The 57,671-nt window shown below is 43.0% G+C and carries 56 protein-coding genes (2 of these 56 only partly in view); 36 read left to right on the top strand and 20 right to left on the bottom strand.

Annotated features, from left to right (window positions below; genetic code table 11):
• Together glyS and AC4JOV_RS03460 are read left to right on the top strand one after the other, a co-directional pair.
• Positions 1-210: the final stretch of a glycine--tRNA ligase subunit beta gene (glyS, locus tag AC4JOV_RS03455; protein WP_229936540.1), read on the top strand. 1,839 nt of this gene lie to the left of the window's left edge; only the last 210 of its 2,049 coding nucleotides appear in the window; its start codon lies off the left edge, out of view; it ends in the stop codon at positions 208-210.
• Positions 211-1,368 (top strand): FAD-dependent oxidoreductase, encoded by a 1,158-nt coding sequence (locus AC4JOV_RS03460; RefSeq protein ID WP_229936539.1) that lies wholly within the window; start codon positions 211-213, stop codon positions 1,366-1,368.
• Between the two features lie 322 nt (positions 1,369-1,690).
• Here AC4JOV_RS03460 and AC4JOV_RS03465 read toward each other — a convergent pair whose 3' ends face one another.
• Entirely contained in the window at positions 1,691-2,443 is a 753-nt protein-coding gene (locus tag AC4JOV_RS03465) for an arginyltransferase (RefSeq protein WP_229936538.1), read from the bottom strand.
• Positions 2,444-2,495: 52 nt separating this feature from the next.
• On the opposite strand from AC4JOV_RS03465, the gene AC4JOV_RS03470 reads away from it, so the two are divergent.
• The 5 genes from AC4JOV_RS03470 (at position 2,496) to AC4JOV_RS03490 (ending at position 7,851) form a co-directional block, all read left to right on the top strand.
• Complete coding sequence (locus AC4JOV_RS03470; RefSeq protein ID WP_229936537.1) at positions 2,496-3,215, top strand: tRNA1(Val) (adenine(37)-N6)-methyltransferase; 720 nt, start codon at positions 2,496-2,498, stop codon at positions 3,213-3,215.
• Positions 3,216-3,321: 106 nt separating this feature from the next.
• Entirely contained in the window at positions 3,322-3,732 is a 411-nt protein-coding gene (locus AC4JOV_RS03475) for a YkgJ family cysteine cluster protein (RefSeq protein ID WP_491522180.1), read from the top strand.
• 26 nt (positions 3,733-3,758) lie between these two features.
• On the top strand, positions 3,759-4,970 hold the full coding sequence (locus AC4JOV_RS03480) for a tetratricopeptide repeat protein (RefSeq protein ID WP_491522181.1): 1,212 nt from the start codon (positions 3,759-3,761) through the stop codon (positions 4,968-4,970).
• A gap of 69 nt (positions 4,971-5,039) precedes the next feature.
• The gene (gene trpC, locus AC4JOV_RS03485) at positions 5,040-5,837 is read left to right on the top strand and encodes an indole-3-glycerol phosphate synthase TrpC (RefSeq protein ID WP_229936535.1); all 798 of its coding nucleotides are present in this window, start codon (positions 5,040-5,042) and stop codon (positions 5,835-5,837) included.
• A gap of 250 nt (positions 5,838-6,087) precedes the next feature.
• Positions 6,088-7,851, top strand: coding sequence for a S8 family serine peptidase (locus AC4JOV_RS03490; protein ID WP_229936534.1), 1,764 nt, complete (start codon positions 6,088-6,090; stop codon positions 7,849-7,851).
• 75 nt (positions 7,852-7,926) lie between these two features.
• On the opposite strand, the gene AC4JOV_RS03495 is transcribed toward AC4JOV_RS03490, so the two are convergent.
• Positions 7,927-8,370, bottom strand: coding sequence for a GatB/YqeY domain-containing protein (locus tag AC4JOV_RS03495; protein ID WP_229936533.1), 444 nt, complete (start codon positions 8,368-8,370; stop codon positions 7,927-7,929).
• 47 nt (positions 8,371-8,417) lie between these two features.
• On the opposite strand from AC4JOV_RS03495, the gene AC4JOV_RS03500 reads away from it, so the two are divergent.
• The 3 genes from AC4JOV_RS03500 (at position 8,418) to AC4JOV_RS03510 (ending at position 9,815) form a co-directional block, all read left to right on the top strand.
• A complete protein-coding gene (locus tag AC4JOV_RS03500) occupies positions 8,418-8,690 on the top strand; it encodes a phosphomannomutase (RefSeq protein WP_491522182.1) in 273 nt (90 codons plus the stop codon).
• A gap of 260 nt (positions 8,691-8,950) precedes the next feature.
• Complete coding sequence (locus AC4JOV_RS03505; protein ID WP_229936531.1) at positions 8,951-9,595, top strand: tetratricopeptide repeat protein; 645 nt, start codon at positions 8,951-8,953, stop codon at positions 9,593-9,595.
• Positions 9,588-9,815, top strand: a complete 228-nt coding sequence (locus AC4JOV_RS03510) for a hypothetical protein (protein WP_229936530.1) — start codon at positions 9,588-9,590, stop codon at positions 9,813-9,815. The genes AC4JOV_RS03505 and AC4JOV_RS03510 overlap by 8 nt, the downstream gene beginning before the upstream one ends.
• Before the next feature lie 6 nt (positions 9,816-9,821).
• Here the strand turns inward: AC4JOV_RS03510 and AC4JOV_RS03515 are convergent, their stop codons facing one another.
• Genes AC4JOV_RS03515 through AC4JOV_RS03530 form a run of 4 tightly spaced genes read right to left on the bottom strand, consistent with a single transcriptional unit; the run spans position 9,822 to position 13,119 of the window.
• Positions 9,822-10,412 (bottom strand): bactofilin family protein, encoded by a 591-nt coding sequence (locus AC4JOV_RS03515; RefSeq protein ID WP_229936529.1) that lies wholly within the window; start codon positions 10,410-10,412, stop codon positions 9,822-9,824.
• Between the two features lie 9 nt (positions 10,413-10,421).
• Positions 10,422-11,396: a M23 family metallopeptidase gene (locus AC4JOV_RS03520; RefSeq protein WP_229936528.1), complete on the bottom strand. Its 975-nt coding sequence runs from the start codon at positions 11,394-11,396 to the stop codon at positions 10,422-10,424.
• Positions 11,386-12,318 (bottom strand): 4-hydroxythreonine-4-phosphate dehydrogenase, encoded by a 933-nt coding sequence (pdxA, locus tag AC4JOV_RS03525; protein ID WP_229936527.1) that lies wholly within the window; start codon positions 12,316-12,318, stop codon positions 11,386-11,388. Before pdxA ends, AC4JOV_RS03520 begins: the two co-directional genes overlap by 11 nt.
• Before the next feature lie 18 nt (positions 12,319-12,336).
• The gene (locus AC4JOV_RS03530) at positions 12,337-13,119 is read right to left on the bottom strand and encodes a pyridoxine 5'-phosphate synthase (RefSeq protein WP_229936526.1); all 783 of its coding nucleotides are present in this window, start codon (positions 13,117-13,119) and stop codon (positions 12,337-12,339) included.
• 630 nt (positions 13,120-13,749) lie between these two features.
• On the opposite strand from AC4JOV_RS03530, the gene AC4JOV_RS03535 reads away from it, so the two are divergent.
• Entirely contained in the window at positions 13,750-14,091 is a 342-nt protein-coding gene (locus AC4JOV_RS03535) for a thioredoxin family protein (RefSeq protein ID WP_229936525.1), read from the top strand.
• A gap of 24 nt (positions 14,092-14,115) precedes the next feature.
• On the opposite strand, the gene AC4JOV_RS03540 is transcribed toward AC4JOV_RS03535, so the two are convergent.
• Positions 14,116-15,765 carry a Na/Pi cotransporter family protein gene (locus tag AC4JOV_RS03540; RefSeq protein ID WP_229936524.1) on the bottom strand — a complete coding sequence of 550 codons (1,650 nt, stop codon included), beginning with the start codon at positions 15,763-15,765 and terminating at the stop codon, positions 14,116-14,118.
• A gap of 149 nt (positions 15,766-15,914) precedes the next feature.
• Here AC4JOV_RS03540 and AC4JOV_RS03545 point away from each other — a divergent pair, with 149 nt between their 5' ends.
• Together AC4JOV_RS03545 and AC4JOV_RS03550 are read left to right on the top strand one after the other, a co-directional pair.
• Complete coding sequence (locus tag AC4JOV_RS03545) at positions 15,915-17,192, top strand: argininosuccinate synthase (protein WP_229936523.1); 1,278 nt, start codon at positions 15,915-15,917, stop codon at positions 17,190-17,192.
• 123 nt (positions 17,193-17,315) lie between these two features.
• Positions 17,316-17,681, top strand: a complete 366-nt coding sequence (locus AC4JOV_RS03550; RefSeq protein ID WP_229936522.1) for a hypothetical protein — start codon at positions 17,316-17,318, stop codon at positions 17,679-17,681.
• Positions 17,682-17,722: 41 nt separating this feature from the next.
• Here the strand turns inward: AC4JOV_RS03550 and AC4JOV_RS03555 are convergent, their stop codons facing one another.
• Positions 17,723-18,244 carry a hypothetical protein gene (locus tag AC4JOV_RS03555; protein WP_229936521.1) on the bottom strand — a complete coding sequence of 174 codons (522 nt, stop codon included), beginning with the start codon at positions 18,242-18,244 and terminating at the stop codon, positions 17,723-17,725.
• Positions 18,245-18,253: 9 nt separating this feature from the next.
• Positions 18,254-20,203 carry a M3 family metallopeptidase gene (locus tag AC4JOV_RS03560; RefSeq protein WP_229936520.1) on the bottom strand — a complete coding sequence of 650 codons (1,950 nt, stop codon included), beginning with the start codon at positions 20,201-20,203 and terminating at the stop codon, positions 18,254-18,256.
• Positions 20,204-20,300: 97 nt separating this feature from the next.
• Between AC4JOV_RS03560 and rplI the strand changes: the two genes are divergently transcribed.
• From rplI to AC4JOV_RS03620, 12 genes are all read left to right on the top strand, one after another.
• Positions 20,301-20,744: a 50S ribosomal protein L9 gene (rplI, locus tag AC4JOV_RS03565; RefSeq protein WP_229936519.1), complete on the top strand. Its 444-nt coding sequence runs from the start codon at positions 20,301-20,303 to the stop codon at positions 20,742-20,744.
• Positions 20,745-21,275, top strand: a complete 531-nt coding sequence (hslV, locus tag AC4JOV_RS03570; RefSeq protein WP_229936518.1) for an ATP-dependent protease subunit HslV — start codon at positions 20,745-20,747, stop codon at positions 21,273-21,275.
• 11 nt (positions 21,276-21,286) lie between these two features.
• On the top strand, positions 21,287-22,615 hold the full coding sequence (hslU, locus tag AC4JOV_RS03575) for an ATP-dependent protease ATPase subunit HslU (protein ID WP_229936517.1): 1,329 nt from the start codon (positions 21,287-21,289) through the stop codon (positions 22,613-22,615).
• A gap of 74 nt (positions 22,616-22,689) precedes the next feature.
• Entirely contained in the window at positions 22,690-23,583 is an 894-nt protein-coding gene (gene era, locus AC4JOV_RS03580; RefSeq protein ID WP_491522183.1) for a GTPase Era, read from the top strand.
• A 104-nt stretch (positions 23,584-23,687) separates the two neighbouring features.
• Positions 23,688-25,220, top strand: coding sequence for a hypothetical protein (locus AC4JOV_RS03585; protein WP_229936515.1), 1,533 nt, complete (start codon positions 23,688-23,690; stop codon positions 25,218-25,220).
• Positions 25,217-25,870, top strand: a complete 654-nt coding sequence (locus tag AC4JOV_RS03590) for a hypothetical protein (RefSeq protein WP_229936514.1) — start codon at positions 25,217-25,219, stop codon at positions 25,868-25,870. The genes AC4JOV_RS03585 and AC4JOV_RS03590 overlap by 4 nt, the downstream gene beginning before the upstream one ends.
• Complete coding sequence (locus tag AC4JOV_RS03595; protein WP_229936513.1) at positions 25,870-26,280, top strand: hypothetical protein; 411 nt, start codon at positions 25,870-25,872, stop codon at positions 26,278-26,280. Before AC4JOV_RS03590 ends, AC4JOV_RS03595 begins: the two co-directional genes overlap by 1 nt.
• A 67-nt stretch (positions 26,281-26,347) precedes the next feature.
• Positions 26,348-27,874 (top strand): pilus (MSHA type) biogenesis protein MshL, encoded by a 1,527-nt coding sequence (gene mshL, locus AC4JOV_RS03600; protein ID WP_229936512.1) that lies wholly within the window; start codon positions 26,348-26,350, stop codon positions 27,872-27,874.
• Positions 27,864-28,676, top strand: a complete 813-nt coding sequence (locus AC4JOV_RS03605; RefSeq protein ID WP_229936511.1) for an ATP-binding protein — start codon at positions 27,864-27,866, stop codon at positions 28,674-28,676. The genes mshL and AC4JOV_RS03605 overlap by 11 nt, the downstream gene beginning before the upstream one ends.
• Positions 28,669-29,421: a CDC27 family protein gene (locus tag AC4JOV_RS03610; RefSeq protein WP_229936510.1), complete on the top strand. Its 753-nt coding sequence runs from the start codon at positions 28,669-28,671 to the stop codon at positions 29,419-29,421. The genes AC4JOV_RS03605 and AC4JOV_RS03610 overlap by 8 nt, the downstream gene beginning before the upstream one ends.
• Before the next feature lie 66 nt (positions 29,422-29,487).
• Positions 29,488-31,221 (top strand): GspE/PulE family protein, encoded by a 1,734-nt coding sequence (locus tag AC4JOV_RS03615; protein WP_229936509.1) that lies wholly within the window; start codon positions 29,488-29,490, stop codon positions 31,219-31,221.
• Positions 31,221-32,465, top strand: coding sequence for a type II secretion system F family protein (locus AC4JOV_RS03620; RefSeq protein WP_229936508.1), 1,245 nt, complete (start codon positions 31,221-31,223; stop codon positions 32,463-32,465). Before AC4JOV_RS03615 ends, AC4JOV_RS03620 begins: the two co-directional genes overlap by 1 nt.
• 57 nt (positions 32,466-32,522) lie before the next feature.
• Here AC4JOV_RS03620 and kdsB read toward each other — a convergent pair whose 3' ends face one another.
• A complete protein-coding gene (kdsB, locus tag AC4JOV_RS03625; RefSeq protein ID WP_229936507.1) occupies positions 32,523-33,242 on the bottom strand; it encodes a 3-deoxy-manno-octulosonate cytidylyltransferase in 720 nt (239 codons plus the stop codon).
• Between the two features lie 79 nt (positions 33,243-33,321).
• Here kdsB and hemH point away from each other — a divergent pair, with 79 nt between their 5' ends.
• Both hemH and AC4JOV_RS03635 read left to right on the top strand, forming a co-directional pair.
• A complete protein-coding gene (gene hemH / locus AC4JOV_RS03630) occupies positions 33,322-34,275 on the top strand; it encodes a ferrochelatase (protein ID WP_229936506.1) in 954 nt (317 codons plus the stop codon).
• Entirely contained in the window at positions 34,256-34,810 is a 555-nt protein-coding gene (locus AC4JOV_RS03635; RefSeq protein ID WP_229936505.1) for an IMPACT family protein, read from the top strand. Before hemH ends, AC4JOV_RS03635 begins: the two co-directional genes overlap by 20 nt.
• Positions 34,811-34,865: 55 nt before the next feature.
• Here AC4JOV_RS03635 and AC4JOV_RS03640 read toward each other — a convergent pair whose 3' ends face one another.
• The 7 genes from AC4JOV_RS03640 to AC4JOV_RS03670 form a co-directional block, all read right to left on the bottom strand.
• Positions 34,866-36,452 carry a sensor domain-containing diguanylate cyclase gene (locus AC4JOV_RS03640; RefSeq protein WP_229936504.1) on the bottom strand — a complete coding sequence of 529 codons (1,587 nt, stop codon included), beginning with the start codon at positions 36,450-36,452 and terminating at the stop codon, positions 34,866-34,868.
• A 528-nt stretch (positions 36,453-36,980) separates the two neighbouring features.
• The gene (locus tag AC4JOV_RS03645) at positions 36,981-37,322 is read right to left on the bottom strand and encodes a P-II family nitrogen regulator (protein ID WP_229936503.1); all 342 of its coding nucleotides are present in this window, start codon (positions 37,320-37,322) and stop codon (positions 36,981-36,983) included.
• A gap of 82 nt (positions 37,323-37,404) precedes the next feature.
• Positions 37,405-38,577 (bottom strand): ammonium transporter, encoded by a 1,173-nt coding sequence (locus tag AC4JOV_RS03650; protein WP_229936502.1) that lies wholly within the window; start codon positions 38,575-38,577, stop codon positions 37,405-37,407.
• A gap of 332 nt (positions 38,578-38,909) precedes the next feature.
• Positions 38,910-39,251: a P-II family nitrogen regulator gene (locus tag AC4JOV_RS03655; RefSeq protein ID WP_229936501.1), complete on the bottom strand. Its 342-nt coding sequence runs from the start codon at positions 39,249-39,251 to the stop codon at positions 38,910-38,912.
• Positions 39,252-39,287: 36 nt separating this feature from the next.
• Positions 39,288-40,595: an ammonium transporter gene (locus AC4JOV_RS03660; protein ID WP_229936500.1), complete on the bottom strand. Its 1,308-nt coding sequence runs from the start codon at positions 40,593-40,595 to the stop codon at positions 39,288-39,290.
• Between the two features lie 106 nt (positions 40,596-40,701).
• A complete protein-coding gene (locus AC4JOV_RS03665; protein ID WP_229936499.1) occupies positions 40,702-41,394 on the bottom strand; it encodes a hypothetical protein in 693 nt (230 codons plus the stop codon).
• Entirely contained in the window at positions 41,394-42,137 is a 744-nt protein-coding gene (locus AC4JOV_RS03670; RefSeq protein ID WP_305799968.1) for a helix-turn-helix domain-containing protein, read from the bottom strand. The genes AC4JOV_RS03665 and AC4JOV_RS03670 overlap by 1 nt, the downstream gene beginning before the upstream one ends.
• Positions 42,138-42,302: 165 nt before the next feature.
• On the opposite strand from AC4JOV_RS03670, the gene AC4JOV_RS03675 reads away from it, so the two are divergent.
• Positions 42,303-43,136: a DUF234 domain-containing protein gene (locus tag AC4JOV_RS03675; RefSeq protein WP_229936498.1), complete on the top strand. Its 834-nt coding sequence runs from the start codon at positions 42,303-42,305 to the stop codon at positions 43,134-43,136.
• Position 43,137: 1 nt separating this feature from the next.
• Here AC4JOV_RS03675 and mltG read toward each other — a convergent pair whose 3' ends face one another.
• The gene (gene mltG, locus AC4JOV_RS03680; RefSeq protein WP_491522184.1) at positions 43,138-44,046 is read right to left on the bottom strand and encodes an endolytic transglycosylase MltG; all 909 of its coding nucleotides are present in this window, start codon (positions 44,044-44,046) and stop codon (positions 43,138-43,140) included.
• A 46-nt stretch (positions 44,047-44,092) separates the two neighbouring features.
• Here mltG and AC4JOV_RS03685 point away from each other — a divergent pair, with 46 nt between their 5' ends.
• On the top strand, positions 44,093-46,741 hold the full coding sequence (locus tag AC4JOV_RS03685) for a YhdP family protein (RefSeq protein ID WP_491522185.1): 2,649 nt from the start codon (positions 44,093-44,095) through the stop codon (positions 46,739-46,741).
• Between the two features lie 257 nt (positions 46,742-46,998).
• Here AC4JOV_RS03685 and AC4JOV_RS03690 read toward each other — a convergent pair whose 3' ends face one another.
• Together AC4JOV_RS03690 and secA are read right to left on the bottom strand one after the other, a co-directional pair.
• A complete protein-coding gene (locus AC4JOV_RS03690; RefSeq protein WP_229936495.1) occupies positions 46,999-48,210 on the bottom strand; it encodes an ABC transporter permease in 1,212 nt (403 codons plus the stop codon).
• Between the two features lie 47 nt (positions 48,211-48,257).
• Positions 48,258-50,885, bottom strand: coding sequence for a preprotein translocase subunit SecA (gene secA / locus AC4JOV_RS03695; protein ID WP_229936494.1), 2,628 nt, complete (start codon positions 50,883-50,885; stop codon positions 48,258-48,260).
• 173 nt (positions 50,886-51,058) lie between these two features.
• Here secA and lolA point away from each other — a divergent pair, with 173 nt between their 5' ends.
• The 7 genes from lolA to AC4JOV_RS03730 all read left to right on the top strand — a co-directional run.
• Positions 51,059-51,589 (top strand): LolA-like outer membrane lipoprotein chaperone, encoded by a 531-nt coding sequence (gene lolA / locus AC4JOV_RS03700; RefSeq protein WP_229936493.1) that lies wholly within the window; start codon positions 51,059-51,061, stop codon positions 51,587-51,589.
• Positions 51,589-53,139: a DNA recombination protein RmuC gene (locus AC4JOV_RS03705; protein WP_229936492.1), complete on the top strand. Its 1,551-nt coding sequence runs from the start codon at positions 51,589-51,591 to the stop codon at positions 53,137-53,139. Before lolA ends, AC4JOV_RS03705 begins: the two co-directional genes overlap by 1 nt.
• The gene (ppk2, locus tag AC4JOV_RS03710; RefSeq protein ID WP_229936491.1) at positions 53,136-53,948 is read left to right on the top strand and encodes a polyphosphate kinase 2; all 813 of its coding nucleotides are present in this window, start codon (positions 53,136-53,138) and stop codon (positions 53,946-53,948) included. Before AC4JOV_RS03705 ends, ppk2 begins: the two co-directional genes overlap by 4 nt.
• A gap of 196 nt (positions 53,949-54,144) precedes the next feature.
• Positions 54,145-54,495, top strand: a complete 351-nt coding sequence (arsC, locus tag AC4JOV_RS03715; protein ID WP_229936490.1) for an arsenate reductase (glutaredoxin) — start codon at positions 54,145-54,147, stop codon at positions 54,493-54,495.
• 50 nt (positions 54,496-54,545) lie between these two features.
• On the top strand, positions 54,546-56,141 hold the full coding sequence (locus tag AC4JOV_RS03720) for an ABC-F family ATP-binding cassette domain-containing protein (RefSeq protein ID WP_229936489.1): 1,596 nt from the start codon (positions 54,546-54,548) through the stop codon (positions 56,139-56,141).
• Positions 56,142-56,416: 275 nt separating this feature from the next.
• Positions 56,417-56,839 carry a hypothetical protein gene (locus AC4JOV_RS03725; RefSeq protein ID WP_229936488.1) on the top strand — a complete coding sequence of 141 codons (423 nt, stop codon included), beginning with the start codon at positions 56,417-56,419 and terminating at the stop codon, positions 56,837-56,839.
• Between the two features lie 99 nt (positions 56,840-56,938).
• Positions 56,939-57,671: the 5' end (the start) of an RHS repeat-associated core domain-containing protein gene (locus tag AC4JOV_RS03730; RefSeq protein WP_229936487.1), read on the top strand. 5,729 nt of this gene lie beyond the right edge of the window; 733 of the gene's 6,462 nt are visible here — the first part of the coding sequence; the start codon lies at positions 56,939-56,941; the stop codon falls past the right edge of the window.

A 57,671-nucleotide genomic window follows, 5' to 3' on the forward strand; every position in this document is an offset into this window, starting at 1 on the left:
GCCTATGAGAAAGTGATCAACTCTACCTATAAGGATTATAAAGAGGAGCTTGAAGCACTCTTCGGACTGAAGCGTGAACTGGATGCGTACTTTGATGATGTGATGGTCAATACCGAAGATGAAGCACTGAAAAATAACAGGCTCAACACGATCGGTTCTATCTATAAGACCTTCAGAGATATCGCGGATATCAAAGAGATCTCTATCTAAATGTCCTCTATCTACGATACCATCATTATCGGCGCAGGGATAGCCGGGGCAAGTAGTGCCTATTTCCTCTCCCAGAAAGGGCAGAAGGTTCTGGTCCTGGATAAAAACGGTATTGCGACCGGCGGGTCGGGAGCTGCGGGGGCGTTTGTCTCTCCGAAGATCGGTAAAGGTTCCCCTCTTCAGCAGCTGACCAATGAAGCGTTCGTCTTTGCCAGAGATTTCTACCTGGAGCACTTTCCCCACTGTTATCACCAAAGCGGTGTCGTACGTATCCCCAAAGATGAAGCGGATGCGAAGAAGTTTGCCGAGTATGAACCTCACAATGAAAACAGCTACAGCAGATGGGATCTGGAAAAGCTCAAAGCCCACCATATTAATGTACCTTTTGAGAGCTTCTTCTTTGATGAAGCGGGTGCCTGTGATGCACCGGAGACATGTGCTGCACTCCTGGAAGAGGTAGATGTTCAGATATCTGCTATCGAAAAAATTTCCTATCGTGACGGAGTGTGGGTATGCATTCCCACTCAGGAGAGTGGGAACGAGGGGTCATCTCTCTATCAGGCGAAAAATATCGTGTTGGCTACGGGATATAAGAACGATCTGTGTGATATGCGATATATGGGGGTGAAGGGTACATGGGGAACCCGTGGTGACTTCCGCTCCCAGCTGCCTATGAAGGTCAGTATGCACCAGTCGATGTCCGTCTCTGCCAATATTAACGGGATTATCCGCCTTGGTGCAACCCATGAAAAGGGCGTGAAGGAACCTATCCCATGTGAGGAGGCACAGGCACTCTCTCTGAAAGAAAAAGCTTCCAGTATGGTGGATACTTCGGATATGGAACTGGTAGAGACCTTCTGCGGAATGAGGGCGGGAAGCAAGGACTACTTCCCTTTGGTAGGGAGAGTGATCGATGTACCGACGATGCTGGAGGCTTACCCGACGATCGTACGTGGTGCCAAGCCTGAACCAAGGTATATAGACAACCTCTATATCTGCAATGGATTGGGTGGTAGAGGATTTGTTTTTGGCCCAATGATGGGCAAAATGTTGGCTGATCTTGTCGTCGATGAAAAAGAGCCGGATCCCCGGGTCAATTCAGACAGGCTCTTTTTGAAGTGGTGTCGGAAATCTCCGGAATTGGACGATATGAGATAAATAGGTTTTTCAAACATCCATTTATTTTAGTTGAGGCGGTGTTTCTCTCTTCATTTTTTTCTCAAAGAGAGTGATGACTTCGTCACCGCTACGCTTCACTAAGAGAAAAAACGAAGCGCCCTGACGTTATAGGTCATCCTTCGGCGGTGCACAAGTGCACATCACCTCTGGTTCCGTAGCTAAAATCGTGAAACTATTCACGATTTCTTAACGCTACTCATCGCGTTGCTTTTCTGGCACTAAATTCCGATACCCCTGTCGCTAAAGCGTAAGTGGGGTACAAGGTCGTTCGAGATGACAGAGGCACACTCCGTGTGATTAATTAGAGTTCCCATTTCTCCCATTGTGGGATTTCACTGATATGGGGGAAGCCGTCCAGGATCTCCTGGGGTTGGAATTTCGGCTTGTAGGCAAAGGCTTTGCACCCGTCTACCCAATAGCCGAGATAGATCCATGGAAGATCAAGGATCTTGGCAAGCTGGATCTGATAGAGCAGCGAGTAGGTACCGAGTGAAAGCCTTGGATAGTCAGGGTCATAGTAGAAGTAGATGGCACTGATCCCGTCATCAAGTACATCGATGAGGTCGACACCGATCAGTTTGTCTCCATCCATATAGAGTATCTCTTTACCAAAGTCATAGGCTCCGTCAACAAAGTTTTCATAGTATTCCCGTTGGGAGATATTTCTGTGGCTCCATCCGTCTTTTTGATGTTTGAACGCATGGTATTTGTCATAAAGATCAAGGTGGGCTCTGGTCATCGTAGGTTTTTGGACAATGATCTTGGTCTCTTTGTTGCGGTTGATCGCTTTGCGTTGTGATTTGCTAGGCTTGAAATCAGGCACGTTGATACGGATACTTTTACATTCGTTACAGCCGTTACAGATCGGATGAAAAAAATATTTTCCAAAACGTCGCCATCCCCGGTCGATCACAGCAGTCGTAAAGGTTTTGGAGGCATGGTTGACATACTTATAGTGCATACGTACAGTTCTGTCAGGCAGGTAGGCACACTCATAGTCCAACATGGAGAAGTCTGTTGATGGTGGGTTTAGTAGGTCTAGCTCTTCATTCATTACCGCGATTATACAGAAAATAGTGTAAAATTATTAAAAACTATGGAGTTTTATGTTTCTTTATCAACCGACTTCGGGATACTGTTACAATAGCGACTCGATCTTTCTTTATGATTTTATCTCCTCTTTTCAACCTAAAGGATCACTGCTTGATGTAGGATGCGGGGTTGGGATCATCTCACTGCTTTTAAGTCGTGACTTCCCGGTAACAACCACTGTGATCGATAAACAGCAGAAGATGCTTGACTATGCGGTACATAACTTTCATCTGAACCGTATGGAGGTTAAAAGTCATCTGGGGGATTTTACAGAACTTCAGACGGATGAGAGATATGACTATATCATCTCCAATCCCCCTTTTTATGATCCGCGCGTGACACAGAGCGAAGATACACATCTCAATATTGCACGCTATGCACACCATCTGCCTATTGAAAGGTTCATTCGAAGAGTGAAGACCTTTTTGAAGCCCAAAGGGTGGTTTATCTTCTGTTATGATGCCAAACAGATTGATCTGCTCTTGCATCATCTCACAATAAATGGTATAAAGGCAGAGAAGATACAGTTTGTACACTCCAAGATCGACAGAGAGTCCAAACTGGTCATGATCGCAGCGCGCAATAATTCAAAATCTATGGTACAGGTATTGCCGCCCTTTATCGTATTTGATGAAGATAGCATCTATAGGCCTGCGGCACAAAAAGCGTTTGAGAGAGCCGGAACGCATAGTATCAAAGGTGACTTTGATGTATGTGAAACAAGTAGTAGGTAGCAGGTTTGGTAAGCATTGCTCGGCAATGCTTTTATTGGATAGAGAAGATGTCGCGTAGGGTGGGTGATACCCACCACATGAGGCATATTGTATCGTGTTACATCGTATGCCGAAAGGCCGAAAGAGTATAGAAAGGATTGTTGTGGAACTGTTGTCAGAAGAAAACTATAATTACAAGTTTGACCCCTCTGCCTGTGAGGCATGTGGAGGGCACTGCTGTACGGGAGAGAGCGGATATATCTGGGCCAAATATGAAGAGATCGTCAAAATGGCGGACTTTGTTAACCTTAGCGTAGAAGATTTTGCTACAATGTATCTAAGAAAGGTGAAACACCGTTATTCGCTGATAGAAAAAAAGCTGAGTGAAGAGAACTATGCATGTATCTTTTTTGATGAAACAGTTAAGCGCTGCAGTATCTATCCTGTCCGTCCTAGACAGTGCCGTACATTTCCCTTCTGGGAACAATTTAAAAATGATGAAGATGAGGTAAGGAAAGAGTGCCCAGGTATCGTATAATCCTAGCTGCTATTGTTACTTTTGTTATGTTGAATGTATCTTTGCAGGCCAAAGAGCAGATCATGGTGAGCGAAGATTCCTTGATTATCAAAGCACTTTGGTTTGATGATCTGAAGGCGTATGAATACAGCAGACCTATCTATGGAGAGCTCTTTGACCGTACCGGCGAGGAGGAGTTCCTTTTCCGTGAGATGCGCTCCGCACTGCTTAGCCGTACGTTTATCAATGAAAGCATTGACAGGCTGGAACTATGGGATAAAAAACATCCGGATACCCTGGATGCAAAACGTCTGTTGATCCCTTTGTATCTTACGGCAAACCAGGGAGAGCGTGCCCAAGAGGAGTCCATGTATCTTCTTGAAAGGTCTCAGCAAGTAATGGATCTTGAGCTGGTCTCAAATGCACTGCTTTACAATGCAGAGTTTGAGAGGGCATTGCAGTTGCTTAAGCGGGTCTATGATGAGACACTGCATGAGGGCATCCTCTTGAGGGTTGCGACGATCATGGATGAGTATACCGGGCAACGTAAAGAAGCGATCGCACTGTTGGAAACCCACCGGCGTATGCATATCTCATCACAAAGTGTCTATTTTAAACTGCTCAAACTCTATATGAAAGAGAATGATATCAACGGCCTTATCAGTACCTATGAAGCGCTCTATGAACTCGAAGGTGATGAGAACTATATCCGAAAGATCATTGATGCCTATGTCTATAAGAGGGATCTTGAAGGCGCTATGGCATTCTTGGAGAAGCATCGTGAAGGGCATGAGGATATCCTCTATGATCTCTATAAAGTGACGAGATCTTATGAAAAAGCGATACTTCTGGTCGATTATTTTTACAGTCAGGACAATGATGCCAAGTGGCTTGCAGAAAAAGGGATACTCCTTTTTGAACAGGCAGAGGACAAAGATGACAAAACAATGCTCAAAGAGGTGATCTCTCATTTTGAAAAAGCGATAGAGGGTGGGGTAGATGACAGTATCTATCTTAACTACTACGGTTATACTCTGATCGATAAAGAGTTTGATATCAACAAGGGGATCAGTATCGTTGAAGATGCACTCAGACAACAACCCGATAATACCTTTTATCTGGATTCACTGGCTTGGGGATATTATAAACAGAAGAAGTGTAAAAAAGCCTACGAGTTGATGAAAAAAGTCATAGAGAGAGAAGGTCTTGAACAAGAAGAGATCAAAGATCATTGGGATGCGATTCAAAACTGCAAATAAGTGAGCGTTCAGCGTTTAGCGTTTAGCGTTTAGATATAATACGCGAAAACTTAGCCCAAGGCTGTATAGATGGCACAGATTTTAGATGAAATTATCAAAAGAACTAAAGCTGATCTTGAAAAGAGAAAAGTGGAGTATCCGGAAGAGTGGCTGGGACGTTCACTTGCATTCAACCCTTTCTTTCCTAAAGATGTAAAAACTGCACTTCGCTCTACAGAAGAGAATCCTTACCGTATCATTGCGGAGATCAAAAAAGCCAGTCCGAGCAAAGGGGTGATCCGTGAGGATTTCGACCCTATGCTGATCGCACAGCAGTATGAGAAAGGTGGGGCAGACTCACTCTCTATTTTGACCGAACCTCACTACTTTCAGGGGGATAAAGAGTATCTGGGAATGGTAAGACGCTATGTGAATCTGCCGCTGCTCCGTAAAGATTTTATCGTAGATAAGTACCAGGTTTTGGAAGCACTGGCTTTCGGTGCGGATTATATCCTTCTTATTGCTGCGGCATTGAGCCGTAAAGAGCTTAAAGAACTTTATGAGTATGCACTGCACCTGGGACTGGACGTACTGGTAGAGGTCCACAATAAAACAGACCTGATCAAGGCGACCTTTGCCGGGGCTCAGATCATCGGTATCAACCATCGTAATCTTGAGACCTTTGAGATGGATATGAGCTTGAGTGAAAAACTTATCCCGCTTATTCCAAAAGGCAAGATCATTGTTGCAGAATCCGGTATCAATGACCATGAGAGAGTAGTAGAACTTTCCAAGATCGGGGCTGATGCTTTCCTGGTCGGTGAGCACTTTATGCGCCAGGATGACATCACCGCTGCACTTAAATCACTTAAATATGGAGAGAACTAAGGAAGTCCCAATGACTTCAATCTCCTTCTCCCCCGCTTCTTTTAGCGGGTACGTTTTCTTGAAAAAAAGACTGTTTTCTCTCTTCATCATAACTATTTTATCTATCCCTGCGAAAGCAATTTTGATCGATTAATCTTTTTCAAAACCTATAGTTGTCACGTTCATATCACGTTGGTTCGATATGATGTAAGATACGGAACTTCGAAGATCAAGGGTGCTAAATCGATTTGATTAAAAACAGGAGGGGAAGATGAAGAAGAGGATTACTTTGTTCGTCGTGATCGGTGTGGGTATCTTAAATCTTGCGCCTACGACACCCGGTGATAATATCAGACCGGGAGTTCTGCTCTATAAAGTAAAAAAGAATGCAAGTGCAGAAGAGTTGAAAAATCTCAATGCAGTGATTCACAGTCATGTGCTGCATGAAGAGATCGTGGATGGTCTGAACCTCCATATCGCCCAGCTTAACAGCAAGGGAAGAGAAAAAGCTATCAGCAAGATGCTTAGGGAAACCGGTGCCGTAAAGTTTGCCGAACCGGATATGATCGTTGCTCCTTCCAATACCCCAAATGACCCGGACTTTTCAAATCAGTGGCATCATACAACGATCAATTCAACGTATGCATGGGATACGCTCACCTCACCGGAGGATATAGAAGCAGTGAAGGTCTGTGTTCTTGATACCGGGGTAGATCAGGACCATCCGGATCTGATCGATAACCTTCTGCCCGGATACAATGCCAATCATCTGCATTCAGTGGAGGATTTCCATGGTCATGGGACCGCTACAGCCGGAGTGATCGGTGCAGTAGGGAACAATGGATTAGGTATCAGCGGTGTATTATGGGATGTTAATATCATACCGGTACAAATCAACAGAAGTACGGATGATCCCAGTGCCTACCTCTCAACAATGGCAAAAGGGATCAAGTGGTGTGCAGACCAGGGTGTAAAAGTGGCAAGTCTTAGTTATGAGGGGGCTGCAGCCTCTTCGATAGATGATGCAGCAACATATCTAAGAGAACATGGCGGCCTGCTCTTTATGGCTGGAGGAAATTCAGGAAATTTTTACAGTACAGTATCCTATCCTGACTGGAACTCTTTTATCGTTGTCGGCTCCACCGGCAAATCCGATACAAAATCCAGCTTTTCCAACTATGGCCCTTTTGTCGACCTTGTTGCTCCCGGAGAGAGTATTTTAACAACCTCTTTGGGAGGGAAAAATGTCTATCACTCCGGGACCTCATTCTCCACTCCTATGGCTGCAGGAGTGGGGGCAATGATCTTTGGTCTTCATCCTGATTTCAGACCTGATGAGGTAGAAAGTATCTTATTGGGTTCAGTGGTGGATTTGGGAGAGGTAGGAGAGGATGACCTCTACGGAAGAGGTCGTTTGGATGCACAAAAAGCAGTGGATATGGCATTGGAGTATATCGATACTGCCTATCAGAGTCCGGTTCCTGTAGCATCGCTGAGCTATTTGACTGATTATGCCCCGAGAGTGGTAAGGTTTGATGGCTCATCATCGAGTGATGACGGTACGATTATAAGCTATCAATGGGATTTTGGTGACGGCAGCAGTGGTGAGGGGATGGTGGTAGAACATACCTATGAAAATCCGGGGCAATACTTGGCCACGCTTACGGTACGTGATGATCAGGAGCTGAGTGCAACCTCTCAAACACTTCGTGTGGAGGTTACAACAGACCCAAGTTTCCTTTATGCCCCTGGTGGATTATCGAGTAGTGTGAATGCCAATAGTATCACCCTATCATGGGTTGATAATTCTGAGAATGAAAAGGGCTTTGTGATAGAGCGGGCAAAGCGGGTGAAAGGGAAGTATCTCTTTACACCGGTTGGTCAGACAGCAGCAAATATAGTGACATTTACTGATACCGTTGGAGAGCAGGGGGCGTATAGGTATCGGGTGAAAGCGTTTAATGATCTAAAGAGCTCTACATACTCTAACGAGAGTCAGGTATCGGTACATAAAAAGGATATCAAGGGAGAGTAAATGTTGGCTTTCCAGGTGGATTTTGTGATCTACCAGACCTCCCTGTTGCAGGTCTGGTAAGGAGATAGTATTGTATTATGCGAGTAGTTTTTTGACCACCTGGTTGATACGTCCGCCGTCTGCACGGCTTCCAATAGCAGTTTTTGCGGCACCCATCACTTTTCCCATATCTTTCATACTCTCAGCACCGACTTGCGTAATGATCTCTTTTAGCGTACTCTCCAGTTCTTCATCACTCATAGGTTCAGGCAGATAGCTCTGTACAATAGCGATCTCTTCATCCTCTTTTGCAACGAGGTCATCACGTCCTGCTTCTGCAAACTGTGCTTTTGCATCCTCTCTCTGTTTGAGATACTTGGCAAGGATTGCCTCTACGTCAGCATCCGTTACCTCTTTGCGTTCGTCAACTTCTATCTGTTTGATGCCTGCCTGGATATTTCTCAGTGTATCTCTTCTGACGATCTCTTTTGCACGCATCGCCTCTTTGATATCATTTTTGATCTGTTCTTTTAAACTCATGTTGTGCTCCTATGAAAGATTTACGAGGATTATACTATAATCCTTGTATGATTATTACGATTCAAGAGAAACAGTTCGATACAAAAAAGATCACGCAGCTTTATCCCGCAGCTGTCATAAAAACCGGTTACGAGAATGAGACCACAAAGGTGAGCCTTGAGTGGCTTGATAGTGAGGCAAAAGGCAAGGTTGAGGTCGTGGGTTTCGGTATCTTCGTACACCTTGGCGAAGAGGAGAAACATGAATTTATCTTTGAGAGCAAAGAGGAGATGGATGCCCTGGCCGGTCAGATCGCTTCTCAGTTAAAGGCAACGAGTTAAAAGCGCGACTAGTAGCGCGGGCACTCTGCCGAAGAGATCCCAGTGATAGCGTAGTAAAATGGGCTTTGCTCATTTTGCGTCCTATAAAAGGAAAGAGATGGATGCCCTGGCCGGCCAGATCGCAGCGCAGTTGAAAAGATAGATTAATAGCGTGGGATTACGTCTGATAATAACTGCCAAAAATGAAATATTTCTTTAAGAATTTTCTTTAGATTTAAGTTAGATTACCCTATTATTCACCTACAAAAAACGGAGATCTTATGACACTATTTCAACTCTTTCTTTTCCTTGTAGCAGGGGTGATTTTTTACCTTTTTTTCAAACAGCTTTTTTCAGGTGAACACCCTAAAAGAGGTGTGGATTTTGAAGCGAAACTTCCTGATGAACAGATCGGTGGCATCAACCGTCCTGACAAGACATTCTCCAAACCCGAGGTAGAGCCGACACGTCTTGAACAGTTGATTCAAATGGCTGATGACGCTGTAGCGAAAGGTGATATGCTGGAAGCAAGTAAAGCGCTACAGAGTGCTTTGATAGTGGATGGGGAGAATATCGATGTGCTTCAAAGGCATGGTTATGTGATGATGCAGATCGATAATCTGGATGAAGCTAAAGAGAGTTTTGAAAAGATTATTTCACTAGACAGTGATGATGACTCCGCGCATGCTTCACTGGCAAATGTTTTACATAAGCTGGGAGAGGAAGAGGGAGCGGTAAAACACCATCTTCACTCTATTGAGCTTGATCCGGAGTATGCTCCCCACCATTTCAACTATGCGAATACACTGTATGATCTGGGACGAAAAGAGGAAGCACTTTCGTCATATACCAAAGCATATGAATTAGACTCCACGCTGGAAGAAGCGAAAAAAATGATTAACAAATTAAAGGGATTAGATGAGTAAAAGTGCATGTTTTGTAACCCAGGAAGCAACGGAAGAGATACTCTCACGCGTAACGCATATGTGTGCGGAGTGTTATGCCGAAATACATCTAGGAGATACCATACATTACGATATGCAGAACTATCGTTATCTTTGTGAACGATGTCAAGAAGAACTTTGTGAAAAGATGAATGATGAGTGTGAGATTATCGCGGAAGAGTCAGACGGACTCTTTGGATAAACAAGACTAGGCGTTCTCTGCCTTCTCTTCTTGTTTTACTTCATACGTAGACATGGTACCTACCATTCTGCTTCCTTCAGCTGTTTTAATGGTCTTGACCGATATTTCACCCTCTACCGAGCCTTCACTTCCAATATCAAGCAGTTCTGATGCAACGACATTTCCTTTGACTGATCCCTGAACAGTGATTTTTTTACTCTCAAGTTTTTCAACAGTCAGTTTACCGTGTGGCTGAACATCGATTGATTGTAGTCCGATAACATTCCCTGTAACGGTACCATCAAGTATCATGGTGTCTGCCTGAATTTTTTTGGATACTTCACCTGTCTCCATCACTTCGAGTGTTTCACAGACAATACTACCTTCCAGCTTACCGTTGATGATCGCATTTTTTGCTTTGACCTCTCCGTATACAACACCGGATTTTCCGATCACCAGTGTATTGCTGACAATAATATCTCCTGTTACTTTACCGTCAATATGTACGGTGTCGCTGCCATGCAGGTTTCCCGTCACCTCCATACAAGAGGTGATGATCGTTGCCGAAGTGATCTTATTGGGTGTTTGCTTGTTTTTTTTGCCTATGAGAAGGGCCATAGTACTCCTTTACTGTTCTGTAGAAAGCGTGATGATATCTTGGGTTTGCTGGAGAATACTCTTCCATCTAACTTGAGTTATTTTATCGCTTATGTCGTTAATGTTCTCTAAATCCCACTGGATAAAAGGTTTTGGATTAAGCCATTTATCCAGGTAGCGGATTTCATAATGGAGGTGGGGGCCGGTACTTCTACCGGTATTTCCTACATAGGCGATCAGGTCTCCTTTGCTGACAAAGTCGCCGCTTTTGACTGCAAAGCCGCTGAGATGCCCATATGCGGTTTTAAAACCGAAAGAGTGGGCAAGCAGTAGGAATTTTCCATAGGCTCCTTTACGTTTGGCCATGACCACAACACCGCTGGCCGGCGCATAGATAGGCGTACCTCTCTTTGCTCTAAGATCAATTGCAGGGTGAAAGGATTTCTTTTTGGTAACCGGGTGGATACGGTAGCCGTAGTCACTGGAGATACGGGTGTACTTGAGAGGTTTGCCATTTGGTATACTCTTGAGGACAAGGGCTTTTTGGATCGAGCTTATCTGCTCCTGCTGCACCTCTTCTTTAAGTGCTTGTACAACCTTGTCACGTGCATTTTCTACTCTATCCTGAAAAGAGGCATTGAGATCAGGTCCATACCCGATCATCTCTTCCACCTCCTGAAGCTTTTCATTGACCGAAGCCAGTTTATCATTATTCTCTTCTATCAACTGTGTAAGTTGTATATTTTCTTTTTGAAGCATGTCATGTTTATATTTATAGTCTGCACTTGTCTCTTCAAGTACTACTATCTCATTTTGAAATTCGATTTTCTGTCTGTTGAGCTTGGAGAGCTGGCTGTTAAGAAAATTGATATAAAAATAGGTGGAAAAAGCGATCGTAAGAAGAAGGAGAATGACTCCCGCTATCACCTTTTTGATGATCTCATGTACACTATACTGTTTTGATCCATGAATATCGCTGATCGTAATGATGAGCCTATTTTTCATCTCTCTCCTTAATGTATCGGATGGCATTGATATAACTTAAAGCATTGAGTGCCGCACCCTGATAGGCGATATCAAAGGCTGTACCGTGGTCAACGGAGGTTCTCAGTATCGGCAGGTTAAGCGAGACATTGATCCCTTCATCAAAGTAGAGTGCTTTGAGCGGTGCAAGTCCCTGATCATGGTACATTGCGATATAGTGGGTATAGTGCTCACGTACTCTGGGGGTAAAGGCGACATCTGGAACGAGAGGTGCGGTAAAGGCCTGCTTTCCCAACGCTCTATGGGCATCCTGGATCGCCTCTTTGATTATGTTCTCTTCATCTCCCAGTACCCCATCATCTCCCGCATGGGGGTTAAGCCCCAGTACTGCTACCGTGTTTTTTGGGTTGGCAGTATGGTAGAAGTCCAGTAAAAAACGGGTAAGCTCTTTTGTATTGATGCGCTCGGCAACTTCTTTGAGAGGAACATGTTCGGTATAGAGTGCGACATACATCTTCGGGCACCCCAGCATCATGATCGCTTCCGCATCAAAAAAGTCACGCAGTGCATCGGTGTGTCCTTTATACTTGACTCCTGCCATCTCCCACGCTTTTTTATGTATAGGAAGTGTACAGATCGCATCCACCGTATCTGTTCTGGCAAGTTCGACAGCTTTGCCAAAAGAGGCATAGGCATAGGCACCGCTCGCTTGGCTTACAACCCCCGGTTCTATCTCAAAGTAGGGTGCAATCTCTTCTATGGTTTGAAACCCTTCAGGGATAGAGAGGTTAAGTTTGGAGGCAGCTTGTTCCAGCATGACCCTGTCGATAGAGTAGATCGGTTTAACCAGTTCACAGATTGCATGGTGGTTTTCAAGGGCTAACTGTATACCGATGCCGTTAAGGTCACCGATACTGATGGCTATCTGTTTTCGGTTTGACATTGTGCGCCTCTTGTCTGCTTAACGTATAAGTTCTTGTTTCATATCGATGATCGCCTGCTCCAATCCGGTATAGACCGAACGTGCGATGATACTCTGACCGATATTCAACTCTTCGATATGCTCGATCTCTACAATGGCAGAGACATTCTGCATATTCAGCCCGTGGCCTGCTGCGACACGAAGCCCGATCTCTTTTGCCTCTTTGCTTAGTGTAGTGAGTATATGAAGCTCTTCATCCATCATTTTTTTCAGTTCACTGCGCGGGAGTTCCAGCTCCGGGATCGTATGGTGCGTCTTTGCCAGGTTGCTATAGAGCATGGCGTAGATATTGGCATATTTCCCGGTATGAAACTCTATCCACTCCACCTCTAAAGCTTTGGATGCCTTCAGCGCTTCAGGTGTCGGATCGATAAAGAGAGAGACTTCGATCTCATGTTCATGCAGTCTTCTGATCGCTTCGGCAAGTTTCGGCTGATCACCGGTAACTGCAAGGCCGCCCTCAGTTGTCACCTCTTCACGTTTCTCGGGTACGAGTGTGACCCGGTGCGGTTTGAGTCTACAGGCGATATCGATCATCTCCGGGGCAATGGCGCACTCAAGGTTCACGGGAAGCGCAGAGAGTTCAATGATATGCTCTGCATCCGCATCCTGCATATGACGTCTGTCCTCACGCAGATGGATCGTGATCTGGTCCGCACCGGCACGTTTGCATATCCCTAAAGCATCCAGTGGATCGGGATCCCCGACTCTTCTTGCTTCTCTCAGTACCGCAATATGATCGATATTGACACCCAGTAACATCATTTACCCCCGAAATAGTATGGTGTTGATTATATCCAAAAATATTTTTGCCCTTCGTAAAATCACCGGCTTTTCAAGTAAAAACATAACAATAACGTTATTTGAGACTTCGGGTACCGGTATGTCGGGGTGAGTAGGGTGGAGAAAATCCACCATCATGGTGGGATGCTCCCACCCTACGACTGATCTCTCGATGCCATGACATTATAATGTAGTATCTGCACCCCAAGGGCACTTCTTCCCTTACGGTCAGTGCGCATTCCCGGTCCGGAGATCGGGAACGAGCCAAAAATCAAACTTATAACAATTATAGTAGTCAAGATAAAAAACTTTTAGAATTGGGTAAAAATAGAATTACAAGATTTAAGACATAGAAAATATAGAGCAAAATAGAGAAGAGCAAAAAAGGGGACAGGCTATTTTCGCCTCGCTCCCATTCGTCCCCGATGGGAGTGCATAGGGAAGTCAGATAAACAGTAACGGTGAAATCCATCGCTAGATGGCAGAGAGGCAAAAGATGTCAGCAAATCCAAGACACATCTACGACAATAATGGAGTGTAAGCAGGCCATAACAATAGTTTTAAGATACGACTTGTATAATCGCCATAACAGAGAAATATGGAGCAATCATGGTAAAGAGAGATATCCTTCCCGTTCAGTCGTACAATGAGATCAAAGAGAAGATAGGCAACGGCAGGCCGACCATACTCTCTTTCGGTATGAGCCATTGCTACAGCTGCATCGCGATGTCCAAGGTCTTTTATGAGATACTGCGGGAGCATCCTGGGCTCCAGATCTACTCTATCGACTCCCAAAAGGACCGTATTATCAGCCGGGATATCTACCGGCTAAAAGAGATGCCGGCACAGCTCTTCTTTGATGAAAACGGGAAAGAGGTATTCCGGCATACCGGCGCGTATAAAAAGCCTGTAGCGGAAGTGATACTTAAAAAGTACGGATTTGCACTTTAAAGCTTCTTGCCGCAGTGTCACATGTTAATCTGAAGAAGTGTCGGCTATGTTCAGTATATTTCTGAGAGATTTTGAAAAACTTTTTACCAGGTGCATATCATTGATGGCGATGGTGGTCATCTCCGACTTGATACGGGGATTTTTTGCCATATCCTCGATGAGCACCATACTGTTCTTATAGGATGCGGCGATTTTTTTATAGATCTTTTCCAGTTCTACCATCGCATCCTCATCCCCCTCTCTTGCTTGATGAAATGCCAAAACGATTTTGAGTATCTGGTAACGCAGGTTTTTATAAAACGTGACCTCTTCACTGCTGGCAGCATCATAGAGCCTGTCAATATCGACCAGCATATCTTTGATCGATTTTGCCGCAGTGGCGAGATAAACATTTTGCCGTAAAAGTCTATCAAGCTGGGACTGGTAGGTTTCACTGCTGTTTTTTGCAGAGAGGATGGAGCTATAGCGGTAGATCTCCCCTTCGATCAGCCTGATCTTTTCATAGAGTTTGTCATAGGAGAGGTCAAAGTTCTGATCATATTTTTCAAGCAGTTTGTCCACAGAGTAGCTCTTCCCAAGGGCTTGCGGAGGGGGGATATTGATCACAAGGAGGGCATACTCCTCGACCTTGTCGGCAAGGTGTGCGATCTCCTTGGTGAGTGCTTCGAGTGCAAGGTCGGGTACATCCGTCGGAACATTATGTATGAAGTGGGTAGGGGGGCTTATCTTTACCACAAAGAAGCCTTTGACCCATGAAGCGAGCTTTTCGATAAAAGGGAACCAGAGGATCACGCCTACCACGTTGAAAAAAGTATGGAAAAGTGCGATCCTGACAACATCATCGACTCCCTGCAGATAGCTGTTAAAAGGGGTAAGCAGCCATGGGAGTGTCAGCAGCACTACCAGTGCGGTAGAGAGGTTGAAGACCAGGTGGGCTACAGCGGTACGTTTTTTATCTGCTATACCGCCCATTGCTCCAAGACCTGCTGTGACAGTGGTCCCGATATTGGCACCGACCACGAATGCAGCTGCCGCTTCAAAGGAGACCATATGGGTAAAGAGTGCACTCTGGATGATCGCTACGGAGGCAGAACTGGACTGGATCACGGCGGTAATAGCGAGGCCGATCAGTGCAAACCAGTAGGGAGAAGGGGCAAGATAATCAGAGAGGTCGAACTCTTTTGAAAAGACCTCAAAGCTCCCTTTCATCCCCTCCAGTCCTAAAAATATAAGTCCAAACCCCACCATCATCCCAAAATAGTTTCTCCATTTTCCAGACTCATTTGCCATTACACCGCCAAGTCCCCCCAGGCCGATCATGACATAGGAGAGGAGTTTGATGTCCATTTTGAAACCGATGAGCGCCACGATCCATGTGGTGACGGTGGTCCCGATATTGGAGCCGAAGATGACACCGATGGCACTGCCGAGATTCATCATCTGCGCGCCAACGAGAGAAAGGGTCATCAGTGTGACGACCGAAGAGCTTTGGAAGAGGGCAGTGGCACTCAGCCCGGTCAAAAGGCTTTTGAACTTTGTTGCCGTGGCATTCTGAACGATACGTTTAAAGGCACGACCCGCAGCGACCTTGATCTGGGCTTCAAGATAGAGCATACCGAACAAAAAGAGTCCAAGTCCCGAGAAAGCCTCTATCCAGACGGTGATACCCTGCATCCCTTACATCCTTTTGGTTCGTAATCCTTGATATCTATATTATATTTAATTTTCATGAAAATTAGCCCCTTCTTCATACTCATCCATAACCAAGATTATGATAAAATCTCGACAAATTATAATCTTGATTACAATATAAAGGCTGGCATATGGCAAAAAAAGAGATCAAAAAAGCAGTTTTGGCTTACAGTGGTGGGTTGGATACAAGTATTATCCTGAAGTGGTTGCAAGATGAGTATAACTGTGAGGTGGTAACATTCACTGCAGACTTGGGACAGGGTGAAGAGGTGGAACCGGCACGTCAGAAAGCACTTGACCTGGGGATCAAAGAAGAGAATATTTTCATTCTTGACCTTCGTGAAGAGTTTGTAAAAGATTTTGTATTCCCGATGTTCAGAGCCAATGCTATCTATGAAGGTGAGTATCTTCTTGGTACATCGATCGCTAGACCGCTTATCTCCAAAAAGCAGATCGAGATCGCAAAACAGACCGGTGCAGACGCAGTATCTCACGGTGCAACAGGAAAAGGAAACGACCAAGTACGTTTCGAGCTTGGTTACCTGAGCCTTGATCCGGATATCGCAGTGATCGCACCATGGAGAGAGTGGGACCTGAACTCACGTGAAAAGCTTCTTGCCTATGCAAAAGAGCATGGTATCGAAATCTCTAAAAAGCATGTAGATGAGCATGGTAACCCTAAAGCAAGTCCTTACTCTATGGATGCAAACCTCCTTCATATCTCTTATGAGGGGCTTCACCTTGAGAATCCTGCAGCGGAACCGGAAGATGATATGTGGCTATGGACAAACTCTCCTGAAGAGGCTCCGGATGAGGCAGAGTATATCACGATCTCTTATAAACACGGTGACCCAGTCGCAATCAACGGTGAAGAGATGAGCCCGGCAACGATCCTTAAGAGACTCAATGATTACGGTAACAAGCATGGTATCGGTCGTATCGATATCGTAGAGAACCGTTATGTGGGAATGAAAGCGCGTGGATGTTATGAGACTCCGGGTGGTACGATCATGCTCAAAGCACACAGAGCAATCGAATCTATCACATTGGATAGAGAAGAGGCACACCTGAAAGACGAGCTTATGCCAAAGTATGCAAAACTGATCTATAACGGATACTGGTGGTCTGCAGAGCGTAAGATGATGCAGGCAGCAATCGATGCAACACAAGAGACAGTTAACGGTGAAGTAAAACTTAAACTTTACAAAGGTAATGTCATCGTAGTGGGTAGAAGTTCTGATGAGTCACTTTACTCAGAAGCACACTCGACATTCGAAGAGGATGAAGTATATAACCAGGCTGATGCTGAAGGCTTTATCCGTCTGAATGCACTTCGTTTTATCATCGAAGGGAAAAAACAGCCGGAGCGTATCGCCGCTATGATCGGTGAAAAGACAGAGAACGAGTAGTTCTCTCTTTTCCCCCTCCTCTTTTCTTTTTATCCCTTTTTTACATTTTAACACTCTTCTGGCTTTACACTTCATACACACAAATGTAGTATAATCTAAAAAATACAACAAAGGAGTATCTCCATGAAAAAGCTTTTTGCGCCGATAGTAATCGGGTTAATGATGATCTTAAGCGGTTGTGCTACGCATGAGAACTTTGTGAAGAGGTATGACGGATGGGTAGGGAAAGATATCACAGCTTTGATTGCGAAGATCGGTTATCCCGACTCAACATTCAGCCTTCCCAATAAGAACAAAGTCTATGTCTATGAACGTTCAAGGGTAGATAGTGTACCGGTAGGTCCTGTGATGGGGTATGGGTATTACGGCTACAGCACGGTAGGGTATCACTACCAGACGGTGACTTCCACCTGTAAACTCTTTTTGGAAACAGATAAGAGAGGCATCATCGTCAAGTGGGGGTATCGTGGTAAATGTCTGAGTTATTAAGAAGGAGAGGGCGGGTCGTAAAGTGACCTGCCGTTTCGGTTCTATGCGGGTTTTAAAATATCCTTCATGACCTCCAGGACCCTGGAGGGTGAGAACTTGAGCAACCTTTCTCTGTAGAAGAAGTGGGGTACCCATTCCAGTAAGAGATAAAGCATCAACATCATCGGATAGAAAGCGTAGTATTCATTTTTAAAGCTCTTGAAGGTATATCGCTCTTCAAACCATTTTTGGGCACTGACCACGCCATTGTAAAAAAGCAGTACCTCCATCGCAAAGATCGATCCCCAGAAAAAGTAGGTCATCCCGACCACCAGCAGTGTACCTTCGATACCGAATACGACGAATACGATCGTTGCAAAGAGTGTCAAAAAGAGTGCAAACGATTTGAATCCGATGGCAGAGAAGATCACAAGTATTGAAAAGACAAAGAGGAGTGCCCCTGCAAGAAAAAAGAGTTCAAGAAAGGTTCTCTGCTCTTCAAAGGTGTTACTGAAGTAAGCTCCCGCAGCGAGTAAAAGAAAGATAGCGATAATGCTGAGAAAAAGAGAACCATACGCTTTCATAACTACTCCTTAGATGATCTCATAGAGTTTTATCAGACTTTTGACATCTGCTTTTCGTCCAAGCCACTCTTCATAGAGTTCAGACATCTCAACTGCCCCGCCGCTTGCGAGTATATACTCTTTATACCCTTTTGCACGTTCCTTGTCAAATCCTGATTCATTATCCAGACAGGAGAAAAAAGCATCGGCACTGAGTACTTCAGCCCATTTATAACTGTAGTAGCCCGCCGCATACCCTCCTGCAAAGATATGTGAAAACCCATGTTGAAATTTGTTATAACTCGGCGGTTTGAGCAGAGAGGTTTTTTCTCTGATGCCATCGAGTAAGCTCTGTACTTCCTCACCCTGGTAGAGGTCCTGGTGCAGTACAAAGTCAAAGAGAGAAAACTCCACCTGACGCAGGATACCGAGGGCTGCCTGGAAGTTTTTTGTCTCTTTGATTTTTGCCATCAGTTCATCTGAGATAGGCTCATCCGTTTCATAATGGAAACCGAAACGTTTGAGGATAGCCGCTTCATAAGCGAAGTTCTCCAAAAACTGTGAAGGGAACTCCACTACATCCCATGCCACACCGTTGATCCCTGAGACCGAACGCTCTTTACATTTGCCAAACAGGTGGTGGATAGCATGTCCCATCTCATGAAAGAGCGTTACCACATCATCATGTCTCAGCAGTGAGGGTGCCTTATCTGTTGTTGGCGAAAAGTTACATACGATGAAAGCCGATGGAAGGTGTAGCTCTCCTTTGCTGTCAACATAATGTGTCTCCCAGTCATGCATCCATGCCCCTCCGCGTTTCTCTTTACGCGCTTCAAGGTCAAAGTAGATACGTCCGGAGAGTTTGCCCTCTTCGAAGATGTCAAAAGGTTTTACACAGGTGTGCCAGGTCGGTACCTCTGCAGGTTTAAAGGTGACACCGAAAAGTTCCGAAACGATGTACAAGAGCCCCTCTAAAACTTTCTCCTGTTTGAAGTAGGGTTTGGTCATCGTATCATCAAAGTCAAACTTCTCTTTTTTCAGTTTTTCCGAATAGTAGCCTACATCATATCCTGCAAGATCTTCGATACCGTCTACACGTTTCGCATAGTCACGTAGTTCTTCAAGTTCTTTTTTGGCTTGAGGCAAGGCAGCATCTGCCAAATCATTTAAGAATGTGATGACATCATCTTCGTGACTTGCATCGCGTGTCTCCAGTGCATACTCAGCGTAAGAGCTAAAGCCCAGGAGTTGTGATTTTTCATATTTGAGGGCCAGTATCTGATCGATCACTTCTGCATTCTCAGGTGCTCTTGTCGCATAGGCTTTAGAGAGCTCTTTTCTGTATTCTCTGTTCGGTCCGTACGTCATGTAGGCAAGATAACTGGGAAATTGAAGTGTAAATTTATAGAGACTCTTTCCATCGATCTCCTCTCTGGCTGCATCGATATCAGACTGAGGCATGCCCATAACATCCTTTTCATCTTCGATGATAAGTTCATAGGCATTGGTCGCATCAAGAAGATTTTGTGAAAACTGGTTGGAGAGTTCAGAGAGCTTGAGACTGATCTCTTCCATGCGTTTTTTCTTCTCTTCGGGAAGATTGACCCCTGAGAGTACAAAGCCTCTCACTTCATGTTCCAGCACTTTTTTCGCCTCTTTTGAATCCGCTTTGATCGCTTCTATCTTTCTAAACAGGGCTTCATTTTGTGCCATTTCGGAACTGAACTTTGAAAGCAGAGGGAGAGAGGCTTCATAGGCTTTCTGTGTCTCTTCGGAGTTCATAACACTGTTGAGGTGTGAGAGGGGGGTAAAGAAAAGGCCGAGTTCTTCGTCAAGATCCTGCAAGGGTTTAAGTACCTCATTGTAGTTCACTGCATCAGAATCAGTGATAGATTTGATCTCTTGTCGTTGTCTATTTAAAAGTGCTTCCAGATCTTTTGGAAATTGTTCTAAATGATTGAGTTTGAATTCTTGAAACATAGGCTATCCTGCAATTGGCTTTTATGGCATTTTACTATGTGTTAGTAAAACTTTGATAAAATATATGCAATTTTAAGACTTAACAGGAATTTATAAAATGAAAGTATTATTGATAAAAGAGGTAAAATCACTCGGGAGCGCCGGTGAGATCAAAGAGGTAAAAGACGGATATGGTCAGAATTTTCTGATCGGGAAAGGTTTGGCAAAGCTTGCAACTCCGGAAGTGGTTGAGGAGTGGAAGGCTGAGCAGGCACGTATGGCTCAGGAACTGGCTGATGAAATCGCTAGACTTGAAGCAGAGAAGATCACACTGGAGGCTGCTACGATCAAGATCGAAAAAGAGGCTGCACCTGTAGGGATCAAAGGATCTGTGGGAAATGGTGATATCGCAAAAGCGGTGTTGGAGCAGATGAATATCGAACTTGATAAGAAAAATATCAACTTGAAAAAAGCGATCAAGTCTGCTGGTATTCACACTGTCGATACAAAGCTTGGTCACGGTATCCACGCTGCACTCAAAGTAGAGATAGTAGGGGTATAGATGTTTGAAGCAACTACGATACTGGGCTATAAAGGCGATGGCAAAGCGGTGATCGGCGGTGATGGCCAGGTGACATTCGGAGATACGGTACTCAAAGGGAATGCGACCAAGATACGTACGCTTTACAACGGAAGTATATTGGCAGGATTTGCAGGAAGCACGGCAGATGCATTTAATCTTTTTGATATGTTCGAAGCCAAGCTCTCTGAGTACAAAGGCGATCTCTTCAAGTCCGTGATAGGGTTTTCAAAGATGTGGCGTAAGGATAAACACCTGCGTCAGCTTGAAGCGATGATGATCGTACTCAACAAAGAGCATATCTTTATCCTCTCCGGAACAGGGGATGTGGTAGAACCGCAGGATGGAAAGATCGCAGCGATCGGTTCGGGCGGAAACTATGCGATCTCCGCAGCCAGAGCGTTGGATAAGCATGCCGAACTTGATCCAAGAACACTGGTAGAAGAGTCTCTGCAGATTGCGGGGGAACTCTGTATCTACACCAATACCAATATTAAAATCTTAGAACTATAAGGAAGAGATTAGTGGATAAGTTGACACCTAAAGAGATCGTAGCGTATCTGGATAAGTATGTAATCGGTCAAAAAGATGCGAAAAAAACCATAGCAGTTGCACTCAGAAACCGTTATAGACGCATGCAGCTGGATGAAGAGATGCAGCATGATGTTGTGCCGAAAAACATTTTGATGATAGGAAGTACCGGGGTAGGGAAGACGGAGATTGCTAGACGTATGGCAAAAATGATGAACCTGCCTTTTATCAAAGTGGAAGCGAGTAAATATACGGAAGTGGGGTTTGTGGGACGTGATGTAGAGTCAATGGTACGTGACCTTGCCACGACATCCCTCGCTTTGGTAAGAGAAGAAGAGAATGAGAAGAATCAAGAGAAGATTGCCAATTATGTAGAGAACAAGATCATCGAAAAGCTTCTTCCACCTCTTCCTTCCGGTGCCAGTGAAGAGAAAAAAGCGGATTATGAGAAAGCGTTTGCCAAGATGCAGGAGAAGTTTGAAAAAGGTGAACTGGATGATCTGCTGGTAAAAGTAGAGGTCCCGGACCATCCGACACTCTCGGATGACGGTCTCCCTCCTCAAATGATCCAGGTACAAGAGTCTATCGTCAAAGTGCTTGGTGCATACGGAAAGAAAGGGAGTGAAAAAGAACTTCCGGTGAAAGATGCGAAGAAGATCCTTGAGTCTGAAGCGAGCCAGGAGCTGCTGGACGAAGAACAGTTAAAAACGCTGGCTCTTGAGAAGGTGGAGAAAGGCGGTATCATCTTTCTGGACGAAATAGACAAAATTGCCGTCTCTGCTTCGGCACAGAGCAGACAAGATCCAAGCAAGGAGGGGGTACAGAGAGATCTCCTGCCTATCGTTGAAGGGTCTACTGTACAGACGAAACTGGGGATGGTCAAGACGGACCATATACTCTTTATCGCTGCGGGTGCTTTCCACCTGAGTAAACCGAGTGATCTGATCCCTGAACTGCAGGGGAGATTTCCATTGAGAGTCGAACTGAACAGTCTGGATGAAGAGACGCTCTATCGTATCCTGACAGAACCGAAACATTCATTGATCAAGCAATATCAGGCATTAATGGATGTAGAAGGCGTCTCTTTGAAATTTGAAGAAGAGGCACTGAGAGCGATCGCACACTACTCATTGACTGCCAATGAGAAAACAGAAGATATCGGTGCACGACGTCTACATACCGTATTGGAGAAGGTACTTGAAGAGATCAGCTTCAGTGCAGACGAGTATGCAGGAGAGGAAGTATCGATCGGGAAAACTTTGATCGAAGAGAAGATCGGCAGCGTCGTAGAGGATGAAGATGCTACACGTTACATACTATAAAAGAGAGTGTCAAGTGCGTACAGTTTATTTGACCGGACAGAGAGAAGTGAGAAGTCACCTTAAGGATAAAAATGATGTCTAAAGAAAAGACAAAAGCGGGTTTCGTAGCGGTAGTAGGGCGTCCCAATGCGGGAAAGAGTACATTATTGAATCACATTGTGGGAGAGAAACTTGCAATGGTCTCCAAAAAAGCCCAGGCGACACGCAAGCGTATGAACATTATAGAGATGCATAAAGGTGCACAGATCATTTTCGTGGATACTCCGGGTATCCATAAAAAAGAGAAACTGCTTAATGAGTTCATGCTTGATGAAGCCCTGAAGGCCATGGGAGATGCTGATCTCATTGTTTTTCTTGCACCTGTGACGGACAGACTGGATGAGTATGAGAAGTTCCTGAAGATGAGTGAGTCCAAAGGTATCAAACATATTGTCGTACTTACGAAGATAGATCATGCCAAACAGGGGGATATCCTGAAAAAACTCGGAGAGTACCAGAAGTATCAGGATAGATTTGAAGCCATTATCCCTTTTTCTGTCAATAAAAAAGTAGGAAGAGACCAACTGCTTGATGAGATCGTAAAGTATCTGCCGGAGTCCCCATACCTCTACGATCCGGAACTGCTTACGACAGACAATATACGTGATATCTACAAAGAGTTGATAAGAGAATCAATTTTTGAAAACCTGAGCGATGAAATCCCCTATGAGAGCGATGTAATCATCGACAAGATAGATGAAGCTGACAATATAGACCGGGTCTACGCAACGATCATTGTCGAAAAGGATACCCAAAAAGGGATGATTGTCGGCAAAAGAGGAGAGGGGATCAAGCGTGTAGGAAAGTTAGCTAGAGAGCACCTTGAAGAGTTCGCACAGAAGAAAATCTATCTGGATCTCCATGTAGCCGTGAAAAAAGGATGGAGCAAAAACAGAGACGACCTAGAATCGTTCGGTTATGTATTTTAAGCTTGTATTAAAAAATATACAATTTTTAGGAAACTTCCAAGGCTTTATAAGACAAGTTTAATATTAAGACATATATAATTGTTTAACATACAAGGAAGTTTAAAATGTTTTTGAAAAAAAGTTCGTCGCAGTCGACCATAAAAAATATTGTTACTTTAAATGCTTATGGCGGGAAGTATTATCAGTTTAAAGATAATACTTTCCAACCATTGAAAAAACTTGCCTATAATACTTCAAACTTTATTACCTCTTATATCAGTAACAAAGATTTGATTACAACAACTGTTTATATCAGTCGTAGTATCCCGGAGGAGGATATCCCGGATATCATTGACATCAAAGCATATGAAGAGTTGGGGCTTGATCAGGCTAAAGATTATCTTATCTCATATACTGAGACCCCGGAGTCCGGTGAAGAGAGAGAGTTTCATATCTTTGCAGTGGAACCTGAGACATTAGATAACAATTTTCTCCCTATTAAAGAAGAGACCAAATATATTGATCTTCTTACCCCTGCACCGTTACTCTATAAAGCGCTTTATAAAAAAGAGATATTGGATGATAACGGTACTCAATGTTTTGTCTACTTTACCAAGTTTGATGCCTTTGTGACACTCTACCATAACGGTGAGTTTCTCTATTCAAAATCTATAGATTTCTCTCTTGAGGTGATTTACAATAAATATTGTGAATTGATCGGTGAACAGATCGAAGAGAAAGAGTTCTATAATGTTTTGGAGCAGGAAGGGCTGAAAACGACCAGGGAAGGATATCAGGAAAATCTGATGAAGATCTTCGGTGAGGTCTTTATCACTATCAATGATATTATCATCTATGCGAAGAGAGCATTTGAGCTGGAACGTATAGACCAGATGTTCATAGGTACCGCCAGCGGACCGATTATAGGACTAGATGACTATAGTCAGAACTATCTTGGACTCCAATCTGCAGAGTTCAACTTTAACTATCAAATAGAGTGTGAAGAGTGGTACACTGATCAGCTTCAGTACCTCATGCTTTTAAATACGTTTGATTACTTGGAAGATGAATCATCGATTGTCAACCTGACAAGATACCCTCGTCCGCCATCATTTGTCAACAGGGCAAGTGGACAATTTATTATCAGTACATTTGCAGCCATTACAGTTGGTCTCGCTTGGCCTTTGACCTATCTGATAGGTTCTTATATCAATGATGCAAGTATCTATGCACTAAACCTTCAGAATGACAAAGTGTCGAAGGAAGCACAGAAGTATAAAAAAGTTCTGGCAGAAAAGAAAGCTGTGATTACTGAGCTGGATGATAAGATTGCCAAACTGTCAGCAACCTACCAGGCCAAAACTAAAACCCTCACTTCTATTTATGACAAGAAGGTGAATTACCGTTTGAAATCAGGTATTTTTCACACAATGGCTGAAGAGCTATACAAATACGGTGTACATGTAGAGCATATGAGAAGTGACAATGATACCGTATGGTTATCACTGGTAAGTTCAGAGGATAGAAAATTAACAGAGTTGATTAAGTATATCTCTGATAACCATTTTCAGGAAATAGATCAGATAGATATCGAATTGATTGAAAAAGACCCGGAGAGTAACTACTACAAAGGTATGCTGAAGGTGGATTTGAAATGAAATATATAGAAGATAAATTAGAAGCATTGGATGAGTATTTCGCTCCCAAGAAAGAGAGTGAAAAATGGATGGTTATTCTGGGGGTAGCGGGTATTATTGCTTATTTGGCATATGCTTTTTTACTTCCTGCAACAGAGTCGATGTATAAAAAAAGCGAAACAGCAAAAAAGAGCATTGAGAAAACGCTAAAAAATAATAATACGTATCTAGATTCAATTACAGTGAATGGTGATCGTGATTACTATGTAAAGAAATATGATAGGGATATTAAACAGAAAAACCTGGAGATCGTGAAGATCAGTTCCAATATTAAGTTTATCAATAACAGCCTTGATAAACTCTCGGATATGCTATTCAACCAAAGAAGCTGGTCCAGATTCCTGAATTCAATTACGGATCGGGCTGAAGTGCAAAATGTTGAGGTTGAATACATTACCAATAAATATGTTGATAACAAGGGTAGTTTTGGATATGTACTGGAGATTGGTGTAGGGTGTAAAGGTGATTATAAAAGTATTGTCAAGTTTATGAATGAAATTGAACAAAATAAACTTGTTACTGATATTTACGCTACGCAATTCTCTTTAGATAATAACTCATCTGATATTATGGCAGATATCAATATTTCTGTATGGGGGATTAATCACTAATGAAAAAGATAGCAATAGGTTTTACCGTATTAAGCTTAGCTGCTTTTGCTGACCTTTCAGTACAGCAAATTGAAAAGATGGTTGCCCAGATACATGAACAAAGAGAGGGTATACAACTCGAGACACTGCAAGAGACGAAAGAACCGTTTGTAAGGTTGGAAGAGAATGAAGATGAAGTGACTACCTTTGTCATCCCTGAAAAGTCAGAGGCTAAACTCACGTTACATGCCATAGTCAATGGTAAGGCCTACATCAATGATGGATGGGTAGGGTTAGAGGAGAAAGTTATGGGTTATACACTGAAATATATTGGAAAAAGAGGTGTAGTGTTACGTAATGGAAATAATATTAAAAAACTGTTTCTTACCGAAAGTGGAAATAGTTTTATCCAGATAGAAGAAAGGAAGTAAGATGAGAAGAATAGAGAAAGTAAGGACCAAACTTTTTTTAATTGTAGCATTCATAATAGGGTTTGGTATGAATAGTGCAATAGCGGAAGAGGGATGTTCTTCAAAACTGTTTTCTGTGACGATAGATAGTCAATTATCTATCAGTGATGTAATAGAAAATCTTGCTGATACATGTGGCTTAACTGTCATTGTGAATGATGATGCGGCTAAGATGCGAATGAATAAAAAGTTATATTATGTTAAACTGAAAAATAGTACATTGAGAGGTTTTCTCAATACAATTTTGAAGGATAATGATCTCTATTATACTTTGGTTGGTAACAAACTTAAAATTTCTTATCTTATTACGAAAACATTTAGAATCCACTACATTTCTGGAGCAAGAAAAGGGACAAGTACGGCAAATGTTACAATCGCCAATCCTAACAGTTCATCAGTAAGTTCGGGATCACAAGGTTCTGGCGGCAGTGCGGTAAGCGACTCGAGAACTGGGATCTCTATCGAGAGCAACGATGAGTTTATGTTCTGGCAGAATGTTGAGAAAGAGGTTCAGCGTATACTGATAGGTGCTTCTGATGGAAGTACACATTATACAAGAAACGGTGATACATGGGTTGGCCCTGACGGAAAAGTTTGGGAATATAACCCGGTAGCGCCAATTGTTAACCAAGATGCAGGTATGATCACTGTGACGGGTACGCAGAAACAGATTTCAAGAGTTGCACATTATGTGAAAGAATTGACGACTCAACTCAAGTCTCAAGTTCTAATTGATGTAAGAATCTTATCTGTTACCTTTGATGACAGTACGACTTCAGGGGTTGACTGGAGTCAGCTTTATACACTTCAGGATATGACGATCAATAAGTTGTTGTTTGCGCAAAAAAACATCAATTCCATTGAATATGATGTCGATGACGGTATCACTGAGTTTGGATATGCAAGTGGTGTTACCCCAAGAAATGCAAATGCACTGATTCTTACGGGGCAGACAGATGTCAGTGAAGTAGTAAAATTCCTGGGTACACAGGGGGATGTGAAGTCAATTTCAAGTCCAAGAGTAATGACATTGAACAATCAGCCGGCTTTGATCTCTGTAGGACAAGAAATTTTCTATAAGATCAAATCAAGCAGTACAGCAAGTTCCGGTGGAGGAGCAGTTGCAGCTGAAGGCGAGATCGTTGATTCCGTATTTGCGGGGATACTTCTTGATATCACACCTGAGATCTCTTCAAATGGGATGATCACACTCAAAATCAACCCATCGGTATCTGATACTGTTGAGCAGGTTGCATCAGATGCCGGTGTCCGTGCGATTCCACCGGATTTGGTAAGAAGACAGATCGCATCAGTCATTACGGTGAAGAATGGACAGCATGCCGTACTCGGTGGTCTGATCTCTTCAAAAACCGGTTACAATACCAATAAAGTTCCACTCCTGGGTGACCTTCCGCTTTTGGAACATGCATTTAAATATGAGGAAAAAATCAATAAAGTTGAAGAGCTTGTATTGATCATTACTCCGCATGTGGTGAACCAGGCAAAAGATGTGTCATTGAAAGATCTCGGATACACTAAACTGAATGAAAAGTAGATATGAAATTGCCAAAAATGTATTCATCGACTCAATTGATGTCGATGACTACATTGATTTGAGTACTTCAGTATCAGCATTTAAACAACTACAACACAGTATAGAAAAGCCATTGAAGATGATTCTACTCTTTGGCCGTCCCGGTACGGGGAAAAGTATTCTTCTTAATCGTATAGCAGAAAAGCTGAAGAATGAGAGAGAAATACACTACTTTGAGACCCCTTCCACTAATGAGAAGGAGTTCTTTCATAAGCTCTTTAAAGCACTTACAAAAGAAGCACTTCCAGCTAATACAGATATCAATTTTTCCTCACTGGTAAATTACTGTAAAGGGTTACGAGGTGAGAGAGAGATCGTCATTTTACTGGATGAGGCTCAGATGTACGGTGCTGAGATGATGGAAAAAATCAGATTGCTTTCTGATACAAGGTCTGTAAAGTTTATTGTTTCTCTACATAAAACAGAGGATGAGGATCTTATCGCAAAAGAGCATTTTCAGTCTCGAATTTGGGAAGTGATAGAGTTGAAGAATGCTACTCTGCAGGATCAGATAGCCTATGTACATAAGAAGCTTCTTAAGAAGAATTTGTTTGAAGTGGCAAACAGTATTAAAGAAAAAGAGATGAAAATGATACATACATTCACCAGGGGAAATTTTAGAGAGTGTAATAAGTTATTTTACACCATATTTGAGATTTGTGAATATTATGATACGCATGAGCCTTCAAAAGTACAGTATGACAGACTCTCTAAAAAAATTATTGAAATGGCTGCATTAAAACTAGGATATATAGATGTATGATATAGAGAAGCTGGAGAAAGAATGGGTTGCTTACAATAAAAAGAAGAAACGGCCATTTTATATTTTTTCTGTTTTTATCATTCTGTGTGTTGCATCGGTTTTGACGCTTTATTTTAATGATTTTTTGAATGGTAAAGTGAAAGATATCTTCAATAGCGTAACGAAAGAGAAAATGACGCATGCTCCTACCGAACATGTAGCTTCAATAGAGTCCAATCAATCGGTTACAGAGGAGAAATCTCAGACGGCAACACCGGAGAGAGTGAAACAAACGCTGAAGGTTTCCAAGGCTCCTCAAATCATCATAGAGGAGAAACCAAAGCCATATGATAGTGCGATGAAGGAGCCTGTTTTAGAAGAGGTAGAGTCTTTAGATAACGTAAAGAAAGCTGATCTATCTTCCCCTCAAGACGAAAGCTCAAGTAAAAAAATGCACCTGGATATTTTGGAGACATCCAGTGTCACTGCCTACAAAGATGTTGAGAGACGTTTTTATCAAACGCATGACGCGGATGATTCGCTGTTTCTGGCAAAAAGTTATTTTAATAGAGGTGAGTACAAAAAAGCTGAGTATTGGGCACTACAGACGAATAAAGTCGATAGTTCCATAGAAGAGAGTTGGCTCTTATTTGCACATGCAAAAGCAAAACTGGGACAGAAAAATGATGCGATCAAAGTCTTGAACTCCTATATCGGAAAATCAAATTCATTGGAAGCCAGAAGGTTATTGGAAAAGATAAAATGAGAAAGTGCATTTCTGGTTTTATCTCACGATTATGTTATACTAAAAAGTTCTGTCAGGAGGATGTGAATGGTTAAACTCATTGAGATGATGCTTGGTGAAAATCTCATTACAAAAGATGCTATATCTGCACTTGTGAAGAGTCGTCCGCCTAAGAAGATTTCATTTGCAAATCTTGTAAATGAAGGGATGATTGAGCTGAATGCTGTAGAAGAGTTCCTGGCCAAAAAGATTAGGCAGGGGACTATCAATCTGTCCCATTTGGAAAAAATCGAAGGGATAGATATTGTTCCTATCATTAAACAGGTTGCAAAAGCGTTAAATGTTGATTATGTCGACCTGGATGAATCTGAGATCGATATGAAACTGTTTTCCAAGCTTCCCTATAAACAGCTTATAAAATATAATATCATACCTTTAGAAGAGACAGACCTCAGTGTACATATTGTTTTTGATGATCCGTTGGATATGGCCGCACAGGATGCGATACAAAGATTATTTCCCAAAAAACCTATTAAGATAGCGATTACCAATCCGAAGCAGATTCGTGCCCATCTCCAACGACTGGAAATTAACGAGAGCGTAAAAGGGTTGGTCAATGATATTCGAAAGGATCTCGCACAGGAAAGTGATACAGAAGAGGGTGAGTCCCCGGCGGTCTTGAAGTTGATCGATGTTATTTTGAGAAATTCAATTTATGCCGGAGCAAGTGATATTCATATCGAAGCCCTTGAAAAGAGCTGTATTGTCAGAGACCGTATAGATGGTATGTTAAGACAGAGTTTTACTTTTGATAAAGATATTTTTAATCCGCTTTCTTCGCGTATGAAGCTCTTGTCCAACTTGGATATTGCAGAAAAGAGAAAACCACAGGATGGTAGATTTTCTGCAACAGTCTCTAATAAACCCTACGATTTCAGGGTTTCTACACTTCCGACGATTGATGGAGAATCTATTGTATTGAGGATCCTGGATAAATCAAAAGCGATGATCAAACTGGAAGATGCAGGTATGAGTAAACTCTGTTATGACAGGTTCTCCGAAGCGATTAAAGCACCGTACGGAATCGTACTTGTAACCGGACCGACAGGATCAGGTAAGACAACGACACTCTACGGTGCTTTGAATGCAATCAAGGATATTAAGGACAAGATCATCACCGTTGAAGATCCGGTTGAGTACCAGATGGCTGGTCTTCAACAAGTCCTTGTTAGACCGCATGTGGGATTGACATTTGCGACTGCCCTGAAATCCATACTGAGACAGGATCCCGATAAGATTATGATCGGGGAGATCAGGGACCAGGAGACGCTTCGTATTGCCATACAGGCAGCATTGACCGGTCACCTTGTGCTTTCGACCCTGCACACAAATGATGCAATATCAGCGGTGACAAGGATACTGGATATGGGGATTGAAGAGTATCTTGTAAGTGGTGCCTTGGTCGCCATTCAGGCGCAAAGGCTGGTACGTAAGATCTGTACGCACTGTAAAGTAGAAGCGACACTGCCGGCACATTTTGTGGAAGGTCTCAAAGAGTATTTACCTGAAAACCCCGTTTTTTATAAAGGAGAGGGGTGTAAAGAGTGTGGACAGAGTGGATACGCAGGACGTGAAATGATCGCTGAAGTATTGATCGTGAGTAATAAAATGCAAAGAATGATTGCATCGAACGCCTCAAAAGAGGAGTTGACCAAACAGGCAATTGAAGAAGGATTTGTAAATATGTTTGAGGACGGTGTAAGTAAAGCACTTCAAGGCATAACAACCATTGATGAAATCTATAGAGTAGCGAGGCTGTAATGAATTATTTTAATGTTACGATCATGGAAAAAGGTAAAAAGCGTAAAGAGCTTATCAAAAGCATGAATAAAATGGCAGCGATCCAGTCAGCAAAACAGAAGTATCCGCTTGCCGTAGTCATGAGGGCTGAACAGACTGCCGCACCTCTTGAGGATACGATAAGCGATTTGATGACAAATATCACGAAATCATTTAAGAAAAAGATTCCGCTTAATGATAAGATATCAACGATCAGACAGATCGCGGTTATGACGGATGCCGGGATACCGATCAATGATACGTTAAGAGATGTTGCCGAGAATACGGAAAATAAATCATTAAAAGAGATCTATACAACGATGAATAATGATATTAATGCCGGTAGCAGTATGACTGACTCTATTTCACGGTTTAAAAACGAGTTTGGTCATGTAGCGCTAGCAATGACGGAACTGGGTGAAAGAACCGGTAATATTTCGCAATCCTATCATAAGCTAGCCGATATTCTGGAAAATATCAGAGACAATACGGCAAAATTCAAAAAGGCCATCCGTACACCTTTGATCACACTTGCCGCTATGGCGATTGCGTTTACTATCTTGATTATGGTGGTGGTCCCAAAATTTAAAGATATTTTTGAAAGATTTAACACTGAACTTCCTGTACCTACACAGGTACTACTTTTTCTGGAATATGCTTTCTCAAACTATGGTCTCTATATACTGATGGGCTTATTCGGACTGATATATACAGGAATCTTCTTCTATAAAAATAACACTGATTTCAAATATCAGGTAGATAGGATTATGATTCATCCCAAGTTTTATCTGATCAATAAAGCGATATTCCTTGCTACAATGCATAAATACAACTTGGTTTTCGGTGAATTGGTGAAAGCCGGTATTCCTGTGAATGAAGCGTTGGAAACAGCAGTTGGAATGGTGGATAACCTAGCGATAAAGCAACAACTGCAAAGTGTAAATGTCAATATCGGTCGGGGGATGAACCTGGCAGAAGCGTTTGACTTGACCGGATTGTATGAAAACATGCTCTTACAGATGATTAAGGCGGGAGAAGCCGGTGGTCAGCTTGATGCAATGCTTGATAAGGTAACGGATTACTACGATATGCGTTTCCAGGATCTTATTGATAACCTTGCAGCGTATGTGGAACCGATTATGCTCTTCTTTATTGCGGGACTGGTACTCTTGATGGCTTTGGGTATCTTTATGCCGATGTGGGATCTCGGGAAAGCAGTGAAATAAAAAAGCAGTGAAATAATCACGCTAAACGAGACTACCTTTTCGCAAGGAAAAGGTAGTTTAGAGTCGGTGATGCTTAATCGCCCTTTCTAAATCTTCCGGTGTATCTATACCAAAACTTTCCGTCTCTACTTCTATCATTGCCACTTTATATCCATGATAAAGTGCTCTGAGCTGTTCAAGCTTTTCTATATGTTCCAGTGAAGAGTCTTTGAGGCTGCAGAATGTCTCCAGGGAGTGCATGGTAAACCCATAGATGCCTAGGTGACCTTTATAGTCGTCAAAGTGATGATCTCTGGGATAAGGGATCTTTGCACGGGAGAAATAAAGTGCAATATCATCGGTATCTGTTACGACTTTAACGATATTTGGATCATCTGCCTCCGGATTCGTGATAGACTTATAGCATGAGTTCATCATGATCTCTCTATTATCCCTGTTTTTTCTTGTAAGATTATAGATCGCTCTGACGACATCTGTTTCAATGAACGGCTCATCTCCCTGTACATTGATGATGATCTCTTTTTCATCCAGTCCAAGCTTTTGTGCTGCTTCATAGATACGATCTGTACCGCTTTGATGTTCCTGGGAAGTCAGAATCGCTTTGATACCATGCTCTTTTGCTATATCGATTACCTCTTGTGCGTCTGTAGCGATACATACTGTATCTATATCTTGTACAGCCATTGCTGTACGTACAACCATAGGAATACCGCCGATATCAGCTAAAACTTTATTGGGAAAACGGCTCGAACCAATGCGTGCAGGAATAATGATCATAGTTTACCTTTATCTGTTAGTCTTAAAGTAATTTTACACTCTCTATGTTAAAATACACCACATTTACAAGGACGGTAATATGAAACAGGCACTATTTCTTCTTAATATGGGTGGCCCTAACAACTTGAATGAAGTGAAGCTCTTTTTATACAATATGTTTAGTGATAAAAATATCATACCCAACCCGCTGGTACGTCCTCTCGTTCGCACTATTATCATTAAAAAAAGGTTGAACGAAGCCAAAGAAACCTATGAAGAGTTGGGAGGAAAGTCACCACTTTATGAGTTGACTATGCAACTTATCCGTAAGTTAAGCCCTAAGCTGGATATGCCTATCTATCCTGTAATGCGGTATGTCCCGCCTTTTGCACTGCCTGCACTTCAAGCATGTAAAGAAAAGGGTATAGAAGAGATACTGTTGTTCCCGCTCTATCCACAGTACTCGACAACGACTACACTCTCCTCCTATGAAGATGTACTCAAGGCATGTGAAGCGTTAGACTATCATCCTAAAATTACATTTGTCAAAGAGCACTATTATGATGATCTTGCCTATATCAAAGCGAGTGCTGAGAAGATCAAAGAGGCGCTTGGAGAAAAGGAGAGCAGGGAGTATGATCTTATACTCTCAGCACATGGTCTGCCTGTGAGTATCATTCAGGCAGGTGATCCTTACCAAAGAGAAGTAGAGGCCAATGTAAGTGCACTTAAGACCTATCTTGAGGTTGAGGGGATACACTTTAGGGATATCAAGCTTGCTTATCAGTCAAAAGTAGGGCCACAACAGTGGTTGGAGCCTGCACTGACAGATACCATACGTAACCCGCGTAACAGAAAAGTCCTTATCTATCCGCTGGCATTTACGATTGATAACTCAGAGACGCTTTTTGAACTGGATATAGAGGCACGTGAAATTGCAGAGAAGATCAAGTATGAGGATTTTATCGTAGCAGAGTGTATGAATGAGAGTGATGCATTTGTTGAGTTCATAGCCAAGAGTGTAGAGGAGTGTCATGCAGACACTGCAAAGTAGCAGAGAATCTCTCACCGAGGTGAACAAGTCCAAGTTTATTACCTATCTTGTTCCAATCGATGAATTTGAAGGGCTACAGGAGAGGTTGAAAGCGGAAAACCCCAAAGCCAATCATGTAGTGTATGCACTGCGTTATCTTAATGAATACGATCAGATCGTAGAGAACAGCAGCGATGACGGAGAACCCAAAGGGTGTGCAGGATTGCCTTCCCTCAATGTCCTGCGCGGTGAAGAGATGATCAACTGTGCTGTACTGATCGTACGTTACTTTGGCGGGATAAAGCTTGGGACCGGAGGGATGGCCAGGGCCTATGCTCAGGCTGTCAAGGATGTGTTGTCCATCGCACATCTATTGCCATATAAAAAGCAGCTCACCCATACTTTTGAGACCAGTTACAGTGATGTGGATAAAACACTTTATCGTTTGAAGCAGTTAGGTATCGTTCAGTACGATAGGGAGTTTGGTGTAGCGTGTGTGACCTGGAAGATCGAGAGTGATGCCGAAAAGCTTGAGGCATTTTTAAATTTTCTATAGTGATCAATTTCTGAAACTTTCCGGAGAGAGTGCGCCTATGACGTGACAGTCTGATTTAACTGTTTTCTTCCTGCAGTGCCTGTTGATAGGTCTTTACACAGTTTTTTCCTTCTGATTTGGCATGGTACATTGCGATGTCTGCCCGCTTGATCAGTTCCTGTTCCTCCGTGGCATGTTTAGGGTAGATAGCTAATCCTATGCTTGAGGAGATATGGAGATTCTCTTCTTCGATGACAAATGGCTGGTTCAATGTATGTCTGATCTTCTCCGCGATCTCCAATGCATTGTTTTCTGCTTTTACAGTGGGTAAAAGGATAATGAATTCATCACCGCCGATCCGTGCGACAGAATCACTTTTCCTCAGGCATCCGCTGATACGTTTGGCAACAGCTTTTAAGAGCAGGTCACCGGTCTGGTGGCCATACCGATCATTGACATACTTGAACTTGTCCAGGTCCAGAAACATCAGTGCCAGCATACTGTTTTCCCGCTCAGCACTGTAGAGTGCCTGTTTGAGATGATCGATGATCAGCGAGCGGTTCGGCAAACCGGTCAATGTATCGTGGTAGGCCATATGTTCGACTTTGTCTTCCATAAGCTTACGGTCTGTGATATCATATAACCAGCTCAGGAATGCCGGTCTGTTTTTATACGTCACGGGAAAATAGGAGGCCAGGACCCATTTGGTTGTCCAGTTTTGATTTTCAGGGGAGTGAAGTTCTATCAGTTTGTTGATCACATGTTCCCCGTTACGGAGTTTATGTACGATATCTCTATATACCTCCGGGTGGGCATAATAGCTGGAGGGAATAAGGCCGATGACCTCCTCAGGTGTAGCATCTATCATAGCGCTGTAACTCTTGTTGGCAAAGACTACCCGGTCGCTGAGGGCATCTGTAATACGTGCAGCGACCGGACTTCCCTCCAGCATCTGATGTAACTGGAGTTCATTTTCGATCGCCTTCTGTCGTAAAGCAAAATTCTCCCTCAGCTGAAGATGGAATTTATGTGCATTGGAGAGTAGAAACATGAGAAATAGTGCATCCATCATACTCATACTGAAAGAGATACGATCACCTTCATTGGCTAGAAATATAATTTGAGGTACCAGAACAGCAGATAAAAAACCTATGAAAGAGATACGGTCGAAAGCAAGTGAAGCCGCAGCTCCTGCACTCAGGCCGGCGAGTACGAACGAAACATAAACTTTATGGCCTAAATCCCCTGAAGGGGTCAACATGGTACCGCCAATGCCCCATGCAATAGCGGTGAGGAAAACCCCCACACGAAACCAGAACAACCACTGACTTGTATCCTCCCGCTCTCCATCAGAAGCAGAACGTTTCCAGGCAATATAGAGCACAGTGCGACTCAATAAAATTGAACTGATCAGCGTGAACCATCCAAATAACAGTTCATAGCGAATCACAGAGGATTGAATAATGATAAGTATCAAAGCAAGCATTGCACTGATAATAAGCGAAAGCGGTAGGTTGCCGTAAAGGAATCTGACCTGTGCATCCTGCAGTGTCTCAGCCTTCCTCTCTTTTTGATGGGATTGCTGCAATGCCTGCAACATCGTTAGGGAAGCATTGAAGGTATCTGTTTCATCCACTTTACTCTGTTCTGTTCTTTGGTTCATGAAAATGATTGCCTCCCCACATGATAGGTTCTCTTTCTATAAGACTGCAGATCAAATAGAATCTCTTTGCCTAACTAGTATTTAAGAATAGCTAGTACCGCTTCAATAGATAGATGAATAGATGTGAGTTTATAGGTTCAACATATCCTATCTGCTATATTGTATTTTATAAGTATGATTTATAGAGAGTTATAGGGGCCTTAATATGAGTCTATTTAGGAAAATAGTAGCGGCATTTGTATCATATATTTACTCAGTCAATATCTGTATAAAGAGAAAAATAGGCTTTGACATAGAGGAAAAATAAGAAATGGAGAGTAAATCAGAGTGCTATTGCGCCTCTCTCGTGAAGAGATCTAGTACTTAAAGCGCCCTTGCGTCCTTACTATAGAGACATCTAATCTCTACAGCGCGTTCTTGCGTCAGCATATAAAGAGATCTACTCTTTATAATGCGTCCTCATCGTTATTGTAAGTACATTTAGTACTTAAAGTGCCCTTGCGTCCTTACTATAGACACATCTAGTGTCTACAGCGCGTCCTCATCCTCTTCGTCCGTTCTGATACGGATGGTTTTTGTGATATCTGATACAAAGATCTTACCGTCACCGATCTTGCCTGTTTTGGCATTCTCTTTGATCGCATTGATCGCGAGGTTAAGATACTCGTCATTGCTTACAACAATCTCAAGCTTCACTTTCGGGATAAATTCTACAACATACTCTGCCCCTCTGTAGAGTTCAGAGTGTCCCTGTTGACGGCCGTAACCTTTGACTTCAGAGACAGTCATCCCTTCAATTCCTGCTTCTACCAAGGCATCTTTTACCTCTTCAAGTTTAAATGGTTTAATGATTGCTTCTATTTTTTTCATCGTTTCGCTCCTTTATTTGCATAATTATAAAACAAATAAGCTGTCAAACGAAGACAGCTCCGAATCTGTTGGGGTAAATATCTTAAATACTGCGTTTGAACTCAGGATATGCTTCAATCCCGCACTCTATTGCATCGATCCCTTCAAGTTGCTCTTCATCATCAGCCCGGAGGGTAAAGATCTTATTGATTAGGTAGATCGTTATAAACGATAGAGGAAATACGATAACACCTACAACTACGATCGCTTTGAGTTGACTCAAGATGCTTACTTCCTCTACAAAGATACCGACAGCCAAAGTTCCCCAGATACCATTGACGAGGTGTACTGAAAGTGCCCCCACAGGGTCATCCATCTTCAGTTTATCAAAGAACGGTACAGCCCATACCACCAGTGCTCCCCCGATAAAACCGATCAGGATAGGCATAAAGATATCATACTTGTCCGGCCCTGCTGTAATGGCTACAAGGCCTCCAAGTGCACCATTCAGTAAGACAGTAATATCATATTTTCTATATCTGAAGTATGTCAACAGCCAACCGGCAATTGCCCCGGAAAGCCCGGCAGTATTGGTATTCATAATGGTAAGGGCTACCGCATCTGCATTCTCTTTGCTGGCAATAGATCCAACACTGCCGCCGTTAAATCCGAACCAACCGATCCATAGCAGGAAGGCACCGAGTGTAACCAGTGGGATATTAGAAGCGGGGATGACCTTCACTTTACCGTTGATATAACGGCCGCGTCTAGGACCCATAATAAGGATAGCTGCAAGCAGTGCCCAACCGCCTGTCGAGTGGATCACTGTGGATCCGGCCAGGTCGGAAAGTCCGGAGATATCCAGGACCGTTCCTTCAAGTAAGTTTGCACCCCAGGTAAGGTTTACAATGACAGGATAGATCACTGCACCCACTGCAATGGTGAAGAGTCCCAACGGGAGGATACGTGACCGCTCGCTGACCCCGCCACTCATGATGTTGACGACTTTTCCGACAAACGCCATCTGGAAAAGGAAAAAAGCCCATTTACTCATTCCGTTTTGGTGGTCCCATGAACCGAAAGCGATCTCATATCCTATCAGAAGGAAGGATAAGGAAGCAACTGCATAGATCATTACATTTACTGTCAGTACCGAAGTGACGTTCTTTGTTCTGACCAATCCGGCTTCAAGCATCGCAAATCCAGGAACCATAAAGATGATCAATGTCATTGCAAAGAGTGCAAAAAAGGTGTCTATTATATAACTCATTTCCATCGTTAACCTTTAAATGAAGATTATTAGCGTAATTATAACTATAATGTATGGAATAAGTATGGAGAGAGTGGTGTTTTTTTATACAGGGAAGGTTTATGATTTAAGTGTTTTTGAAGAATATTGATTGTTTTTTCATCAGAAGGCCCACTTTGAGCCTTCTGATAAAGGTTACTATGCCCTTGTGTCCTTACTATAGAGACATCTAGTCTCTATAGAGCGTTCTTGCGTCAGCATATAAAGAGATCTACTCTTTATAGTGCCTCTCATCGTTACTTTAAGTACATCTAGTACTTAAAGTGCCCTTGCGTCCTTACTATAGACACATCTAGTGTCTACAGCGCGTCCTCATCCTCTTCGTCTGTTCTGATACGGATGGTTTTTGTGATATCCGATACAAATATCTTACCGTCACCGATCTTACCTGTCTTCGCGTTCTCTTTGATCGCGTTGAGTGCCAGTGCAAGGTATTCGTCGCTGCTTACAACGATCTCTATCTTGACTTTTGGAATGAACTCTACGACATACTCTGCCCCTCTGTAGAGTTCAGAGTGCCCCTGTTGACGACCGTAACCTTTGACTTCAGAGACGGTCATCCCCTCAATCCCTGCTTCTACCAAAGCATCTTTTACATCTTCAAGTTTAAATGGTTTGATGATTGCTTCTATTTTTTTCATAAATATATCCTTTGAATTTAATGCAAGGATGAACCCTTATAGGGTCAACCCTTTCTCTCCGTGTACGGCTTCATCCAGACCGATCTCTTCAGTCTCTTCATCTACTCTTGCTCCTCCGGTGATCGCTTTAGCAATGAAGAAGACAATCACAGTACCGATCAATGTCCATAGTCCAACAACGACTACTGACTCAAGTTGTACCATGAATTGTCCCATTCTGTCACCAGCAGCTTTAAGCGGACCATCCCATAGAAGGTCTTGATCGTTCAGTGCAAGCAGACCTGTCGCAAGTGCACCCCATAGACCAGCCAGGAAGTGGATACCGAATGCATCAAGAGAATCATCATAACCAAGCATCTTTTTAAGTGATACCACACCCCAGAAGGCGATAAGTGATCCAACGATACCTACGATGAGTGCTCCACCTACGCTTACAAATCCGGCAGCCGGTGTAATCGCAACAAGACCAGCGATGATACCTGATGCAATTCCAAGAAGTGTAGGCTTCTTGAAGACAAACCATTCAATAAGCATCCATGTTACAGCAGCTGCAGCAGTTGCAACAGTTGTAGTAAGCACTGCAAGACCAGCGATAGCATTTGCACCGAATGCAGATCCACCGTTAAATCCATACCATCCGAACCATAGAAGTGCAGCACCTACTGCTGTAAGGATAATACTGAATGGTTTCATCGCAACTTTTGGATATCCAGCTCTTTTACCAACCAGGATAGCAAGTACCAGACCAGCCAGACCACCATTCATGTGTACTACTGTACCACCGGCAAAGTCAAGTGCACCGGCATCAAAAAGAAGTGCTCCGTCTCCACCCCATACCATGTGTGTAATAGGTGCATAAACAAGTAGTCCCCAGAGTGCTACGATGACCATCCATGTTGAAAACTTCATACGCCCGATGACAGAACCTGAAGCAATGGCTACAGTAATCGCAGCAAACGTTCCCTGGAATGCGATAAATACATAGGTAGGGTATGTTCCGCTGAGGTCCGTCCAGTTGATACCGCTTAACATCACATTACCAAATCCACCGAAGAAGTTTTGTAACATGGCGCTTTCACTTGCACCGAATGCGATAGAGTAACCTGCAACCACCCATACTACGAAAGCAAGTACAAATGCACCCATCACCATAGAGAATGTATTGAGTGCATTTTTACTTCTTGTCATACCAGCATAGAAAAGTGCAAGACCTGCCGGTGTCATTAAAAGTACAAATGCTGTAGATACCATCATCCATGCGGTATCACCTGTGTCTAGCGTATCTTCTGCAAAAGCGAAGATCGGCATCAAAAATGCCATCAGAGCTGAAAATTTTTGTTTCATGCTTAATCCTTTACGTTTTTTACAGTACAAGTGTAGCACGCAATTAGATTAATTTATATCACACTACTGATTAATTTTTAATCAGTAGTGTGATTGAGAAAGGTTTTTATTGGATAAGTGGAATTTCAAGGAGTATAGAGTGCTCTTTGAGGATCGCTTTGATCTGGTTTTCTGTGGCAAGTTCTTTGATCTCATCATCACTCTCTACATATCGTCCGTTTGCACTGATCTTAAGACCGGCAAGTGACTCTTTTTTGTGATTGATCATAATATGCTGCCCAATCAACAGTTTAAGAGAGATATCGATGGAGTCAGAACTTCTAAATGAATGAAACACTTTTCTCAGAAGTTTTGAAAAGTGGTTTTGATCCATTTTGAAGAGCGGCAGGTCCTGGTCTGTGAGCAGGGATAAGGGGTTACTGTTCTCTGCCTGAAAGAGCGCGATATTCGCTTCGAGCAAAATGTTGATATCCGTGGTTATCAATGATTCGGTGTGAAGCTTTGCTTTCGGTTGTACAGCGGGTGCATGATAGAGCCTGAGGGATATCTGTTCTTCGTTTTCATACCCTACCGTAATGGCATGAAACATAAAGGCATCATAGGTTAAAGAGAGTGAAGTCGTTTTATATCCAAATCCGGCTGATGCATAGGCAAGGGTCAGATCATAGAGTTCCCTTGTACTGACCGAACCAAAAAGAATTTCGGCACTATGGTTCAGGTAAAGTATCTTCCCCTCATTGCTAAACAAAATAAAAGGACTGTTATCCCACTCTATAAAAGGTTCGAAGTTGATATCCATTACAGTTCCTGGTCAATGTTGTGTTCATGTATTTTTTTTCTTAAGGTATTTCTATTGATACCCAATACCTCTGAGAGTTTCAACTGTGATCCAAACTTTTCAAGTCCGGCCTTGATCAAGGGTTTTTCATACAGTCCCAAATATTTCCGGTAGTCATCGTTCCCCTCAAGCTTTTTAAGAAGATAGTAATAGAGTATCTCCTGGATATCTTCTGATTCCATCGTATGTTTGATAAGGTAGGTATAGACAGAACGTTTCAGACTTTTATTATTGAGTGAAAGATCGAGCGGTATATGCTCCGTATCGATACTGTTTGTCTCTATCATGAGTGTGGATTTGGCATCTTCTATATAGAGCTCTTTGAGATACGCTACATCCTTATCTCTCTGACTAAGCGGCGGCATTGTATAGATAAACGCAAAAAGATCATCGATGAGCGCGGCATTACCTATATAGTTCGCGGTTGCAATGATACGTTTATTGGTAAAATCCAGTTCACTCTGATTTTTGATCTTTTCAAAATTGGTAATGATCAACTCGTCTGAGTTGGCAAGTGCTGTTTTGATCTCTTCCTGGTTTTCGCCTGATACCAAAGGTGCGGTCGGGAAAACGGATTTTGCCAAAGATTTTTTACCGGTAAACTCCGGACCTATGATGATAGAAGAGACATAAAGGGTTTTGGTAAGATTTAACCCTTTGATAATCCCCTGTATCTGTTCTGATCGTGTATAAAAATGGGTCATGTTTATTTTTATCTCTCTGTATTGTTTAATAATTAATCATAGCAGAACAATCTGAATTTAGGGCATCTATGCTAGAATTATCCAAACAAGTTATAGAGGTTGCATATCAAAGCGTCATTTAAAAGGTTTCACCACTACTTTAATTATCTTACTCTAGAGCAGTCATTGGAATACTTTTCTATTCTCGGCGGGGTAGAAGAGAATATCGAGCTGGATTTCTTCGATGACCTCTTTACTATGGTAAAAACAAATTTCGTTGATCAGTTTAAAAAATTCCAAAATCTTGTCTCGCCTTCCTATCTTATTGAGTCGCCTTACCGTGAAGTTCTGATCGCTGTGGCCAGTGGTGACGGAAAGTTTTATAGTGTACTGCGTAAAGCAAGACTGAGTGAGAGTATAGGGGAAGAGGTGATCGGGGAACTTGTCGATCTCGGCATCCTTTTTATTGAGAAGTCAAGGGAGACACCGCTAAAAGCGTATCCCAAACAGAAGATCAAAAAACATCTGCGTAGCTACCGGATACAAGACAAACTGCGTTTTAATGAACCCTTTTTGCGTTTTTGGTTCGGCTTTGTGGAAATCTATCATAAAGAGCTCGAAGCAGGGAAGGGTGAGAGATTTCTGACAAATTTTGAAAAACATTATGAGCGGTTACGTACCCTGGTGTATGAACAGTTATGCAATGCACTGCTTATAGAGTATTTTGGGCAACAAGGTGTTGAGGTATTGGCATCAGGGAGTTACTGGAACCAGTATAGCGAGTTTGATATCCTGGCTGTTACTGACCAGAAAAAGATCATCCTGGGAGAGTGTAAGTACAAAGACCGTAAAGTATGTAAAAACGAACTGAGAAAACTTATGGCTAAAGCAGAGCAGTCGGGAATACCAGTTGATACCTATGCACTCTTTTCCAAAAGCGGTTTTTCCAATGAGTTACTGCAACATCAGGATGAGAAGCTGCTGCTTTTTGATCTGAATGACCTGAAGTTGCTGATCTAAATTATCTTGCCTTCTGTATATTCCTGCGGTGAGTACGATAGCTTTTGGTAAAATCGTGGGTTCCCTGTCTGTTTTTCATAAAATAGAGATAGTCCGTCTGTGCCGGTTTTATCGCCGCTATGATCGCATCAAAACTGACTGCGCCGATCGGGGAGGGAGGCAGACCTTTGTATCTGTAGGTGTTAAATCTGCTCTTATCGTTTCGGATGCGTTCCGGGGTCACTTTGATATGAGAATATTTTCCATAGTTGAGTGTCCCGTCCATCTGTAAGGGCATCCCTTTCTTTATACGGTTATAGATGACCGAAGAGACCAGCGGCATCTCTTCAGTATTGGCTGCCTCTTTTTGGATAATGGAGGCAATGGTAAGGATTCTAAGCCACTGCTTTTTATCATAGGTTCCATATATTTTTTGTGAGATTTTTTGAAACTGTCCGGTGGACTCTTTCAAGAGAAAAGCAATCAGCTGCTCCTCATTGATCCCAAAAGGTACGTAATAGGTATCGGCATAGATACCTGCTTCAGGGTAGTCGGCATGTTGATCGTAGTAGTGTTGCAGTCTGCTTGCATCAAGATCCAGGGTAGAGGCGATATCCTCAAAGAAGAGCAGAGCTGTCTCTCCCGGTATCAAAGTGATCTCCTCCATTTTTGCTTTAGCCGTGGCAAGTTTGTATAAAAAATCTACACGGTTGAGCTTCTCGGCACCGATATCAACCCATCCGCTTTGCGGCTGCCCCAAAAAGCTTAAAATATATCTGTCAATAGGACTGACTTCGTACCCCTTTTTATGCAGCTGTGATATAATGTTGGTGATAGATCCCTGGGGCACATAGATGGTTTTTTGTGTCTGCAGGGATTGTGATGTATAGAAGACGGAAGCGATAATGAAAAGAATGAGAATGTTCTCCATCAGGGACATTATAAAATTTTTACGAAACACTCTTATCCTTTTTGTGATGCTTTTGATAGTATTTGCAGTATGGCTGAAAGTAGGTATCAAAGCGGACTACCTGCATATAGGCCCGTATAAACTCTCTGGATTATACATTAAACTCGATAAAAAACTGACACTCAGTGCACATCATATTATTATCCCAAAAAGTAAAGCCAATCCATCGTTTGCCTCGATAGACAAAACATTTGACCGTATCAAGGGAATGCTTCAAATATTTGAGTATGTCGCACTGCAGGATGTCATTTATGAAAATAACAGAATTGACCTTGTCTATGCGGATAATGTGCTTCATATCAATACCAAAGATTATGAGATCGCAGGGAAAATAGAACGTATAGATAAGCGTTTTGAAGCAGAGGTACCGTTACTCTATATCAAAGAAAAAAATATCACACTTTCAGGTAACTTTACCTATAGCCATTATGAAGACAGGCTTCATACCTGGGGACGGTACGATATGTACGGGATCCAGGGAAAATTTACGGCAAGCAAGGTCAAAAAACGTATCAGTTTTGATCTTCAAAGCGACACCTTCCCTGACCTGAAACCATTGATGGAAGTTTTGCCATTGTCAAAAACGGTGAAACATTGGTCGGTTGAGAGAATTCAGGCGGAGCAGTACCAACTAAAATCACTCAAAGGGAAGGGGAGCGTAGCTGGTCAGGAGTTTAAGCTGGATATCGATAGCTTAACGGGTCTGGCTGAATTCAGCAACGCACAGATAAACTTTAAAGATGGCTTGGATAGTGTCTACACCCCTAAAATTGTTATGGCGTATAAAAAGGGCGGTTTATACTTTGATCTGGATAGACCGCTCTATCAGAATAAAGCACTGGATGGCAGCAGCGTCTCCATCGTAGATCTTACAGGCAACAAGCCTACCAGTTTAAAGCTCGATCTTAAGGTGGATTCACCATTTGATGAAGCGGTACAGAAGATACTCCAAGCCTATCATCTGAAGATACCTGTAGTGCAGAAAAGCGGTACAGGGCAGGCATCGATAGGTCTGGATATACGCTTGAAAACAGGTAAGACAACTGCTGTGATCGATGTCGATATGCAGGATGCCAGGGTGCAACTCTATAAGTTGGACCTGGGTATAGAGCGTGGACATGTACACTATGAGGATGGGGTTGTCTCTTTAAATCAGATACGCCTGAAAGATCAACTCTACAGCGGTACAGCAGAGGGAAGTGTGCAACTTCGGAAGAAACAAGCAGAGATCGCTGTAGATCTTGACTATCTTCATAGCGGTGGGAAAGCAAAAGAGAAGTATTTTGAGATAAAGGATAAGAAGCTCACTATTGCTTTGGATTATCACAAAGGGATAGATATCAAAATACCTGAACTGGCGTTTTCTATCAGTGAAGAGGAGAATAGGACGCAGTTCTCATTTGCAGATCTCAATCTGATCAAACCTTATATTAGAGATAAAACCTATATTCAGGAAGGCGGAAGCGCAGATATCTTTACCGGTGATTTTAAAACGTTTACGTTCCAAGGTGTGTTACACCGAAATACTTGCTTCTTTTATGAGGGGGATGGTGTCTGTCATACCCGGGTGCCATGTTCAGGGAAAATCACACCTAAAGGGGTAGATTTCTATGCATTTGACAAGCGTCTTCATTTTAATGAAACAAAATCAAGGGTAACACTGAAGGAACTCAATATCGATCTAAAAAGGTTTCTTCACTATCTCTCGACACAGCAGGAAGAGGGGAGTATCACTGATAAACAAGGTGATCCGTTGGTCATCCTGGGAGAGAAGAGTAACCTTCGCTATGAGAAGTATACTTTGGTCACGGATAGTTATGACGTTGAGGTGAAACCAAACGGTAATATCAAAGCGATCGGCAGTTCTGACGGTGATATCGTAAAATTTGAAAAGAGAGGAGAGATCTTCTCTATCAATGCACTGCGTATCAAAGATGAAGTGTTACATCCGTTGATTGATTTCAAAGGATTGAAAAAGGGACGTTACAGCCTTAAATTATCGGGAGATATAGATAAGGTGATGAAGGGAAGGATCATTATAGAGGGAGGGGTAATGAAAGACTTCAAAGCCTATAACAACACCATCGCGCTTATCAATACCTTACCGGCACTGGCTACCTTGCAAGATCCGGGTTTTTCACAAGAGGGGTTCAGGATCAGAAAAGGGGTGGCAGAATATCGTATGATCAAAGGGGAAAAAATTGTCTTTGACTCTATCTATATCAAAGGGAAATCCTCGACACTTGTAGGGAAAGGCTCCATCGATATCAAGAAAAACAGGATTGATATTCAGTTGGCGATCAGAACCGCTAAAACCTTAGGGAATGTGGTGGGGAAAATTCCATTGATCGGATATATCCTTATGGGAGAAGACAAGAGTATGACGATAGGACTCACGATCAAAGGAACGCTTGATAAGCCCCAAGTCAACACCTCTGCAGCCAAGGAGATCCTGCTGCTTCCTTTGGAGATTATCAAGCGTACGATCGAGTCTCCAAAACAGATGATAGATGGGACAAAACGTATAGAAAATGAGGCAGTGGATCCGTCAGTTCATCGGCAGTTAGGTTTGGAAGAGCCAAGCATGAAAAGGGAGATCCGGCAATCTGACACCGAAGAACCTGCATCAACAAAAGAAGAGATGGAACTTTTTTAAGGGTAATACCCCTCTATCGTTTGCAATTTTTACAGTTGCATCTACAGGTGGTCTATATACGGCCCCGAAAGGCTCTTCGGAGCGAGCAGCTATCATGAATGCACTAAGAGGGGGAGGTTCAAAGCGTACAAGAGAGGTTCTTTTTATTGTGCGTATGCTTACGCTCAAGGATGGGTGGATTTGGCTTTGAAGAGGAGCATTAAAGTCCTTTGCCCATACTATCCGAACTCTTTATAAATCTTCTTCCCCGATGAATCTTATTCATTTCTAAGTACGGTAAGCGGATCGGTTTGAGAAGCTTTCTTGGCAGGATAGAGTGATGAGAGAAGAATGATCACAGAGGTTCCAAGAAGGATCAGGCCAAAGTCACTCATCGTAAGATCTACAGGAAGTTTGCTTGTACCGTAGACATCTGCAGGCATGGAGATGATATCAAAGGTTTTCAGTATCCAAATCCCTAAAAAACCAAGCAGTGTACCGACCAAAATTCCTGTACTTCCTATCACGAGGCCCAGTTTAAAAAAGATCGAGCGTATCTCTGCCTTGGTCGCCCCTAGCGTACGCATAAGCGCGATCTCACTTCTACGGCTCATCACCGTCATCAGCAGAGAGGAGATGATATTGAGCGAAGCAACAAGGATAATGAGCAGAAGCACCAAAAAGAGTGCTTTTTTCTCCATCTCCATGGCTGCAAAGAAGTTACCGTTTTGCTGCCACCACCCTTCTATGATCACCGAATCAGGGAGCGCAGCTCTTATCTTATCGATCTCCTTGATGGGGTCTTCGGTGTAGATATGAAGACCGTCATAGTATCCCTCTTGACGTTTCAGCAGTTTATGGAACGCTTTATGGGTCGTATAGATGATCGCTTTGTCATAGGCTTTCAGTCCGGAGTCAAAAACACCATCGACAACAAAGCGTTTTTGCAAAGGCATCGTAGCAAAACCTATCGCTTCCTGTTCGGAAAAGTAGAGGGTGACTTTTTCTCCTTTGGGTGCGTCCATCTCAAAGGAGAGTGAATCTCCGATAATGATACGGAAGGTATCTTCCCTTTCCCCTTTTGCCTCTTTGAAAATATGGTTGATCCGGCTCTCTTTATCGAAGTCTATTCCGTAAAGGAGGGATCCCTGTACCGCACCGGCGTTTTTAGTGATCACCTGGGTCGTGTAGTAGGGGCTGAACTGGAGATGGGGAAACTTGTTTTGAAGATCATTGATAAGTGTATCATCCAGCGCATCTTGCGTGATGGGGAGTACGGTTAAAGGGTAGTTCATCACAAAGAGCCGTTTTGTGAACTCCTTTTGTGTCCCGTTCATGATACCCATCGCGATCATGAGTACCATCACACCTGCGGAGATACCCAAAAATGCCAGGAGTGCAGAGATAAAGATAAAAGGATTATCTCTATCGTATTTAAGGTAGTGACGGATGATATGATGCACAAACTCTCTATTAATCATTGATTTCATATCTTTTTCCTTCACCTGCCCGGTAGGGCATCAAGCATAACGTTTAGTTAGGCTAAAAGTCCCTTTTTAGGCCCGCTCTGTCCACAGCAGTTTTTGTATTTTTTACCTGATCCGCATGGGCAGGGCTCATTCCGTTTCGGCTTCTTTGTTCCGGTGATCGGTCTGTTTTTCTTCGGTTCTTTTTCTTCTTCATTGTTGAGTACGGCTTCAGCGACACTGCTGTCCAGCTCTTCTCTGATATGTTCAACGGCTGCCTGTTCCTCTTCGGGAGATTCGAACGTGAACTGTACAAGTTGAAGGGTTTTGACCGCTTCATATTTGATACGCTGTACAAGCTCCTGGAAGAGTCTGTAGCTGTCCTGTTTATACTCGGTCAACGGATCCTTTTGGTTGTACCCTCTCAGGCCGATACCTGTTTTGAGTACGTCCATTTCATAAAGGTGGTCTCTCCACTGCGGATCGAGCACCTGAAGATAAAGGACACGTTCGATCTCGCTGCGTTGTGCCGGATCGATCATAGACATCTTCTCTTCGTAGAGGTCTTCCATCATCTTTGTCATCTTCTCTGTGATCTCTTCGATCTCTGCATCTACGAACGGATCACCCTGAACGCTGATATTGAGTTCTTCTTTGATCAAAGCGGTCAGCTTTTCGATATTGAAGTCCTCTTTCGGTGCTCCCGGGAAGATCTCACAAAGTTCTAGAAGATGTGCGATATATTCGGCACGGTTCTCTTTGATCTTTGCATCGATATCAAATTCGGGATCAAGCAGCTGATTTCTAAATGCATAGATCGCTTTTCTTTGATGGTTTGCGACATCATCATACTCAAGGATATGTTTACGGGACTCATAGTGTTGGTTTTCCACTTTTTTCTGTGCCTTTTCAACAGAGCGTGTCACGATCTTCGAGTCGATATACTCTCCCTCTTCCACACCCAGTCTGTTCATGATGTTTCTGATCTTCTCACCGCCAAAAATACGAAGAAGGTTATCATCCAGGCTCAGGAAGAACTGGCTCTCTCCCGGGTCACCCTGACGCCCCGAACGTCCTCTTAGCTGGTTGTCGATACGTCTACTCTCATGTCTTTCCGTACCGATGATCGCAAGACCGCCAAGACTTCTTACTTCATCATCGATCTTGATATCTACACCACGACCTGCCATATTTGTAGCTACGGTGACAGCGCCTTTGACTCCCGCATCTATAATGATCTCAGCCTCTTTTTCATGGTTCTTCGCATTGAGTACGTTATGCGGGATCTTCTCTTTTTTCAGTCTTTCATGGACCATTTCAGACTTTTCGATCGACGCGGTACCGATCAGTACCGGTTGGCCTGTACTATGGAACTCTTTGACCCTTTTGACTACGGCATTGAGCTTCTCACGCTCAGTATTGTAGATAAGATCGTTTTTATCCATTCTGGCGATAGGAAGATGGGTAGGGATAGAGATAACCTCAAGATTATAGATCTGAGAAAACTCGGTTGCCTCTGTTTGTGCCGTACCTGTCATCCCTGCCAGTTTCTCATAGAGCCTGAAGTAGTTCTGATAGGTGATCTCCGCAAGTGTCTGGGACTCTTCCTGGATCTCTACACCCTCTTTGGCTTCAAGTGCCTGGTGAAGGCCTTCGGAGAATCTTCTCCCTTCGCTGAGACGTCCCGTAAATTCATCAACGATGATGATCTCGCTGTCTTTTACCACGTAGTGGACATCTTGTTCAAAAAGATAGTGTGCTTTGAGTGCCTGGTCAAGGTGGTGAGAGAGCGCCGCATTCTCAAGGTCATACATATTCTCTACACCAAAGAGCTCTTGGGCTTTCTCCAGCCCCTGTTCGGTCATAATGATCAGACGGTTCTTCTCATCGACGATGAAGTCGCCTGTCGTCTGTTCAGGTTCTCCCGGTCTTGTCTCTTTCTTTTCACCCTTTTCCAACTGCTGGGCTATCTCATTGGCACGTTGGTAATGGTTGTGGTCTCTCTGCGTCGGTCCGGAGATAATCAACGGTGTTCTTGCTTCATCGATAAGGATAGAGTCGACTTCATCGACGATGGCAAAGTTGTGTTCTCTTTGGACCTTCTCCTCGATACGTACTTTCATATTGTCACGCAGGTAGTCAAATCCGTACTCGTTGTTTGTCCCGTAGGTGATGTCTGCATCGTATTGTGCTTTTCTCTCCTCTTCACTGTAGATCTCAGAGGTGATACATCCTGTAGAGAATCCGAGGAAACGATAAAGTTCTCCCATCTCCCCGGCATCTCTTTTTGCCAGGTAGTCATTGACTGTGACGACATGCACCCCTTTACCGGTCATGGCATTAAGGACGACGGCCAATGTCGCAACGAGTGTTTTACCTTCACCCGTCTTCATCTCAGCGATATTACCGTCGTGCAGTACCATACCCCCGACCATCTGTACATCGTAGTGGCGCATATTCAATACACGTTTTGCTGCCTCTCTGGTAATGGCAAAGGAGTCAAAGAGTACATCATCCAGACTCTTTTCTCCGTTTTGAACGCTTTCTTTGAGTGCGTTAAATGCTGCCTTAAGTGCTTCGTCATCCAACTTTTCATATGCTGCTTCAAGTGCGTTTATCTTGTCGACTTTTTTGAGATAGTTTTTTACGATCTTGTCGTTTCTTGTACCAAAGACCTTATTGAGAACATTTTGTATCATTATTTGTATAGCCCCGCTTTAAAATGGGGTTATTCTATCTAAAAAGAGGTTAATTTGTCGTTATCCTTTTCAAACTGCCGAAGTTACAGGTTTTTCTCTAAAAAGAGGGGGGATAATTTCTCACTTATCAAGGCTATTTTGCTAAAATAAGAGAAGTATATTGAAGGATCTTAATGAAGAGAATATGGACGTTATTGATACTGTCGGGAGCGCTTATCGCCTCTCCGATCAGTCTACCGGATAACTTTAAAGCGGATTTTAAGCAGCGGATCACCAATCCGGATAAGAAGGAGATACATTATAGGGGAACTGTGCGTTTCTCGGATGAGAAGATGCTCAAGTGGGTCTACCGGGAGCCTACACAAAAAGAGGTCTGCAGTAATGGTGAGAATGTTACCGTGGTTGATCATGATCTTGAACAGGTCTCTTACTATCTGATCGAGAAAGGGTTTGATCTGGCAAAGATCTTAAAGTCGGCAAAACCTTATAAAAAGACGAAGACGGTGTTTATCGCCAAATATGAAGGGAAAAACTATACGATACAGCTTGATGGGAATCAACGTCTTTGGCGTGTTGCATATTATGATGACCTGGATAATGAAGTGCTGATCATTTTTGAACATATGCGTTATGGCAAGGGTAAACTGCCGATCAAAAGTTTACTCTGTGAGGCACCTGAATCCTATGATGTGATAGGAGAGTAATGATGGAAGCTTTATTGCAAAAGATACAGAGTGATTCTGCTTTGATGCTGCTTGTCGGTGTCGCAATCGTTGTGCTGCTTATCATCGTGCTTGTAGTCGTTGTCTTCTCAAGCAGATCAAAGACACTGGCTGACAAGCTCTATGACCTGAAACAGATAGACGGGGAAAAGGATGAAAAGATCACCTCTCTTGAACGGGAGCTGCAGCTCTATCAGGTGAGGGATGCCAGCCAGAAGCAGGAGCTTCAGCAGTTTCAGGAGACAAAAGAGGCACTCAAACAACTGCAAGAGACAAAAGATGAGCTGGAAACTAGACACAATAGACTTGAAAAGTCGATGAGCGAAACCACGGTAAAATTGGAAAACAGTGAAGAGAGATACAGCACACTTTTGGAAGAGCATAAAGCTGTGGTAGCACAGAATGAAAAACTGAGAGAAGAGAACAGCAAGTACCATACGAACAATGCAAGACTTCTTACCAAGCTTGAGAGTGAAACAAGACACGCGAACAATCAAATGGAGTTGATGAAAACGCATAAGCAGGAGCTTAAAAACGAGTTTGAAGCATTGGCCAGAAAAGTCTTTGAAGGCAATTCCCAGAAATTTGCCGAATTTTCCAAAGAGAATATGGACAATATGATCAGGCCTCTGCAGGCACAGATCGCAGAGTTTAAAAAACAGGTTTCCGATACCTATAATGCAGAGAGCCAGGATAGGGCGGTTTTGAAAAATGAGATCCACTCCCTCAAAGAGCTCAATCAGAAGATCAGTCAAGATGCGATCAACCTTACCAAAGCGCTCAAGGGGGAGAGTAAAAAACAGGGTATATGGGGAGAGATGGTACTGGAGCATGTTCTTGAAGCCTCTGGACTTAGAAAAGGACATGAGTTTGAACGTGAAGTGAGTCTTAGTACGGAAGAGGGGGATGTCCTGAGACCTGATGTTATCGTTCATCTTCCGGATGACCGTGACATCATTATCGATGCAAAGACCTCTTTGGTAGCCTATGAGCGTTATGTCAATGCACATGATGAAGTCAAAAAGGCAAGTTACCTGAAGTCCCATCTGGATTCGATAAAATCCCATGTCAATCTGCTTGCCGCAAAAAACTATGAGCGTTTGAAAGAGGTTCAGACCCTGGACTTTATCTTTATGTTTATGCCTATCGAAGGGGCATTGGCAGTGGCGCTGGAGCATGAGAGTTCCATATATGATGAGGCATTTAGAAAGAAGATACTGTTAGTCGGTCCGACGACGCTGCTTGTAGCGATGCGTGCAGTGGAGAATGTATGGAAACACGAGCGTCAAAATCAAAATGCGAAAGAGATCGCAAGACGTGCAGGGGCAATGTATGATAAGTTTGTCGGATTTTCAGAGGATTTGGTTAAGATATCCAAGCAGATCGATACCGTGCAAAACAGTTTCACTGCAGCAAGAAGTAAACTGAGTGACGGAAGAGGTAATCTTGTAAGACAGGTAGAACAGCTAAAAGAGCTTGGTGCACAAACCAGCAAAAAGATCCCTAGGGAGATTCACAAGGATGCGAAGTGAAAGCACAAATTGCCAAATTTTCAGACCACTTGACAGAACATACGAAAAAGCATTCCAAAGTCTTTAAAAAAAACGGTCAATTAAAAGAACGTTTTTATGACAAAGAGCTCTATAGACTGCAACATGAACTCGTAAAGCTGCAAGAGTGGATCATCAAAAACGATAAACGCCTCTTGGTGATCTTCGAAGGGATGGATATGGGAGGGAAAAGCTCTACGATCAAAGAGTTCTCTACCTATCTCAATCCAAGGGAAATACGTTCGGTTGCCCTGCCGAAACCAAACTCCGAAGAGTTGGGACAGTGGTACTTTCAGCGCCATATCAAACAGCTGCCAAATGCCGGTGAGATCGTATTTTTTGATAGGTCATGGTATAACAGGGCAGGGATTGAACAGGTATTCGGTTACTGCACACAGGAGCAGCATGATCACTTCTACCGGCAGGTGAATGAAGTGGAGAAGATGCTTGTAGATGATGAGGTGATGGTCTTTAAGTTTTATCTGAATATTACGAAAAAGACTCAGGCAAGACGTATCAAACAAAGAGAGAAAGATCCGCTCAAGAACTGGAAACTCTCTGAGCTTGACTATAAATCACATAATGCATACGGTACCTATGTCAAGTACCGCGATAAGATGTTTGATCTCTCCGGTACGCTTGTGGTGCCATGGATAGAACTCCAGGCCGATGACAAAAAACGTGCAAGGCTCAATGCGCTGCGTTTTTTGCTCTCAAATATATTTTATGAGAAGAGAGATATGGATGTGATCAAAGGTGTAGATGAGAAGATACTCACACTCCACTCATAATCAAATCAAATTAAATTAAATCAGTGTAAAAAGGCGTTAAAGCCTTGAGCCGTCTGCTGAGGACGACCACGTGGAAAGGGGCTTTGCTCCTTTCCAAATCAGTATAAAAAGGCGTTAAAGCCTTGAGCCGTCTGCTGAGGACGACCACGTGGAAAGGGGCTTTGCTCCTTTCCAAATCAGTATAAAAAGGATAACTATGGCAAACGTAACAATCTGGCACAACCCGAGATGCAGCAAATCAAGAGACTCATTTAAGCTGCTTGAAGAGAAAGGCATCGATGCAGAGGTGGTAAAATACCTTGATACGCCTCCGACAAAAGAGGAACTGAAAGAGGTTCTGAAGATGTTGGGAATCGCTCCAAGAGAGTTGATGCGTACCAAGGAGGAGATCTATAAAACGTTGCACCTTGCTGAAGAGACGGATGACGAGAAGCTGATAGAAGCGATGGTAGAGAATCCGAAATTGATCGAAAGACCCATCGTGATCAAGGATGGAAAAGCAGTGATCGGTCGTCCACTTGAAAAAGTGGTTGAATTGATTTCCTGATATTTTATGTTAAAATTCGGCCAATTATTATCGCAATGTAAGGAAAAGAGATGCTAAGTACAGTCAACTTAACACAACGCTACGGAAAACGTGTACTGTTTGATAAGATCAATATCACGTTGGATGTAGGTAAACGCTACGGGCTTATCGGTGCCAACGGTGCAGGTAAATCGACATTTTTAAAGATCCTCTCGGGAGAGATAGAACAGAGTGATGGTGAAGTACAGATCCAACCGGGACTCAGACTCGGGGTACTTGGGCAAAACCAGTATGCCTTTGAGAACTTTACGCTGAAAGATGCCGTACTCTATGGAAACAAAAAGCTCTATGATGCACAAAAAGAGAAAGAGAAGCTCTATATGGAGGGTGACTTCGAGAGTGATGAGGTCAATAACCGCCTGGCAGAACTTGAGATGATCTGTGCAGATGAAGACCCGACCTATGAGTCTGATGTACAGATCGAAAAGCTGCTTGAAGCACTCGGATTCCCGGCTAGCGAACATGATGAGCTTATGAGCTCGATCACCGGTGGGGACAAGTTCAAGATCCTGCTGGCACAGGTACTCTTCCTTAAGCCGGATATCCTACTCCTGGATGAGCCTACCAACAACCTTGATATCGAGACGATCGGATGGCTTGAAGAGGAGCTGAAGCGTCATGAAGGGACAATGGTGGTTATCTCTCACGATAGACACTTCCTTAACGGTGTCGTGACACACATCCTGGACCTTGACTTCCAGAATATCCGTGAGTTTACAGGGAACTACGATGACTGGTATATCGCTGCAAACCTACTCGCAAAACAGGCTGAGACGGACAGAAACAAAGCACTCAAAGAAAAAGATGAGCTCGAGAAGTTCATCGCCAGGTTCTCTGCCAATGCTTCAAAGGCAAAACAGGCGACCAGTAGACAGAAGCAGTTGGATAAACTTGATATCCAGGAGATCAAGCTCTCTTCAAGACGGGATCCTTCTATCATGTTCAAACCGCACCGTGATATAGGGAACGAGATACTTGAGGTCAAAGAGCTCTCAAAAAGTTACGATGATGAGAAGGTACTTGAAAATATCAGTTTCAAAGTCAATGAAGGTGACAAGATTGCTCTGATCGGTTCTAACGGTGTGGGTAAAACGACACTCTTAGAGATACTGATGGATAAACTGGAAGCGGACAGCGGAAGCTATAACTGGGGGCAGACGATCTCTACAAGCTACTTCCCTCAGAACACGACGGATATCGTCACAGGTGATATCGAGCTGCCCCAATGGATCCAGGGATTTGATCCGAAATGGCATATCGACGAGATCCGTAAAACGCTTGGCCGTATGCTTTTCAGCGGTGAAGAGCAGAAGAAGATGGTCGATGCATGTTCAGGGGGTGAAAAACACCGTGTCATGCTCTCAAAGATGATGATGGACAGTGCCAACTTCCTTGTCATGGATGAGCCGAACAACCACCTCGACCTTGAAGCGATCGTCGCGTTGGGTGAGGCACTGCACACCTATCAGGGCGGTGTGATCTGTGTGACACACGACCGTGAATTGATCGATGCCTTTGCAAACCGTATCATCAAACTCAATGAAGACGGCAGTGTGATCGATTTCGAAGGGGATTATGAATCCTTCGTAGAGCAATACGGTCACTAGGAACGGGCTTTGCCCGTTAGCGTTGTAGGTCGGGGTATCCCTACCCCGACGCTCTAACATAAACAATCACATAAAATGTTTACCTTCTCCCCAAGCTCCAGCTTGCGGGATGTTCTGTCTTAAAAACTCCTACAACAATACCTAAATGCTTCAGCATTTTTCATGCTCTATTTTTAATAAAACTTTTGATAAAGTTCTAATTCTATTTAACTTTTCATTAAAGCATACAAACTTTATAAAAAATAGTTAAGTATGAGATAGAGGGGAATAATAAAATGGGGAATCGACTTTACTATGTTTTTATATTGTTGTTGGCATTTATTGCTGTATATCTCTTTTATGCACTATGGCATACAGAAGAAGTAAATCCAAAACCTCAAAAACCTATACCGTCTAGTAAGATCAAGGAAGACCTTAGCGATAAAGAGCTAAGTCCAAAAAAAGATTTGAAACTTTCTCCTCTTCAGTCTACTGTTTCAGAAGATAATAAACTTAAACAAACAACTCAAACGAGTGAAGAGAAAAAACAAACTTCTGCTTTTCAAAATATGAAGGAAAAAACACAAAATACTTATGACGCGTTGGTACCAGCGCGTTATGAAGAGATTACAGAGGAAGCTGATATCGGGTTTGAAGAACTGGATGATGAAGTTATGGAAATAGAGGAGCAATTCAAAAAAGAGGAGTTGGAAAAATAGCTTTAGATGAATGATTAGACACATTACATAGATATTTTTGATCTGAGCATAACGTGTTTAGATTAAAGATAACTGTCATTAAATTAAGGGGAAGAGGAAGTGAAACCATACAAAATCATACTGTTTTTTATATTGCTTTGCAGTATACAAGTCAATGCAACAATCGTAGGAACAACCAAAGGGGAGTTTAGTGTAGATCGGGGTACGGCAAACTATGAACTCAAGATAGACGTGCCACCGGGTATAGCCGGTATGGAGCCCAAACTTTCTTTGAACTACTCATCCAGCAGTGGAAATGGATATATGGGGGTCGGTTGGAGCATTGGAGGGCTCTCTGCTATCACCAGATGTGCACAGACCAAAGCTGTAGACGGTCCTAATCGTAAGTTTGGTGTCAAGTATAATAGTGATGACCGCTTTTGTCTGGACGGACAAAGACTCATCAATATCTCAGGTGTCTATGGTGCATCAGGTACGGAGTACCGTACAGAGATAGATACCTATTCCAAAGTAACTTCTTATGACGATCTAAATGGCGGACCAAGTTACTTTGAAGTCAAAACAAAAAGCGGATTGACGTACATCTATGGTAGAGATAATGGTGCATCGATGCTCACCGAAGAAAACGGTGTAGCACGTTTCTGGAAGGTTTCGAAGATTATTGATACCTACGATAATGAGATCAACTTTCACTATATACAGGATAAGAGAGAAGGAATTCATTACATAGATCATATCTCCTACGCGGATAATCAGATTGAATTTGTGTATGAAGACAGGCCCGATGTTTCCAAAGGGTACCATGGAGGCTTTATTTCTCAAGTCAACCAAC

Source organism: Sulfurovum sp. MH2-6, assembly GCF_058374785.1.

What these genes read in the sequence shown, in the direction of transcription:
- AC4JOV_RS03460 (WP_229936539.1), top strand. Translation starts at nt 211, where the DNA reads ATGTCCTCTATCTACGATACCATCATTATCGGCGCAGGGATAGCCGGG.
- AC4JOV_RS03465 (WP_229936538.1), bottom strand. Translation starts at nt 2,443, where the DNA reads ATGAATGAAGAGCTAGACCTACTAAACCCACCATCAACAGACTTCTCC.
- AC4JOV_RS03470 (WP_229936537.1), top strand. Translation starts at nt 2,496, where the DNA reads ATGTTTCTTTATCAACCGACTTCGGGATACTGTTACAATAGCGACTCG.
- AC4JOV_RS03475 (WP_491522180.1), top strand. Translation starts at nt 3,322, where the DNA reads ATGCCGAAAGGCCGAAAGAGTATAGAAAGGATTGTTGTGGAACTGTTG.
- AC4JOV_RS03480 (WP_491522181.1), top strand. Translation starts at nt 3,759, where the DNA reads ATGTTGAATGTATCTTTGCAGGCCAAAGAGCAGATCATGGTGAGCGAA.
- trpC (WP_229936535.1), top strand. Translation starts at nt 5,040, where the DNA reads ATGGCACAGATTTTAGATGAAATTATCAAAAGAACTAAAGCTGATCTT.
- AC4JOV_RS03490 (WP_229936534.1), top strand. Translation starts at nt 6,088, where the DNA reads ATGAAGAAGAGGATTACTTTGTTCGTCGTGATCGGTGTGGGTATCTTA.
- AC4JOV_RS03495 (WP_229936533.1), bottom strand. Translation starts at nt 8,370, where the DNA reads ATGAGTTTAAAAGAACAGATCAAAAATGATATCAAAGAGGCGATGCGT.
- AC4JOV_RS03500 (WP_491522182.1), top strand. Translation starts at nt 8,418, where the DNA reads ATGATTATTACGATTCAAGAGAAACAGTTCGATACAAAAAAGATCACG.
- AC4JOV_RS03505 (WP_229936531.1), top strand. Translation starts at nt 8,951, where the DNA reads ATGACACTATTTCAACTCTTTCTTTTCCTTGTAGCAGGGGTGATTTTT.
- AC4JOV_RS03510 (WP_229936530.1), top strand. Translation starts at nt 9,588, where the DNA reads ATGAGTAAAAGTGCATGTTTTGTAACCCAGGAAGCAACGGAAGAGATA.
- AC4JOV_RS03515 (WP_229936529.1), bottom strand. Translation starts at nt 10,412, where the DNA reads ATGGCCCTTCTCATAGGCAAAAAAAACAAGCAAACACCCAATAAGATC.
- AC4JOV_RS03520 (WP_229936528.1), bottom strand. Translation starts at nt 11,396, where the DNA reads ATGAAAAATAGGCTCATCATTACGATCAGCGATATTCATGGATCAAAA.
- pdxA (WP_229936527.1), bottom strand. Translation starts at nt 12,318, where the DNA reads ATGTCAAACCGAAAACAGATAGCCATCAGTATCGGTGACCTTAACGGC.
- AC4JOV_RS03530 (WP_229936526.1), bottom strand. Translation starts at nt 13,119, where the DNA reads ATGTTACTGGGTGTCAATATCGATCATATTGCGGTACTGAGAGAAGCA.
- AC4JOV_RS03535 (WP_229936525.1), top strand. Translation starts at nt 13,750, where the DNA reads ATGGTAAAGAGAGATATCCTTCCCGTTCAGTCGTACAATGAGATCAAA.
- AC4JOV_RS03540 (WP_229936524.1), bottom strand. Translation starts at nt 15,765, where the DNA reads ATGCAGGGTATCACCGTCTGGATAGAGGCTTTCTCGGGACTTGGACTC.
- AC4JOV_RS03545 (WP_229936523.1), top strand. Translation starts at nt 15,915, where the DNA reads ATGGCAAAAAAAGAGATCAAAAAAGCAGTTTTGGCTTACAGTGGTGGG.
- AC4JOV_RS03550 (WP_229936522.1), top strand. Translation starts at nt 17,316, where the DNA reads ATGAAAAAGCTTTTTGCGCCGATAGTAATCGGGTTAATGATGATCTTA.
- AC4JOV_RS03555 (WP_229936521.1), bottom strand. Translation starts at nt 18,244, where the DNA reads ATGAAAGCGTATGGTTCTCTTTTTCTCAGCATTATCGCTATCTTTCTT.
- AC4JOV_RS03560 (WP_229936520.1), bottom strand. Translation starts at nt 20,203, where the DNA reads ATGTTTCAAGAATTCAAACTCAATCATTTAGAACAATTTCCAAAAGAT.
- rplI (WP_229936519.1), top strand. Translation starts at nt 20,301, where the DNA reads ATGAAAGTATTATTGATAAAAGAGGTAAAATCACTCGGGAGCGCCGGT.
- hslV (WP_229936518.1), top strand. Translation starts at nt 20,745, where the DNA reads ATGTTTGAAGCAACTACGATACTGGGCTATAAAGGCGATGGCAAAGCG.
- era (WP_491522183.1), top strand. Translation starts at nt 22,690, where the DNA reads ATGTCTAAAGAAAAGACAAAAGCGGGTTTCGTAGCGGTAGTAGGGCGT.
- AC4JOV_RS03585 (WP_229936515.1), top strand. Translation starts at nt 23,688, where the DNA reads ATGTTTTTGAAAAAAAGTTCGTCGCAGTCGACCATAAAAAATATTGTT.
- AC4JOV_RS03590 (WP_229936514.1), top strand. Translation starts at nt 25,217, where the DNA reads ATGAAATATATAGAAGATAAATTAGAAGCATTGGATGAGTATTTCGCT.
- AC4JOV_RS03595 (WP_229936513.1), top strand. Translation starts at nt 25,870, where the DNA reads ATGAAAAAGATAGCAATAGGTTTTACCGTATTAAGCTTAGCTGCTTTT.
- mshL (WP_229936512.1), top strand. Translation starts at nt 26,348, where the DNA reads ATGAATAGTGCAATAGCGGAAGAGGGATGTTCTTCAAAACTGTTTTCT.
- AC4JOV_RS03605 (WP_229936511.1), top strand. Translation starts at nt 27,864, where the DNA reads ATGAAAAGTAGATATGAAATTGCCAAAAATGTATTCATCGACTCAATT.
- AC4JOV_RS03610 (WP_229936510.1), top strand. Translation starts at nt 28,669, where the DNA reads ATGTATGATATAGAGAAGCTGGAGAAAGAATGGGTTGCTTACAATAAA.
- AC4JOV_RS03615 (WP_229936509.1), top strand. Translation starts at nt 29,488, where the DNA reads ATGGTTAAACTCATTGAGATGATGCTTGGTGAAAATCTCATTACAAAA.
- AC4JOV_RS03620 (WP_229936508.1), top strand. Translation starts at nt 31,221, where the DNA reads ATGAATTATTTTAATGTTACGATCATGGAAAAAGGTAAAAAGCGTAAA.
- kdsB (WP_229936507.1), bottom strand. Translation starts at nt 33,242, where the DNA reads ATGATCATTATTCCTGCACGCATTGGTTCGAGCCGTTTTCCCAATAAA.
- hemH (WP_229936506.1), top strand. Translation starts at nt 33,322, where the DNA reads ATGAAACAGGCACTATTTCTTCTTAATATGGGTGGCCCTAACAACTTG.
- AC4JOV_RS03635 (WP_229936505.1), top strand. Translation starts at nt 34,256, where the DNA reads ATGCAGACACTGCAAAGTAGCAGAGAATCTCTCACCGAGGTGAACAAG.
- AC4JOV_RS03640 (WP_229936504.1), bottom strand. Translation starts at nt 36,452, where the DNA reads ATGAACCAAAGAACAGAACAGAGTAAAGTGGATGAAACAGATACCTTC.
- AC4JOV_RS03645 (WP_229936503.1), bottom strand. Translation starts at nt 37,322, where the DNA reads ATGAAAAAAATAGAAGCAATCATTAAACCATTTAAACTTGAAGAGGTA.
- AC4JOV_RS03650 (WP_229936502.1), bottom strand. Translation starts at nt 38,577, where the DNA reads ATGGAAATGAGTTATATAATAGACACCTTTTTTGCACTCTTTGCAATG.
- AC4JOV_RS03655 (WP_229936501.1), bottom strand. Translation starts at nt 39,251, where the DNA reads ATGAAAAAAATAGAAGCAATCATCAAACCATTTAAACTTGAAGATGTA.
- AC4JOV_RS03660 (WP_229936500.1), bottom strand. Translation starts at nt 40,595, where the DNA reads ATGAAACAAAAATTTTCAGCTCTGATGGCATTTTTGATGCCGATCTTC.
- AC4JOV_RS03665 (WP_229936499.1), bottom strand. Translation starts at nt 41,394, where the DNA reads ATGGATATCAACTTCGAACCTTTTATAGAGTGGGATAACAGTCCTTTT.
- AC4JOV_RS03670 (WP_305799968.1), bottom strand. Translation starts at nt 42,137, where the DNA reads ATGACCCATTTTTATACACGATCAGAACAGATACAGGGGATTATCAAA.
- mltG (WP_491522184.1), bottom strand. Translation starts at nt 44,046, where the DNA reads ATGGAGAACATTCTCATTCTTTTCATTATCGCTTCCGTCTTCTATACA.
- AC4JOV_RS03685 (WP_491522185.1), top strand. Translation starts at nt 44,093, where the DNA reads ATGCTTTTGATAGTATTTGCAGTATGGCTGAAAGTAGGTATCAAAGCG.
- AC4JOV_RS03690 (WP_229936495.1), bottom strand. Translation starts at nt 48,210, where the DNA reads ATGAAATCAATGATTAATAGAGAGTTTGTGCATCATATCATCCGTCAC.
- secA (WP_229936494.1), bottom strand. Translation starts at nt 50,885, where the DNA reads ATGATACAAAATGTTCTCAATAAGGTCTTTGGTACAAGAAACGACAAG.
- lolA (WP_229936493.1), top strand. Translation starts at nt 51,059, where the DNA reads ATGAAGAGAATATGGACGTTATTGATACTGTCGGGAGCGCTTATCGCC.
- AC4JOV_RS03705 (WP_229936492.1), top strand. Translation starts at nt 51,589, where the DNA reads ATGATGGAAGCTTTATTGCAAAAGATACAGAGTGATTCTGCTTTGATG.
- arsC (WP_229936490.1), top strand. Translation starts at nt 54,145, where the DNA reads ATGGCAAACGTAACAATCTGGCACAACCCGAGATGCAGCAAATCAAGA.
- AC4JOV_RS03720 (WP_229936489.1), top strand. Translation starts at nt 54,546, where the DNA reads ATGCTAAGTACAGTCAACTTAACACAACGCTACGGAAAACGTGTACTG.
- AC4JOV_RS03725 (WP_229936488.1), top strand. Translation starts at nt 56,417, where the DNA reads ATGGGGAATCGACTTTACTATGTTTTTATATTGTTGTTGGCATTTATT.